This is a genomic window from Klenkia taihuensis (genome assembly GCF_900112525.1).
Taxonomy (GTDB): domain Bacteria; phylum Actinomycetota; class Actinomycetes; order Mycobacteriales; family Geodermatophilaceae; genus Klenkia; species Klenkia taihuensis.
Map to the genome: position 1 here is coordinate 624088 of NZ_FOMD01000003.1, position 55128 is coordinate 679215.

The 55128-nt window shown below is 75.2% G+C and carries 63 protein-coding genes (2 of these 63 cut by a window edge); 39 read left to right on the forward strand and 24 right to left on the reverse strand.

The features are described 5' to 3' along the window. The 8 genes from BM158_RS15090 to BM158_RS15125 form a co-directional block, all read left to right on the forward strand. Positions 1 to 315, forward strand: partial view of a ribonuclease E inhibitor RraB gene (locus BM158_RS15090; RefSeq protein WP_091560629.1) — the 3' portion only. It extends 237 nt beyond the left edge of the window; only the last 315 of its 552 coding nucleotides appear in the window; the start codon falls outside the window, past its left edge; the stop codon is at positions 313 to 315. Positions 316 to 386: 71 nt separating this feature from the next. After that, positions 387 to 596 carry a ubiquitin-like protein Pup gene (locus tag BM158_RS15095; protein ID WP_091560633.1) on the forward strand — a complete coding sequence of 70 codons (210 nt, stop codon included), beginning with the start codon at positions 387 to 389 and terminating at the stop codon, positions 594 to 596. A 43-nt stretch (positions 597 to 639) separates the two neighbouring features. Next, the gene (locus tag BM158_RS22860; protein ID WP_165628952.1) at positions 640 to 948 is read left to right on the forward strand and encodes an endonuclease domain-containing protein; all 309 of its coding nucleotides are present in this window, start codon (positions 640 to 642) and stop codon (positions 946 to 948) included. Between the two features lie 121 nt (positions 949 to 1069). Further along, entirely contained in the window at positions 1070 to 1918 is an 849-nt protein-coding gene (gene prcB, locus BM158_RS15105) for a proteasome subunit beta (RefSeq protein ID WP_091560639.1), read from the forward strand. Between the two features lie 3 nt (positions 1919 to 1921). Continuing rightward, positions 1922 to 2776: a proteasome subunit alpha gene (prcA, locus tag BM158_RS15110; RefSeq protein WP_091560643.1), complete on the forward strand. Its 855-nt coding sequence runs from the start codon at positions 1922 to 1924 to the stop codon at positions 2774 to 2776. 10 nt (positions 2777 to 2786) lie between these two features. Further along, entirely contained in the window at positions 2787 to 4145 is a 1359-nt protein-coding gene (gene pafA, locus BM158_RS15115; RefSeq protein ID WP_091560647.1) for a Pup--protein ligase, read from the forward strand. A gap of 23 nt (positions 4146 to 4168) precedes the next feature. Beyond that, entirely contained in the window at positions 4169 to 4585 is a 417-nt protein-coding gene (locus BM158_RS15120) for a hypothetical protein (protein WP_091560650.1), read from the forward strand. A 219-nt stretch (positions 4586 to 4804) separates the two neighbouring features. Further along, entirely contained in the window at positions 4805 to 5215 is a 411-nt protein-coding gene (locus BM158_RS15125; RefSeq protein WP_131802060.1) for a hypothetical protein, read from the forward strand. A 13-nt stretch (positions 5216 to 5228) separates the two neighbouring features. Here the strand turns inward: BM158_RS15125 and BM158_RS15130 are convergent, their stop codons facing one another. Then, entirely contained in the window at positions 5229 to 6338 is a 1110-nt protein-coding gene (locus tag BM158_RS15130) for a DUF3866 family protein (protein ID WP_229827379.1), read from the reverse strand. Between the two features lie 36 nt (positions 6339 to 6374). Between BM158_RS15130 and BM158_RS15135 the strand changes: the two genes are divergently transcribed. The 8 genes from BM158_RS15135 (at position 6375) to BM158_RS15170 (ending at position 14915) form a co-directional block, all read left to right on the forward strand. Further along, positions 6375 to 7340, forward strand: coding sequence for a helix-turn-helix transcriptional regulator (locus tag BM158_RS15135; protein ID WP_091560656.1), 966 nt, complete (start codon positions 6375 to 6377; stop codon positions 7338 to 7340). Continuing rightward, positions 7337 to 8299 (forward strand): helix-turn-helix transcriptional regulator, encoded by a 963-nt coding sequence (locus BM158_RS15140; RefSeq protein WP_207506617.1) that lies wholly within the window; start codon positions 7337 to 7339, stop codon positions 8297 to 8299. Before BM158_RS15135 ends, BM158_RS15140 begins: the two co-directional genes overlap by 4 nt. A 71-nt stretch (positions 8300 to 8370) precedes the next feature. Beyond that, complete coding sequence (locus BM158_RS15145) at positions 8371 to 8568, forward strand: hypothetical protein (protein ID WP_091560660.1); 198 nt, start codon at positions 8371 to 8373, stop codon at positions 8566 to 8568. Positions 8569 to 8609: 41 nt separating this feature from the next. Beyond that, a complete protein-coding gene (gene tatA / locus BM158_RS15150) occupies positions 8610 to 8948 on the forward strand; it encodes a Sec-independent protein translocase subunit TatA (RefSeq protein ID WP_091560663.1) in 339 nt (112 codons plus the stop codon). Between the two features lie 13 nt (positions 8949 to 8961). After that, positions 8962 to 9888 carry a twin-arginine translocase subunit TatC gene (tatC, locus tag BM158_RS15155; RefSeq protein ID WP_229827378.1) on the forward strand — a complete coding sequence of 309 codons (927 nt, stop codon included), beginning with the start codon at positions 8962 to 8964 and terminating at the stop codon, positions 9886 to 9888. A gap of 14 nt (positions 9889 to 9902) precedes the next feature. Next, complete coding sequence (locus BM158_RS15160) at positions 9903 to 10817, forward strand: diacylglycerol kinase family protein (RefSeq protein ID WP_242657476.1); 915 nt, start codon at positions 9903 to 9905, stop codon at positions 10815 to 10817. Positions 10818 to 10867: 50 nt separating this feature from the next. Continuing rightward, positions 10868 to 13711, forward strand: coding sequence for a DEAD/DEAH box helicase (locus tag BM158_RS15165; protein ID WP_091560666.1), 2844 nt, complete (start codon positions 10868 to 10870; stop codon positions 13709 to 13711). Positions 13712 to 13742: 31 nt separating this feature from the next. Then, positions 13743 to 14915: a DUF4333 domain-containing protein gene (locus BM158_RS15170; protein WP_131802061.1), complete on the forward strand. Its 1173-nt coding sequence runs from the start codon at positions 13743 to 13745 to the stop codon at positions 14913 to 14915. Between the two features lies 1 nt (position 14916). Here the strand turns inward: BM158_RS15170 and BM158_RS15175 are convergent, their stop codons facing one another. Continuing rightward, entirely contained in the window at positions 14917 to 15819 is a 903-nt protein-coding gene (locus tag BM158_RS15175) for a 5'-3' exonuclease (RefSeq protein WP_091561356.1), read from the reverse strand. Between the two features lie 79 nt (positions 15820 to 15898). Here BM158_RS15175 and BM158_RS15180 point away from each other — a divergent pair, with 79 nt between their 5' ends. Genes BM158_RS15180 through BM158_RS15200 form a run of 5 tightly spaced genes read left to right on the forward strand, consistent with a single transcriptional unit; the run spans position 15899 to position 19920 of the window. Next, a complete protein-coding gene (locus tag BM158_RS15180) occupies positions 15899 to 17056 on the forward strand; it encodes a M24 family metallopeptidase (RefSeq protein ID WP_165628954.1) in 1158 nt (385 codons plus the stop codon). A 4-nt stretch (positions 17057 to 17060) separates the two neighbouring features. Then, entirely contained in the window at positions 17061 to 17531 is a 471-nt protein-coding gene (locus BM158_RS15185; protein WP_091561359.1) for an Lrp/AsnC family transcriptional regulator, read from the forward strand. After that, complete coding sequence (locus BM158_RS15190) at positions 17528 to 17866, forward strand: nuclear transport factor 2 family protein (RefSeq protein WP_091560673.1); 339 nt, start codon at positions 17528 to 17530, stop codon at positions 17864 to 17866. The genes BM158_RS15185 and BM158_RS15190 overlap by 4 nt, the downstream gene beginning before the upstream one ends. A 59-nt stretch (positions 17867 to 17925) precedes the next feature. Continuing rightward, positions 17926 to 18999 (forward strand): Rv2578c family radical SAM protein, encoded by a 1074-nt coding sequence (locus BM158_RS15195; RefSeq protein ID WP_091560677.1) that lies wholly within the window; start codon positions 17926 to 17928, stop codon positions 18997 to 18999. A gap of 39 nt (positions 19000 to 19038) precedes the next feature. After that, complete coding sequence (locus tag BM158_RS15200; protein ID WP_091560679.1) at positions 19039 to 19920, forward strand: lysophospholipid acyltransferase family protein; 882 nt, start codon at positions 19039 to 19041, stop codon at positions 19918 to 19920. Here BM158_RS15200 and BM158_RS15205 read toward each other — a convergent pair. Together BM158_RS15205 and BM158_RS15210 are read right to left on the reverse strand one after the other, a co-directional pair. Continuing rightward, on the reverse strand, positions 19895 to 20413 hold the full coding sequence (locus BM158_RS15205; protein WP_091560684.1) for a GNAT family N-acetyltransferase: 519 nt from the start codon (positions 20411 to 20413) through the stop codon (positions 19895 to 19897). The genes BM158_RS15200 and BM158_RS15205 overlap by 26 nt on opposite strands. Positions 20414 to 20432: 19 nt before the next feature. After that, on the reverse strand, positions 20433 to 21839 hold the full coding sequence (locus BM158_RS15210) for a KamA family radical SAM protein (RefSeq protein WP_091561365.1): 1407 nt from the start codon (positions 21837 to 21839) through the stop codon (positions 20433 to 20435). A 110-nt stretch (positions 21840 to 21949) separates the two neighbouring features. Here BM158_RS15210 and kdd point away from each other — a divergent pair, with 110 nt between their 5' ends. From kdd to BM158_RS15245, 7 genes are all read left to right on the forward strand, one after another. Further along, positions 21950 to 22972 (forward strand): L-erythro-3,5-diaminohexanoate dehydrogenase, encoded by a 1023-nt coding sequence (gene kdd / locus BM158_RS15215; RefSeq protein WP_091560688.1) that lies wholly within the window; start codon positions 21950 to 21952, stop codon positions 22970 to 22972. Beyond that, positions 22969 to 24483: an amidohydrolase gene (locus BM158_RS15220; protein ID WP_091560691.1), complete on the forward strand. Its 1515-nt coding sequence runs from the start codon at positions 22969 to 22971 to the stop codon at positions 24481 to 24483. The genes kdd and BM158_RS15220 overlap by 4 nt, the downstream gene beginning before the upstream one ends. Beyond that, a complete protein-coding gene (gene kamD / locus BM158_RS15225; RefSeq protein ID WP_091560694.1) occupies positions 24480 to 26051 on the forward strand; it encodes a lysine 5,6-aminomutase subunit alpha in 1572 nt (523 codons plus the stop codon). Before BM158_RS15220 ends, kamD begins: the two co-directional genes overlap by 4 nt. Then, a complete protein-coding gene (gene kamE / locus BM158_RS15230) occupies positions 26048 to 26791 on the forward strand; it encodes a lysine 5,6-aminomutase subunit beta (protein ID WP_091560698.1) in 744 nt (247 codons plus the stop codon). The genes kamD and kamE overlap by 4 nt, the downstream gene beginning before the upstream one ends. After that, entirely contained in the window at positions 26788 to 27192 is a 405-nt protein-coding gene (gene kal, locus BM158_RS15235) for a 3-aminobutyryl-CoA ammonia lyase (RefSeq protein WP_207506618.1), read from the forward strand. Before kamE ends, kal begins: the two co-directional genes overlap by 4 nt. A 252-nt stretch (positions 27193 to 27444) precedes the next feature. After that, complete coding sequence (gene lnt, locus BM158_RS15240; protein ID WP_229827377.1) at positions 27445 to 29118, forward strand: apolipoprotein N-acyltransferase; 1674 nt, start codon at positions 27445 to 27447, stop codon at positions 29116 to 29118. Beyond that, entirely contained in the window at positions 29115 to 29600 is a 486-nt protein-coding gene (locus tag BM158_RS15245) for an FxsA family protein (protein ID WP_091560700.1), read from the forward strand. Before lnt ends, BM158_RS15245 begins: the two co-directional genes overlap by 4 nt. Positions 29601 to 29658: 58 nt before the next feature. On the opposite strand, the gene BM158_RS15250 is transcribed toward BM158_RS15245, so the two are convergent. From BM158_RS15250 to BM158_RS15270, 5 genes are all read right to left on the reverse strand, one after another. Then, complete coding sequence (locus BM158_RS15250) at positions 29659 to 30003, reverse strand: RNA polymerase-binding protein RbpA (protein ID WP_091068337.1); 345 nt, start codon at positions 30001 to 30003, stop codon at positions 29659 to 29661. A 159-nt stretch (positions 30004 to 30162) separates the two neighbouring features. Further along, positions 30163 to 30894, reverse strand: coding sequence for a thymidine kinase (locus BM158_RS15255; RefSeq protein ID WP_091560703.1), 732 nt, complete (start codon positions 30892 to 30894; stop codon positions 30163 to 30165). Next, positions 30891 to 32255, reverse strand: a complete 1365-nt coding sequence (locus BM158_RS15260; RefSeq protein ID WP_229827376.1) for an MFS transporter — start codon at positions 32253 to 32255, stop codon at positions 30891 to 30893. The genes BM158_RS15255 and BM158_RS15260 overlap by 4 nt, the downstream gene beginning before the upstream one ends. Next, positions 32252 to 33175: a lysophospholipid acyltransferase family protein gene (locus tag BM158_RS15265; protein ID WP_091560707.1), complete on the reverse strand. Its 924-nt coding sequence runs from the start codon at positions 33173 to 33175 to the stop codon at positions 32252 to 32254. Before BM158_RS15265 ends, BM158_RS15260 begins: the two co-directional genes overlap by 4 nt. Next, positions 33172 to 33948, reverse strand: a complete 777-nt coding sequence (locus BM158_RS15270; protein ID WP_091560711.1) for a glycerophosphodiester phosphodiesterase family protein — start codon at positions 33946 to 33948, stop codon at positions 33172 to 33174. The genes BM158_RS15265 and BM158_RS15270 overlap by 4 nt, the downstream gene beginning before the upstream one ends. Before the next feature lie 110 nt (positions 33949 to 34058). On the opposite strand from BM158_RS15270, the gene BM158_RS15275 reads away from it, so the two are divergent. Beyond that, positions 34059 to 34496 (forward strand): hypothetical protein, encoded by a 438-nt coding sequence (locus BM158_RS15275; protein ID WP_229827375.1) that lies wholly within the window; start codon positions 34059 to 34061, stop codon positions 34494 to 34496. A 19-nt stretch (positions 34497 to 34515) separates the two neighbouring features. On the opposite strand, the gene BM158_RS21835 is transcribed toward BM158_RS15275, so the two are convergent. Continuing rightward, entirely contained in the window at positions 34516 to 34749 is a 234-nt protein-coding gene (locus BM158_RS21835; protein ID WP_165628955.1) for a hypothetical protein, read from the reverse strand. A 93-nt stretch (positions 34750 to 34842) separates the two neighbouring features. Here BM158_RS21835 and BM158_RS21840 point away from each other — a divergent pair, with 93 nt between their 5' ends. Then, the gene (locus BM158_RS21840; protein ID WP_165628956.1) at positions 34843 to 35286 is read left to right on the forward strand and encodes an SRPBCC family protein; all 444 of its coding nucleotides are present in this window, start codon (positions 34843 to 34845) and stop codon (positions 35284 to 35286) included. 348 nt (positions 35287 to 35634) lie between these two features. Here the strand turns inward: BM158_RS21840 and BM158_RS15285 are convergent, their stop codons facing one another. The 5 genes from BM158_RS15285 to BM158_RS15305 are packed head-to-tail and all read right to left on the reverse strand — an operon-like array spanning position 35635 to position 38913. Then, positions 35635 to 36357: a nucleotidyl transferase AbiEii/AbiGii toxin family protein gene (locus BM158_RS15285; RefSeq protein WP_091560744.1), complete on the reverse strand. Its 723-nt coding sequence runs from the start codon at positions 36355 to 36357 to the stop codon at positions 35635 to 35637. Next, the gene (locus tag BM158_RS15290) at positions 36350 to 36811 is read right to left on the reverse strand and encodes a helix-turn-helix domain-containing protein (protein ID WP_091560748.1); all 462 of its coding nucleotides are present in this window, start codon (positions 36809 to 36811) and stop codon (positions 36350 to 36352) included. The genes BM158_RS15285 and BM158_RS15290 overlap by 8 nt, the downstream gene beginning before the upstream one ends. A gap of 57 nt (positions 36812 to 36868) precedes the next feature. Continuing rightward, on the reverse strand, positions 36869 to 37330 hold the full coding sequence (locus BM158_RS15295) for a tRNA (cytidine(34)-2'-O)-methyltransferase (protein ID WP_091560750.1): 462 nt from the start codon (positions 37328 to 37330) through the stop codon (positions 36869 to 36871). A gap of 27 nt (positions 37331 to 37357) precedes the next feature. Beyond that, positions 37358 to 38335, reverse strand: a complete 978-nt coding sequence (dapA, locus tag BM158_RS15300; protein ID WP_091560753.1) for a 4-hydroxy-tetrahydrodipicolinate synthase — start codon at positions 38333 to 38335, stop codon at positions 37358 to 37360. 23 nt (positions 38336 to 38358) lie between these two features. Next, positions 38359 to 38913, reverse strand: a complete 555-nt coding sequence (locus BM158_RS15305) for a cysteine hydrolase family protein (protein WP_091560756.1) — start codon at positions 38911 to 38913, stop codon at positions 38359 to 38361. 124 nt (positions 38914 to 39037) lie between these two features. Between BM158_RS15305 and BM158_RS15310 the strand changes: the two genes are divergently transcribed. Continuing rightward, the gene (locus BM158_RS15310) at positions 39038 to 39397 is read left to right on the forward strand and encodes a hypothetical protein (protein WP_091560760.1); all 360 of its coding nucleotides are present in this window, start codon (positions 39038 to 39040) and stop codon (positions 39395 to 39397) included. Here BM158_RS15310 and BM158_RS15315 read toward each other — a convergent pair. Beyond that, on the reverse strand, positions 39356 to 40066 hold the full coding sequence (locus tag BM158_RS15315; RefSeq protein WP_207506619.1) for a lysophospholipid acyltransferase family protein: 711 nt from the start codon (positions 40064 to 40066) through the stop codon (positions 39356 to 39358). The genes BM158_RS15310 and BM158_RS15315 overlap by 42 nt on opposite strands. 79 nt (positions 40067 to 40145) lie before the next feature. Next, positions 40146 to 40514, reverse strand: coding sequence for a Rieske (2Fe-2S) protein (locus BM158_RS15320; protein WP_091560763.1), 369 nt, complete (start codon positions 40512 to 40514; stop codon positions 40146 to 40148). Between the two features lie 95 nt (positions 40515 to 40609). On the opposite strand from BM158_RS15320, the gene BM158_RS15325 reads away from it, so the two are divergent. Continuing rightward, positions 40610 to 41302, forward strand: coding sequence for a M50 family metallopeptidase (locus tag BM158_RS15325; RefSeq protein WP_091560767.1), 693 nt, complete (start codon positions 40610 to 40612; stop codon positions 41300 to 41302). Positions 41303 to 41305: 3 nt separating this feature from the next. Here the strand turns inward: BM158_RS15325 and BM158_RS15330 are convergent, their stop codons facing one another. Together BM158_RS15330 and BM158_RS15335 are read right to left on the reverse strand one after the other, a co-directional pair. After that, on the reverse strand, positions 41306 to 43663 hold the full coding sequence (locus tag BM158_RS15330; RefSeq protein WP_091560770.1) for a glycoside hydrolase family 65 protein: 2358 nt from the start codon (positions 43661 to 43663) through the stop codon (positions 41306 to 41308). Next, positions 43660 to 44391, reverse strand: a complete 732-nt coding sequence (locus BM158_RS15335; RefSeq protein WP_091560773.1) for an HAD family hydrolase — start codon at positions 44389 to 44391, stop codon at positions 43660 to 43662. The genes BM158_RS15330 and BM158_RS15335 overlap by 4 nt, the downstream gene beginning before the upstream one ends. Positions 44392 to 44498: 107 nt before the next feature. Here BM158_RS15335 and BM158_RS15340 point away from each other — a divergent pair, with 107 nt between their 5' ends. Continuing rightward, positions 44499 to 45032: a YbhB/YbcL family Raf kinase inhibitor-like protein gene (locus tag BM158_RS15340; RefSeq protein ID WP_091560776.1), complete on the forward strand. Its 534-nt coding sequence runs from the start codon at positions 44499 to 44501 to the stop codon at positions 45030 to 45032. 95 nt (positions 45033 to 45127) lie between these two features. Continuing rightward, complete coding sequence (locus BM158_RS15345) at positions 45128 to 46015, forward strand: serine hydrolase family protein (protein ID WP_131802062.1); 888 nt, start codon at positions 45128 to 45130, stop codon at positions 46013 to 46015. On the opposite strand, the gene BM158_RS15350 is transcribed toward BM158_RS15345, so the two are convergent. Then, positions 46005 to 46829: a GNAT family N-acetyltransferase gene (locus BM158_RS15350; protein WP_091560783.1), complete on the reverse strand. Its 825-nt coding sequence runs from the start codon at positions 46827 to 46829 to the stop codon at positions 46005 to 46007. The genes BM158_RS15345 and BM158_RS15350 overlap by 11 nt on opposite strands. An 89-nt stretch (positions 46830 to 46918) precedes the next feature. Here BM158_RS15350 and coaA point away from each other — a divergent pair, with 89 nt between their 5' ends. After that, positions 46919 to 47881 (forward strand): type I pantothenate kinase, encoded by a 963-nt coding sequence (gene coaA, locus BM158_RS15355; RefSeq protein WP_091561389.1) that lies wholly within the window; start codon positions 46919 to 46921, stop codon positions 47879 to 47881. A gap of 13 nt (positions 47882 to 47894) precedes the next feature. Here coaA and BM158_RS15360 read toward each other — a convergent pair whose 3' ends face one another. Continuing rightward, positions 47895 to 48320 carry a VOC family protein gene (locus BM158_RS15360; RefSeq protein WP_091561393.1) on the reverse strand — a complete coding sequence of 142 codons (426 nt, stop codon included), beginning with the start codon at positions 48318 to 48320 and terminating at the stop codon, positions 47895 to 47897. 48 nt (positions 48321 to 48368) lie between these two features. Between BM158_RS15360 and BM158_RS15365 the strand changes: the two genes are divergently transcribed. Then, positions 48369 to 48836 (forward strand): tetratricopeptide repeat protein, encoded by a 468-nt coding sequence (locus BM158_RS15365; protein WP_091560787.1) that lies wholly within the window; start codon positions 48369 to 48371, stop codon positions 48834 to 48836. Here BM158_RS15365 and BM158_RS15370 read toward each other — a convergent pair. Beyond that, entirely contained in the window at positions 48812 to 49408 is a 597-nt protein-coding gene (locus BM158_RS15370) for a DinB family protein (RefSeq protein ID WP_091560791.1), read from the reverse strand. The genes BM158_RS15365 and BM158_RS15370 overlap by 25 nt on opposite strands. Positions 49409 to 49472: 64 nt before the next feature. Between BM158_RS15370 and BM158_RS15375 the strand changes: the two genes are divergently transcribed. Both BM158_RS15375 and BM158_RS15380 read left to right on the forward strand, forming a co-directional pair. Continuing rightward, positions 49473 to 49883, forward strand: coding sequence for a VOC family protein (locus BM158_RS15375; protein WP_091561399.1), 411 nt, complete (start codon positions 49473 to 49475; stop codon positions 49881 to 49883). A 16-nt stretch (positions 49884 to 49899) separates the two neighbouring features. Then, a complete protein-coding gene (locus BM158_RS15380; RefSeq protein WP_091560794.1) occupies positions 49900 to 51339 on the forward strand; it encodes an aminopeptidase P N-terminal domain-containing protein in 1440 nt (479 codons plus the stop codon). On the opposite strand, the gene BM158_RS15385 is transcribed toward BM158_RS15380, so the two are convergent. Both BM158_RS15385 and BM158_RS15390 read right to left on the reverse strand, forming a co-directional pair. Next, entirely contained in the window at positions 51321 to 51998 is a 678-nt protein-coding gene (locus BM158_RS15385; protein ID WP_091560800.1) for a response regulator, read from the reverse strand. The two genes, BM158_RS15380 and BM158_RS15385, sit on opposite strands and share 19 nt — an antisense overlap. Next, positions 51995 to 53617 carry a sensor histidine kinase gene (locus BM158_RS15390; RefSeq protein ID WP_207506620.1) on the reverse strand — a complete coding sequence of 541 codons (1623 nt, stop codon included), beginning with the start codon at positions 53615 to 53617 and terminating at the stop codon, positions 51995 to 51997. The genes BM158_RS15385 and BM158_RS15390 overlap by 4 nt, the downstream gene beginning before the upstream one ends. 157 nt (positions 53618 to 53774) lie before the next feature. Between BM158_RS15390 and BM158_RS15395 the strand changes: the two genes are divergently transcribed. Continuing rightward, positions 53775 to 55128: the 5' portion of a CitMHS family transporter gene (locus BM158_RS15395; protein WP_091560804.1), read on the forward strand. Its footprint extends 62 nt past the window's final position; the window shows 1354 of its 1416 coding nt (coding positions 1-1354); it begins with the start codon at positions 53775 to 53777; its stop codon lies off the right edge, out of view.

Here is a 55128-nt window from a genome sequence, read left to right on the forward strand (position 1 = left end):
GCCCTGGACGACCTCGCGGCCCGGCTGCGCAGCGGCGGCGAGGCGCCGGAGGTGTCGGGGGAGACCCGGCACCTGGTCGGTTTCGTGACCCGTGAGCAGGCCGACGCGTTCGCCGCGGGCGCCGCCCGCCGGGCGGGCGACGAGGTGACCGGCCCGGTGGCGGCCGAGGAGGGCCGGTGGGTCGACGAGGTGCAGTGGCAGGTGACCGTGCGGGTCACCGAGCCGCCCATGTCCCCGGCCTTCGACGCCCGCATCGCCGGCCTGCACGCCCTCGCCGACGGGCTGCACGGCCACCTCGGTGGCTGGGAGGCCTGACACCCGGTTGTCGCACCCCGCGGGTAGCTTGCGCAGCAGGGCACCACACCCACTCGAGTGCGGAGGATCAGATGGCCACCAGGGACACCGGCGGGCAGCAGAAGGCCACGCGGTCGCGCGAGGAGACCGAGGAGGTCGAGGCCACCGTCGACGCCGAGGGCACCGAGCGCCGCGAGAAGCTCGGTGAGGACGTCGACGACATCCTCGACGAGATCGACGGGGTGCTCGAGGCGAATGCCGAGGAGTTCGTGAAATCGTACGTGCAGAAGGGCGGTCAGTGATCATCTGATCACTGACCGTGTTGGTCGTGACGGACTGCCCGGAGTGCGGGCGCGGTCTGCCGGCGGAGGTCGCAGAACGAGGCCTCCTTCGTCCGTCGCTACGGGCTCACCCGCGCGGAGGTCCACGCGATGCGCGCCCCCGGGGCAACCGCTGCGGGGACGGGGCGCTGGGCACCTGGACCACGCGCACGCCAGCGGCGCGGTCCGGGCGCTCCTGTGCAGCCGGTGCACCATGGGTCTGGCCCGTTCCTCGACGACCCGCACCGGTTCCGGGCGGCGGTCGCGTACCTGGAGGAGCACAGCGGGGCAGCGGCGCCCCCGGCGACGGGCTGCACCGCGACGCCACCACTAGGGTCGGATCGACGAGACCGACGGGGCACCCGGCCCGGTCGGCGCAGCACCGACCGGCCCGGCCACGGGTCGGCGGCAGCACATCGGCCCGCCACGAGCGGGCCGGCGGAGGAGGCGCACGGGTGAGCGAGCAGATCGCCGGACGGAGCGGGTTCACCCCCGCCTACCTGGACCGGGTGGGGTCCTCGTTCACCGACTTCCTCGGCGCCACCGCGCCCGACCTGCTCCCCGGCAGGCGCCCGGTGCCCGCCGTCTCCGCGGCCGACCTGGCACCGCACGGCACCACCATCGTTGCGGCCACCTACGACGGCGGCGTCCTCATGGGCGGCGACCGGCGCGCCACGATGGGCAACCTCATCTCCAGCCGCGACATCGAGAAGGTCTACGCCGCCGACTCCTGGTCGGTCATCGGCATCGCCGGCGCCGCGGGCATCGCGATCGAGATGGTCCGGCTCTACCAGGTCGAGCTCGAGCACTACGAGAAGATCGAGGGGATGACCCTCTCCCTGGACGGGAAGGCCAACCGGCTCGCCGCGATGATCCGCGGCAACCTCGGCGCCGCCCTGCAGGGTCTCGCCGTCGTCCCGCTGTTCGCCGGCTACGACCTCGACGCCGCCGAGGGCGCCCGTGCCGGGCGCATCTTCAGCTACGACGTCACCGGCGGGAACTACGAGGAGCGCGGCTACGCCAGCGTCGGCTCCGGCTCGCTGTTCGCCCGCGGCTCGCTGAAGAAGACCTGGCGGCCCGGCCTCTCCGCCGAGGCGGCCACCCGCAGCCTGGTCGAGGCGCTGTACGACGCCGCCGACGACGACTCCGCCACCGGTGGCCCCGACGCGGTCCGGCGGCTGTACCCGATCGTCTACCGGGTGGACGCCGAGGGCGCGGTCCGGCTGCCCGACACCGAGGTGGCCGAGGTCGCCGCGGCCATCACCGCCGACCGCTCCGCCGGCGCCGAGAGCCGGGAGGCCTGAGCCATGACCATGCCGTACTACGCCTCCGCCGAGCAGGTCATGCGCGACCGCTCGGAGTACGCCCGCAAGGGCATCTCCCGCGGCCGCTCCGTCGTCGTCCTCACCTACGACGGCGGCGTGCTGCTCATCGCCGAGAACCCCAGCTCGACGCTGCACAAGGTCGGCGAGATCTACGACCGGATCGGCTTCGCCGCGGTCGGCCGGTACTCGGAGTTCGAGAGCCTGCGGGTCGCCGGCGTCCGGCTGGCCGACGTCCGCGGCTACTCCTACAACCGCCGCGACGTCACCGGCCGCGTGGTGGCCAACGCCTACGCCCAGACCCTCGGGTCGATCTTCACCGAGCAGATGAAGCCCTTCGAGGTCGAGCTCTGCGTGGCCGAGGTCGGCGCCACCCCCGAGGCCGACCAGCTCTACCGGCTCACCTTCGACGGCTCGGTCGTCGACGAGCCCGACTTCGTCGTCATGGGCGGGCAGGCCGAGGCGGTCAGCGCCCACCTGCGCGAGCACTTCCGCGCCGGGCTGCCGCTGCGCGACGCCCTGGGGGTCGGCGTCGCGGCCCTCTCGGCGGCCAGCGCGTCCACCCAGGCCAACGGCGGCGAGCACTCGACCCTCCCGGCCGAGCAGCTCGAGGTCGCGGTGCTGGACCGCACGCGGCCCAAGCGCACGTTCCGGCGGATCACCGGGGCGGCGCTGCGCACCCTGCTGGGCGCCGAGGAGGCGTCGACCCCGGCTGCCGAGGAGACCCCGGCGCCGCCCGTCCCGACCGAGCCGGCCCCCGGCACCCCGCCGGGGCTCGGTGACCCGGGCGCCCCCGACACCGCCGGCGGCGTCGACCCCGATCCCGGTACACCGGCCTAGGCTCGGTCCCGTGGACCGCAGGATCTTCGGCATCGAGACCGAGTACGGCGTCACGTGCACCTTCGAGGGCCAGCGCCGGCTCTCCCCCGACGAGGTCGCCCGCTACCTGTTCCGGCGGGTGGTCTCGTGGGGCCGCAGCTCGAACGTGTTCCTGCGCAACGGCGCCCGGCTCTACCTCGACGTCGGCAGCCACCCCGAGTACGCCACCGCCGAGTGCGACGACCTCACCGAGCTCGTCGTCCACGACAAGGCGGGGGAGCGGATCCTCGAGGGGCTGCTGGTCGACGCCGAGCAGCGGCTGGCCGACGAGGGCGTCACCGGCGACATCTACCTGTTCAAGAACAACACCGACTCCGCCGGCAACAGCTACGGCTGCCACGAGAACTACCTCGTGGGCCGGCACGGCGAGTTCTCCCGGCTCGCCGACGTGCTCATCCCGTTCCTGGTCACCCGGCAGATCGTCGTCGGCGCCGGCAAGGTGCTGCAGACCCCGCGCGGCGCGGTCTACTGCGTCAGCCAGCGCGCCGAGCACATCTGGGAGGGCGTCTCCTCGGCGACCACCCGCTCCCGGCCGATCATCAACACCCGCGACGAGCCGCACGCCGACGCCGAGCGCTACCGCCGGCTGCACGTCATCGTCGGCGACTCGAACATGAGCGAGACGACCACCCTGCTCAAGGTGGCCGCCACCGACCTGGTGCTGCGGATGATCGAGGACGGCGTCCCGGTGCGGGACATGACGCTGGAGAACCCGATCCGGGCCATCCGCGAGATCAGCCACGACCTCACCGGCCGCCGCAAGGTCCGGCTGTCCAACGGCCGGGAGATGTCGGCCCTGGAGATCCAGACCGAGTACCACGACCGGGCCGCCGAGTACGTCGACCGCGAGGGTCTGGGCCCGGTGCACCGGCAGATGCTCGAGCTGTGGGGCCGCACCCTCAAGGCCGTCGACACCGGCGACCACTCGCTCGTCGACCGGGAGGTCGACTGGGCCATCAAGCAGTCGATCATCGAGCGGTACCGCGCCAAGCACGACCTGTCCCTGTCCTCGGCCCGCGTCGCCCAGCTCGACCTGGCCTACCACGACATCCGCCGCGGCCGGGGCCTGTACTACCTGCTGGAGCGGGCCGGGCAGGTCGAGCGGGTCACCCACGACCCCCGGGTCTTCGAGGCCAAGAACGTGCCGCCGCAGACCACCCGGGCCAAGCTGCGCGGGGAGTTCATCCGCAAGGCCCAGGACAAGCGCCGCGACTTCACCGTCGACTGGGTGCACCTGAAGCTCAACGACCAGGCGCAGCGCACCGTGCTGTGCAAGGACCCGTTCAAGTCCGTCGACGAGCGCGTGGAGAAGCTGATCAGCTCGATGTGAGGGCGGACCGGCAGACTCGGCGGGTGCTCGTCGACCCCGTCACGGACCTGCTCGCCGGCCCGCGGGGCCGTCGGCTGTGCCTGGCGCTGGTGCACCAGGGCGCGGGTGGGGCCTGGCCGCCGAACGCGTCCTGCGACGCCGACATGTGGGTCGCGCTGGCGGCCGCCGTGCGTGACCGGCCGGAACCGACGGCGGGCCTCCTGTGGGCAGCGCTGACCGACAGCGTCGACTCCGCGCGCTACGGGCAGGAGCCCGACCCCACCGACGTGGCCCTGGCCGACCCCCGGGCAGTCGAGCTGCTGCAGCCGGTCGCCGCTGACCTCGTCGCCGACCCCGCGAACGCCTGGTGGTGGGCGGGTGCCGACCCCGCCGACCAGGTCGTCGTCGACTGGCCGCTGTCCGACATCCCCGGCACCCGGCAGCCCCCAGGGCGGGGCTGACCTGGCGCGGGCTGGGCGGTGGGCGCCGCCGCCGATGAGCACCAGGCCAGCAGTCGGCCGGCCGACCCGGACGCCGCCTGGACGGGCATGTGGTGGTCCGCGCCGTGCACCAGCGGACTTCCGCACAGCACCCGGACGCTGCCGGGCCCCCACCGGGTCGGCCCTGCCGTCGTCCAACCGGTCCGGACCCCGGTCGGGCTGCACCTCGTCGAGGACGAGATGGGCTGGCCGACGGCGACGACGTGGCCGGTGCGCCCCGGGCCGGACGCCCGCGTCCTGGAGATCCGCGACGCTGCCGGGTGGGCGTCCCTGGTGGCCCGCCACCCGCTGGTGGTCAGCGCCGCCCGCCGGCACGACTGGTACCGGTGCACGGGTCGCGTGGGGGACTGGCTGGTCCCGGACTGGGGCGCCGTGGCCGAGCAGGTCGACGGTGTCCACGTCCCGGTGGCCACCTGGCTCTCCCTCGCCGGCCGTCCGGTCGAGGTACCCGGCACCGGGGCCGCGACCGTGCTGGCCGGGTGGCACCCCGATGCCACCTGGTGGCTCACCGACGTCCTGCAGGTCGGTGAGCCGACCGGTTGGGTCCGCACCGACGACGACCCGCCCGGCCGCTGGGCGCCGTCCTCGTAGGTGGCGCCGCAGGTCAGCCGGCGAGGGTCGCGGCGTACCGGCCGGCGCAGGCGGCGGCCAGGAAGTAGGCGTGGTCGGCGTCCAGCCCGCGGCCCATCGTCGACAGCCCGACCGGCAGGGCGCGCAGCGCGTCGTCCAGACCCTCGACCTCGACCTCCACCACAGGGTTGCGGTCCGGCTGACCGGCCAGGTCCTCGGCGACCTGCACCTCGAGCTCGTCGGACAGGCCCGAGGCGGGCACCGGCAGCGCCACCCCGCCGAGCGCCACCCGGCCGAAGGCGGTGAGGGAGTGGTGGGACACCCCGCGGTGCCGGGGCCGGGGGTCGGCGTCGGAGATCCGCAGCGCCCCGACGGTCCGCCCGCCGAGCACGTGCGCGGCGTTGCACGCCTCCCCGGCGGCCACCCCGGAGAACCCCCACGGCGTCCCGGTGCCCAGGTTGCCCGGGCCCTGCGCGACCACCGCGACGTCGGCCCGCAGCACGTGCCGGGCGGCGAGCAGCCCGGTGTGCACGGTGACGGCCTCCAGGTCCCCGCCGAAGGCCTGCCCGACGGTGACGACGCCGGCCAGCGAGCCGGACAGCCCGTCCAGCGTCCGGGAGAAGGCCGCCGGCAGCGCGCCGCCGTCGGTCATCACGTAGGCCACCCGCAGGTCCGCGCCGGTGGCGTGCACGCCGGCCAGCACCGCCGGCAGCGCCGAGTGCAGGTCGGCCACCACCACCGGCATGCCCTCGACGTCCTCGGCCTCGGCGATGACCCGGTGGTGGGGGGTGTCCTGCTCGTCGACGCCCTGCACGGTCACCTGCAGCCCGGTGTAGCGGCCCTTCACCAGGTGCCCGGGTCCGGCCGGGTCCGGCGGCAGCCGGTCGGGGACGGCGACCACCAGCGCGTAGCCGCCGGTGCCCAGCCGCTGCGCCCAGGCGGTGGTGTTGAGCAGGACGGCGTCGCCCACCTCCGGCGTGCCCACCACCGAGGGGTGCGCCAGGGCCCGCAGCTCGCCGTCCCCGGGCACCTCGACCTGCAGCTCCAGCGAGTCCCGCCAGGTCCGGCCCAGGGCGGTCACCGTCCCGCGTCGCCAGCGGATCCGGGACACGGGCACCTCGCCGGGCACCAGGGGACTGCTCACCCGGCCCAACCTAGGTCACGCACTAGCCTGTGAGGCGTGTCGGCCAAGCGTGCGGAGAGACTGGTGAACCTGGTCTTCGCCCTCCTCGGCACGCGCCAGTACGTGACCGCCGAGCGGATCCGCAGCATCGTCCCCGGCTACGAGCCCGCCGACGGCTCCGACCGCGCCGACGAGGCGTTCAAGCGGATGTTCGAGCGCGACAAGGCCGACCTGCGCGAGCTCGGCGTACCCCTGGAGACCGGTCGCACCAGCGTCTTCGACACCGAGGACGGCTACCGGATCGCCCGCTCGCAGTACGAGCTGCCCGAGATCACGCTGACCGGCGACGAGGCCGCCGCGGTGGGCCTGGCGCTGCGGCTGTGGCAGTCCGCGCAGCTGGGCGGTGCGGCGCAGGGCGCGCTGGTCAAGCTGCGGGCCGCCGGGGTGGACGTCGACGGCGCCGGCACGCTGCCGCTGCAGCCCCGGCTGGACGGCGGGGAACCGGCCTTCGACGCCTGCTACACCGCCGCCCGCGACCGGCGGCTGCTCACCTTCACCTACGCCCGCCCCGACGAGGACACCGGCGTCAAGCGCCGCGTGCAGCCCTGGGGCGTGGTGTCCTGGCACGGCCGCTGGTACCTCGTCGGCCACGACCTCGACCGCGACGCCCCCCGGGTCTTCCGGCTCTCCCGGATCAGCGGTACGCCGCGGGCCAGCGGCCCGCCCGAGGCCTTCAGCCCGCCCGCCGACCTCGACCTGGCCGCCGTCGTGGCCCGCCAGGTGGGCCGGCCCGAGCACGTCGTCGTGCTCACCGCCCGCCCGGGGACCGCGGTCGGGCTGCGGCGCCGCGCCACCGACCTCGGCCCGGACGGCACCGGCGACGACCGGCTGGAGCTGCGCACCACCGAGCCCTGGGCGCTGGCCGACGAGATCGCCGCGCACGGGCCCGACGTGCTGGTGGAGTCCCCGCCCGAGCTGCGCGCCGCGGTGCTCGAGCGGTTGACCCGGCTGGCCGCGTCGTGAGCGCCCCCACCACCGACCGGATGACCCGGCTGCTGGCCCTGGTGCCCTACCTGGAGGCCCGGCCCGACGGCGTCCTCATGGCCGACGCCGCCCGCGACTTCGGGGTCGGCGAGGCGCAGCTGCGCCGCGACCTGGAGCTGCTGTGGGTCTGCGGGCTGCCCGGGCACGGGCCCGGCGACCTGGTCGACCTGTCCTTCGAGGGCGACCGCGTGCGGGTCACCGACACCGCCGGGCTGGTCCGGCCGCTGCGGCTGACCACCGACGAGGCGGTCGCGCTGGTGGTGGCGCTGCGCGCGCTGCTGGAACTGCCGGGGCTGGCCGAGACCGACGCGGTGAGCCGGGCACTGCTCAAGGTGTCCGCCGCCGCGGGGGAGCCCGCCGACCTCGCCGGTGCGGTGACCGTCAGCATCGACGCCCGCGAGCAGACCCTGGCCGTGGTGCGCGAGGCGCTGCAGGCCGGCCGCGCGCTGCACCTGCACTACTACGTGCCCAGCCGGGACGAGCGCACCGAGCGCACCGTCGACCCGATGCGGCTGCTGCTGGTGGAGGGCCACTGGTACCTGGAGGCCTGGTGCCGCCGGGTCGAGGGCACCCGGCTGTTCCGGCTGGACCGCATCGACGACCTGACCGTGCTCGACGAGCCCTCCGCCCCGCCCGAGCAGGCCCGGCCCCGCGACCTGGACGACGGCCTGTACCAGCCGGCCGAGGACCAGCCGCTGGTCCGGCTGCGGCTGGACCGCAGCGCGCGGTGGGTCGCCGACTACTTCCCGGTGGAGGAGGTCGTCGCCGTCGACGACCCGCCGGGGGGCCTGTCGGTCGCCGTGCGCACCGGCGACCCCGGGTGGGCGCGCCGGCTGGTCGCCTCCCTCGGCGGGGCGGCCCGGGTGGAGGACCCGCCCGAGCTGGCCGACGAGGTCCGGGCCGCCGCCCGTGCGGCGCTGGCCCGCTACAGCGACTGAACCCAGGTGCACAGGCGCTGGTCAGGGCCGGCACAGCCCTCCCGTCGGTGGCCCCGGCTAGGGTCGGGCCCGTGCTGATCGTGCTGCTGGTCGTCGTCGTGCTCGCCCTGGTCGTCCTGGGCGTGCTGGCCTACGGCCTGCTCGGCGCGCTCGGGCGGCTCACCCGTGAGATGGCGGCCCTGCAGCGCGACGTCGCCCCGGTCGCCGCGCAGCTCCAGCAGTCGCTGGCCGCCGCCGCGGCCACCCGCCAGCGCACGCCGGACGCGTAACCTCGCGGACGCGCCGGCCCCCACCGACCACGGAGAAGACGATGAACCTCGGACCGCTCGAGATCGGCCTGATCATCCTGGCCGTGCTGCTGCTGTTCGGCTACAAGAAGCTGCCCGACGCCTCCCGGTCCCTGGGCCGGTCGATGCGCATCTTCAAGGGCGAGATGAAGGGCATGAAGGACGACGACGTCCGCGGCAAGGACGAGGCCACCACCGTCCGCGGCCAGCTCGCCCCGCCGGCCGCCCCCGCGGCCCCCGCCGCGCCCGTCACCCCCGACTACGAGGCCGAGGCCCGCGCCGCGGAGGCCCGGGCCGCCGAGGCCCGCGCCCGCGCCGACGCCGCCCGGACGGGCAGCACCCCGGCCGACGGCACCCGCTGACCCGCACCCGCCCGTGAGCACCGCCGAGGCCGACCGGCCGCGCACCCGGCGGCGCCGCCGTCCGCCGCGCGACGAGGCGGCGACGATGACGCTGATCGCGCACCTCAAGGAGCTGCGCAACCGCATCGCCGTCGCGCTGCTGTTCATCCTCATCGGCACCGCGATCGCGTTCTGGTGGTACGACCACGGCCTGGGCCAGTTCATCCGGGCCCCGTACTGCTCGATCCCCTCCGACGACCGCGCGCTGGGCACCGGCGGCACGGTGGGGGACTGCCGGCTGCTGGTCACCGACGTCTTCGGCGGCGCGCTCATCCGCCTGAAGATCGCCTTCATCGCCGGTGTCGTGCTGTCCGCACCGTTCTGGCTGTGGCAGATCTGGGCCTTCCTCACCCCGGGCCTGAAGCAGAACGAGAAGCGCTACGGCGTCTCCTTCGTCGCCGCGGCCAGCCTGCTGTTCGCCGGCGGCTCGGCGCTGGCCTACGTCTCGCTGCAGGCCGGGCTCACCCTGCTGCTGGGCCTGGCCGGCGACAACGTGGCCATCGCGCTCACCGCGCAGGACTACATCGGCTTCGTCATCTCGATCCTGCTCGCCTTCGGGGTGTCCTTCGAGGTCCCGCTGGTGGCCGTCGCGCTGAACCTGGTCGGGGTGCTGTCCTACGCCGCGCTGGCGAAGGCCCGGCGGTGGATCTTCTTCCTCACCATCGTCTTCGCCGCCTTCATCACCCCGACGCAGGACCCGTTCACGATGCTGCTCATGGCGCTGCCGATGTGCGTGCTGTTCGAGCTGGCCATCCAGATCGCCCGGGTGGTGGACAAGCGGCGCGCCCGCCGCGACGGCACCGCGTTCTACGCCGGCCTCGACGACGACGAGGCCTCGCCGCTGGACGCCCGTCCCTCCGCCCTCGACACCCGGCCCACCCGCCTGGACGGCCCGGGCTGACCCGCGTCGCCCTGCTGGTCAACGCCGCGGCCGGCCGGGGGCGTGCCCGGGACGCCGCCGGTGCGGTCACCGCACGGCTGACCGCGGCCGGCGTCGAGGTACAGCCACTGCAGGCACCCGACCGCGCCGCCGCCGAGCGGGCCGTCGGCCAGGTCGCGGCGGACGTCGACGCGGTGGCCGCCCTCGGCGGCGACGGCGTCGCGCACGCCGCCGTCCAGGGGCTGGCCGGCACCGGCACCCCGCTGGCGGTGCTGCCGGCCGGCACCGGCAACGACCTGGCCCTCGCCCTCGGCGTCCCCGCCGACCCCCTCGCCGCCGCCGACGCCGCGGTCGCCGACCTGCGGACCGGTGGAGGGCGCCCCCTGGACCTGGTGCGCAGCAGCTGGGACGGCGGGCAGCGCTGGTGGGCCACCGTGCTGTGCTGCGGGTTCGACTCCGCCGTCAGCGACCGGGTCAACCGGCTGCGCTGGCCACCCGGACGGCGCCGCTACGACCTCGCGACCGCCCTGGAGCTGGCCCGGCTGCGGCCCCGGCGGGTGCGGCTGACCCTCGACGGCGAGGTCACCGACCACGACGTCACCCTGGTCGCCGTCGGCAACACCGGCGTCTACGGCGGCGGGCTGCGGATCTGCCCGGACGCCGACCCCGCCGACGGGTGGCTGGACGTCACCGTCGTCGGCCCGGTCAGCCGCCGGGAACTGGTGCGCACGCGCCCGCGGCTGGCCGCCGGCACGCACACCACCCACCCCGCCGTCCGGGTGCTGCGCGCCCGCACCGTCGAGCTCGCCGCCGAGGGCCTGACGACCTGGGCCGACGGCGAGCCGGTCGGGCCGCTGCCACAGCGCTGCACCGTCGTCCCCGGGGCCCTCGCGGTGCTCGGCGCCGACCGTGGTGAGCGGCTGGAACGGCCTCGTCGCAGGGTCCCGTAGGGCGCGGAGCGCGCTGCGGGGGGAGACGTGGTCCTTCTACGGTGGGGGACATGTCCGCCGACCTGAGCCCGTCCGAGCGGTACGCGGCCTCCCGGCGCCGGGGGCGCTTCCCCCTGCTGTCGGACTTCGTGCTCGACCTCGGGTTCACCCTCGACCCCTTCCAGCAGGAGGCCTGCGAGGCCCTCGAGGAGGGCTCGGGCGTGCTGGTCTGCGCGCCCACCGGCGCCGGCAAGACCGTGGTCGGGGAGTTCGCGGTGCACAAGGCACTGGCCGAGGGGCGCAAGGCGTTCTACACGACGCCGATCAAGGCCCTGTCGAACCAGAAGTTCGCCGACCTGGTCGACCGGTACGGCCCCGACCGGGTCGGCCTGCTCACCGGCGACAACGCGGTCAACGGCGACGCACCCGTGGTGGTGATGACCACCGAGGTGCTGCGCAACATGCTCTATGCCGACTCCCCGGCGCTGCGCGGCCTGGGCTACGTGGTCATGGACGAGGTGCACTACCTCGCCGACCGGTTCCGCGGCGCGGTGTGGGAGGAGGTGATCATCCACCTGCCCGACGACGTCGCCCTGGTGTCCCTGTCGGCCACCGTCAGCAACGCCGAGGAGTTCGCCGACTGGCTGGTCACCGTGCGCGGCGACACCCGCGTGGTGGTCAGCGAGATCCGGCCCATCCCGCTGTGGCAGCACATGCTCGTCGGCGGACGGGTCTTCGACCTGTTCGCCCTGCGGCCCAGCGCGCACCTGGCCGGCGTCGCCCAGCTGTCCACCCGCGAGCGCGGCGCCGCCGTCGTCGACCCGGAGCTGGTGCGCTACGTCAAGGAGCAGGAGCGCCGGCTGGATTCCTGGCACGGCGGGGCGAGCCGGCGCAGCAAGGACCGCTACGAGCACCGCCCCCGGTACACCCCGCCCGGGCGCGCCGAGGTGCTCACCCGGCTCGACGCGGCCGGGCTGCTGCCGGCCATCACCTTCGTGTTCAGCCGCAAGGGCTGCGACGCCGCCGTCGAGCAGTGCCTGCGGTCGGGCCTGCGGCTGACCGACGAGGCCGAGCGGGCCGCGATCGCCGAGGTGGTCGACCGGCACACCGGCTCGCTGCACGAGGCCGACCTGCAGGTGCTGGGCTTCTGGGAGTGGCGGGAGGGCCTGCTGGCCGGGCTGGCCGCGCACCACGCCGGGCTGGTTCCGGCGTTCAAGGAGACCGTCGAGGAGTGCTTCGTCCGCGGCCTCGTGAAGGCCGTCTTCGCCACCGAGACCCTGGCGCTGGGCATCAACATGCCTGCCCGCACGGTGGTGCTGGAGAAGCTGACCAAGTGGAACGGCGAGGCCCACGTCGACGTCACGCCGGGGGAGTACACCCAGCTCACCGGCCGGGCCGGGCGCCGCGGCATCGACGTCGAGGGCCACGCCGCGGTGGTGTGGAGCCCCGGTGTCGACCCGGTGTCCGTTGCCGGGCTGGCCAGCACGCGCACCTACCCGCTGCGCTCGTCGTTCCGGCCGAGCTACAACATGGCCGTCAACCTGGTCGGCTCCTACGGCCGGGAACGCGCCCGGGAGCTGCTGGCGTCCTCGTTCGCCCAGTTCCAGGCCGACCGGTCGGTCGTGGGGCTGGCCCGGCAGGCCGCCCGCAACGAGGAGGACGCCCTCCGGCTGGAGGCCGCCGTCCCGGCGGGCAAGGGGGACGTCGCCGGCTACGCGCTGCTGCGGCAGGAGATCTCCGAGCGGGAGAAGGAGCTGTCCCGCGACACCGCCGCGCGCCGGCGGCAGGAGGCCGCCGAGACGCTGCTGGCGCTGCGGCCCGGCGACGTCATCCGGGTCCCCTCGGGACGGCGCCAGGGCCTGGCCGTCGTCCTGGACCCCGGCATCACCGAGCTCGCCGACCCGCGGCCGCTGGTGCTCACCGAGGACCGGTGGGCCGGCCGGCTGGGCCCGCTGGACTTCCCGACCCCGGTGCAGTCGCTGGCCCGGGTGCGGGTGCCCAAGCACTTCAACCACCGCAGCCCGCACGCCCGCCGCGACCTGGCCTCCACCCTGCGCAACGCCCGGCTGGAGAACGACCTGGGCGCCCGCAGGACCCGCCGCGGCGCCCCGGTGGACGACGACCCGGTGCTCGTCGACCTCCGGCACGCCCTGCGCCGGCACCCGGTGCACACGCTGCCCGACCGGGAGGAGCTGGTCCGCAGCGCCTACAGCTGGCTGCGCGCCCGCCGGGACGCCGACCGGGTGCGCCGCCAGATGGAGGAGCGCACCGGGTCGCTGACCCGCCAGTTCGACCGCACCTGCGACGTCCTGGAGGAGCTGGGCTACCTGGTGCCCGACGCGCCCTCGGCCGCCGAGGAGCACAGCCCCGGCCCGCACCCGGCCGCCGAGGCGCCGGTGGTGACCCCGGCCGGCCGGCAGCTGTCGCGCATCTGGTCCGAGGCCGACCTGCTGACCACCGAGTGCCTGCGCGCCGGGGTGTTCGACGGGCTGGACGCCCCGGGCCTGGCCGCGTGCGCCTCCGCGCTGGTCTTCGAGGCCCGCCGCGACGGGCCGGGCCAGCCGCCGGTGCCCTCGGGGCCGGTGTCCGCGGCGTTGGTGCGGATGCGGCAGGTGCACGCCGAGCTGCACGCGGTGGAGACCGAGCACGGGGTGCGGCCCAGCCGCGACCTCGACCTCGGCTTCGCCTGGGCAGCCCACCGCTGGGCCGACGGCCAGTCGCTGGACCGGGTGCTGGCCGGGGCCGAGCAGGCCGGCACCGAGCTCTCCGGCGGTGACTTCGTGCGGTGGGCCCGGCAGCTGGTCGACCTGCTCGACCAGATCGCCAAGGTCAGCGAGGGCGCGCTGGCCCGCACCGCCCGGCAGGCCGTCGAGCGGACCCGCCGGGGCGTCGTGGCGGTCGCGGTGAGCGGCTGACCCGTCGCGTCGAGTGGGGCGGTGACCCGGCGTGGTGGAGAATCGGCCCGGCCCGTGGCCGGTGACCTGCGAGGGCCCGGCCCGCGACGACGAGGGAGCGACGATGACCAACCCGCCGCAGGGTGGCGACCAGCACGACGACGACCGGCCGGCCGACCGGACCCCGGACGCCGGCGAGGGCGCCCGCGGGACCGGCGACGAGACCCGCCCCGGTGACGGCGGCACCCGGATGATCCCGCTGCGCGGTGACGGCCCGGCCGCGCCGGGCGCGCCGTCCGGTGGCTCCGGGTGGGGCGAGCAGGGTGGGTCGTGGGGTTCGTCGGCGTCCGGCGGGTCGTCCTCGACGCCGGAGTCCTCCTCGGGCCAGCAGGGCCAGCCGGGCCAGGGCCAGCCCGCGTGGGGCCAGGGTGGGTCGGGGTACGGGCAGCAGCAGACCCCGTCGTCGTCGGGCTGGGGCCAGGGCGGGCAGGACCAGCCCGGGTACGGCCAGCAGGGGCAGTCCGGCTACGGCCAGCCCGGCTACGGCCAGTCCGGGCAGCAGGGCCCGGGCGGGTTCGGTCCGGCCGGTCAGCAGGGCCAGGGCGGCTACGGGCAGCAGGCGCAGTCCGGCTACGGCCAGCCCGGCTACGGCCAGCAGGAGCAGCCCGGCTACGGCCAGTCCGGGTACGGCCAGCAGGGGCAGTCCGGCTACGGCCAGGGCGCCGGCGGCTACGGGCAGGGCAGCTCGGGGCAGGGTCAGTACGGCCAGTCGGGCTACGGCCAGCAGGGCCAGCCCGGGTACGGCCAGCAGGGCCAGTCCGGCTACGGCCCGGGCCCCAGCGGGTACGGCCAGCAGGGGCAGCAGTACGGCCAGCAGAACCAGTACGGCCAGCAGGCCGGCTTCGGCCAGCAGCAGCCGGCCAAGCGCAAGCGCACCGGGTTGATCATCGGCCTGGTCGTCCTCGGCCTGGTGGTCATCGCCGCGGCGATCGTGCTGCCGCTGGTGCTGGGCTCCAAGACCCTGGACCCGCAGGCCGTGCAGCGCGACGTCGCCGCGCAGTTCGAGGAGCGCGAGAACGTCGCGGTCGACCTCAGCTGCGACGAGGACATGGAGGTCGACGTCGACGCGACCTACACGTGCTCGGGCACCACCGCCGACGACGAGGACGTCACCATCACCATCCGCATCACCGGCGACGACGGCGCCTACGAGTGGTCGGAGTAGGTCACCAGCCCAGCACCGACGCCAGGCGGGCCACCGAGGTCTGCAGGCCGTAGCGCTCGGCCAGCGCGTCGAGGGCCGCCGGGTCCGCGGGGGACCGCGGCAGGTGGCCCTCGACGGCGGGCATCTCGATGTCGGTGACCACCTGGACGACGGCGGGCGCCACGTCCAGGTAGGCCGAGGCCTCGTGCAGCTTCTTGAGCACCGACGCGGTCAACGGTGCCTTCGGGACGGCGGTGCGCGCGGCCGCCTCCCGGATGCCCTGCAGGGTGCCGAAGGCGGTGACCAGGGCGGCCGCCGTCTTCTCCCCGACGCCCTTCACCCCGGGCAGCCCGTCGCTGGGGTCGCCGCGGAGCACCGCGAAGTCCGCGTAGGACCTCCCGGGCACGCCGTACCTGGCCGCGACCGCGCCCTCGTCGACGACGTCCAGGTCGCCGATGCCGCCGCGGGCGGTGTAGAGCACCCGCACCCCGCGGGCGTCGTCCACCAGCTGGAACAGGTCCCGGTCACCGGTGACCACGTCGACCGGCCCGGCGGCACGGGTGGCCAGGGTCCCGATGACGTCGTCGGCCTCGTAGCCCGGTGCGCCGACCCGGGCGATGCCGGCCGCGGCCAGCACCTCCACCAGCACGGGCACCTGCGGACCGAGCTCGTCGGGCACCTCCTCGCCGCCCTCGGGCGACTGCCGGTGCGCCTTGTAGGAGGGCACCGCGTCGGTGCGGAAGGCCGGGCGCCAGTCGTCGTCCCAGCAGGCGACGAAGCGCTCGGGCCGGTGCGCGGCGATCAGCCGCGCCGACATGTCCAGGAACCCGCGGACGGCGTTGACCGGCATCCCGTCGGGCGCGGTGACGCTGGTGGGCACCCCGTAGAAGGCCCGGAAGTAGAGACTGGCCGCATCCAGGAGCATCGTCGTCACACCGCGGGACGGTAACGGCTCGGCAACAACTCGTCCGGAACCGTCCGACGGTCTGGTTACTGTGCCGGGCGTGCCGTCCGACTCCACCCAGCCGACGCCCAGCGACGGCCTGGTGACCACCCAGCGGCTCGACCGCGCCCGCGAGGTCACCGCCGAGCTGGGCCTGGACACCGTCGTCGTCACCCCAGGGGCCGACCTGCGGTACCTGTGCGGGTACGCCGCGCACGCCCTGGAGCGGCTCACCGCGCTGGTGGTGCCCGCCACCGGCGCGCCGCTGCTGGTGGTGCCCCGGCTGGAGGCGCCGATGGTCGCGGCGTCGCCCGCCGGCGCGCTGGGGCTGGAGCTGGTCGCGTGGGACGAGACCGACGACCCGTTCGCGCTGGTCGCGAGCGAGCTCCGGGCCCGCCTCGGCCGCGACCCGCAGGCCTTGGCCGTGGGCGCCCGCACGTGGGCCGAGCACGCCCTCGGGCTGCAGCGCGCGGCGTCCGGGGCACGCCTCGAGCTGGCGACCCCGGTGCTCGACCGGCTGCGGGTGGTCAAGTCCGACGCCGAGGTCGCCGAGCTGGCCACCGCGGCCGCGGCCATCGACCGGGTGCACGCCCGGATGGGGGAGTGGCTGCGGGTCGGCCGCACCGAGGCCGAGGTGGGCGCCGACGTCGCCGCGGCGATCCTGGCCGAGGGCCACGTCGCCGTCGACTTCGTCATCGTGGGCTCGGGCCCGAACGGTGCGAGCCCGCACCACGAGCTGTCCGACCGCGTCGTGCAGGCCGGCGACCTGGTGGTCGTCGACATCGGCGGGGAGCTGGCCAGCGGCTACCGCTCCGACTGCACCCGCACCTACGCCGTCGGCGGGGCACCCGACGCCGCGACCGCCGAGTGGTACGGCGTGCTGCAGGCCGCGCAGGACGCCGCCCGGGCCGCCGTCGCGCCCGGGGTGACCGCCGAGCAGGTCGACGCCTTCGCCCGCGACGCGATCACGGCGGCCGGCTGGGGCGAGCAGTTCCTGCACCGCACCGGGCACGGCATCGGCCTGGACACCCACGAGGCGCCCTACGTCGTCGCCGGCAACACCACGCCGCTGGAGCCGGGCATGGCGTTCTCCGTCGAGCCGGGCATCTACCTGGCCGGCCGGCACGGCGCCCGCATCGAGGACATCGTCGTCTGCACCCCCGACGGCGCCCGCACGCTGAACGAAGGACCCCGTGACCTCGTCGAACTCCCCGGGTGACCCGATGGCCGCCGAACCGCTGGACAAGCTCGAGCCCCGCGCCGACGTCGACCGCGCACTGCTGGCCGCCCTCGCCCGCGACGGCCGGGCCAGCTACACCGAGCTGGCCACCCAGGTCGGGCTGTCGGTGTCCGCGGTGCACCAGCGGGTGCGGCGGCTCGAGCAGCGGGGGGTCATCACCGGCTACTCGGCGCGGGTCGACCCCAAGGCGGTCGGCCTGCCGATGGTCGCCTTCGTCTCGATCACCCCGATCGACGTCGCCCAGCCCGACGACGCCCCGGCCCGGCTGGCGCACCTCACCGCGATCGAGGCCTGCCACTCGGTCGCCGGACCCGACAGCTACATGCTCAAGGTGCGGGTGGCCTCGCCGGACGCGCTGGAGGGCCTGCTCGCCGAGATCCGCGCGGCGGCGAACGTGACCACCCGGACGACGGTCGTGCTGAGCACCTTCTACGAGGACCGCCCGCCGGTGTGACCGCCTTCGACGTCGACGGCTTCTACGCCGCCTGGACCGCCGGTGACCTGCCGGCGGTGGTGGCGCAGCTGCACCCCGACGTCGACTGGCCCGAGCCCTGGTCCGGCGGGCGGGTGCTCGGCCGGTCCGCCGTCGCCGAGCACCTGGCCCGGCAGGCCCGCGACGTCCGGTTCTCGGTCGTCCCCGAGCAGGTGCACCCCGGTCCGGCCGTGACCGTGCACCAGGTGGTCCGGGACGCCGACGGCGATCTGCTGTCCGACACCCGGGTGCTGCACGGGCTGACCGTGCAGGACGGGTTGCTCCGCCGGCTGGACGTCGGCGAGCCGCCGCCGTAGTTGTCCACAGCCCGGCCCGGCGCGTCGACAACGCACCGAACGTGTGTTCGACTGGGTGCATGCGATGGGACGCCCAGCGGTTGGACCTCGAGGAGCCCGGCACGCTCCCCGGGCTGCCCACCGTCGCCGGTCTGCTGCGCAGCCTGCAGGTGCCCGAGTTCCCCGGCCTGACCCTGCACGAGGTCCGCGCCAAGTCCGCGCTCAACAAAGTGCCCGACCATTCTTCGATGCCATTCGCCTACACGGTGAACACGTTCCGAGGATGCAGTCATTCTTGCGTCTACTGCTTCGCCAGGAAAACGCATGAATGGCTCGAGCTGGACACGGGGTCGGACTTCGACTCGCAGATCGTGGTGAAGACCAACGTGGCCGAGGTGCTGCGGCGAGAGGTGTCCCGGTCGTCCTGGAAGCGCGAGCACGTGGCGCTGGGCACGAACACCGACCCCTACCAGCGCGCCGAGGGCCGCTACCGCCTGATGCCCGGGGTCATCGACGCCCTCGCCCGGTCGGGCACCCCGTTCTCCGTCCTCACCAAGGGCACGCTGCTCACCCGCGACCTGCCGCTGCTCGCTGCTGCCTCCCGCGACGTACCGATCGGCCTGGGCGTCTCCCTGGCGATCTGGGACGACGAGCTGCACCGCAGCCTGGAGCCCGGCGTCCCCACCCCGCGGGCCCGGCTGGAGCTCGTCCGCCGCATCGCCGACGCGGGCCTGCCCTGCGGGGTCTTCCTCGCCCCGGTGCTGCCCGGCCTCACCGACCAGAAGGACCACCTGGAGCGGGCGATCGCGGCCGTGGCCGAGGCCGGCGCCACCGGGGTGACCGTGCTGCCGCTGCACCTGCGACCCGGCGCCCGCGAGTGGTTCACCGCCTGGCTCTCCCGCGAGCACCCCAAGCTGGTCGGCCGGTACCGCACGCTCTACAGCCGGGGCGCCTACGTGCCGGCGGAGTACCGCAGCTGGCTGTCGGCGCGGGTGGCACCGATCCTCGCGGCGCACGGGCTGGACCGGCACAGCGGGGGAGAGGCCCGGGGTCTGCCCGGCGACGAGTCGGCGGCCTTCCCGCACGGCTCGCTGCCCGGCCCCGCGGCGCCCGAGCCGGCCCGCGCGGAGCCCGAGCAGCTGGCGCTGTGCTGAGCGCGCCCGCACGCCGCACCCGCGGTTAGGGTCCGGCCCATGCAGACCCCCCAGTGGCGCGACGTCGTCCGCCGCGACCTGTTCGGCCCCTCGCCCGACCCCCGCGACCGGCCCTACCGGCTGGTCATCCGGGTGTTCCTGGTCGTGCTGAAGGCCTTCGGGTTCCGGTTCGACGTCCGCGGGGCGGAGCACCTGCCCCGGCACGGCGGGGCGGTGATCGCCAGCAACCACGTCAGCTACTTCGACTTCACCTACCTGGAGCTGGCCGCGCTGCCGCAGCACCGGCTGGTCCGGTTCATGGCGAAGGCGTCGGTCTTCGACAACCGGTTCGCCGGTCCCGCCATGCGGGCGATGCAGCACATCCCGGTCGACCGCACCGCCGGCGTGGCCGCCTTCGACGAGGCGGTGCGGGCGCTGGCGGGCGGCCAGGTGGTCGGGGTCTTCCCCGAGGCCACGATCTCCAGCTCCTTCACCGTGCAGGACCTCAAGGCCGGCGCCGCCCGGATGGCCGTGCAGGCCGGCGTCCCGGTCGTCCCCGCCGCCCTGTGGGGCGGGCACCGCGTCGCCACCAAGAACCGGCGGGTGGTGCTGCGCCGCGGCGTCCCGGTGACCGTGCTGCTCGGCGAGCCGGTCGTGCCGGAGCCGGGGGAGAAGACCCAGTCGGTGCTCCGCCGCACCCGCGCGGCCATGGAGGCGCTGCTGGAGGAGGCCCAGCGCAGCTACCCCGACAGCCCGGCCGGCGAGGACGACCGGTGGTGGCTGCCCGCCCACCTCGGCGGCACCGCGCCGACCCCGGAGCAGGCGCGCGAGCTCGACATCCACGACGTGCGGGGCACCGCTGCCGCGGTCCGGCGCTCACCGGTGGAGCAGGTGCGCCACGTCCTCGGGTCGCTGGTCAGTCGACGACGTCGGGGGCGATGAGGCGGAAGGCCTCGCAGTCCACCCCGTACCAGCGGGTGGTGCGGCCCAGCGGCTCCATGCCCAGCCGCCGGCAGACCGCCATCGACGGCTCGTTCCCGGGGCGGACGACGGCGTAGACCTCCGGCAGGCCGTCCTCGAAGGCCCGCTGGACCACCGCCGCGGCCGCCTCGGTGGCGTAGCCGTGGCCCCAGCTGTCCGGGTGCAGGTGCCAGCCCACCTCGAACTCGCCCACCCCGTCGGGCAGCGGCTTGAACAGCAGGGTGCCGGCCACCGGCCCGCCGGCCAGCGGCTCGACCGCCCAGCACCCGGCCCGCGGGTCGGCCTCGTGCACCTGCCGCCAGCGGTCGACCAGGGCGGCCACCCCGCCCGAGGGCGGTCCGGAGAGCCAGCGCAGCACCTCGGGCCGCGAGTACAGGTCCGCCAGCCGCGCCAGGTCGTCCTCCGACGTCGTCCACGCCCGGACGAGCAGGCGGTCGGTGCGCAGCAGCTCCACCGACCCTGCCTACCCCAGCTCACCCCAGCTGCGCGACCGATGCCTCCCGGGAGGCGGCCGCGGCGGCCTCGGCGGCCACCGGGTCGACCGCGCGGTCGGCCCACCACTGCTGGCCCGCGGCCGGCAGCGAGTGGATCGGGTCGTAGTAGGTGTACCGGCGGTCCAGCGCGGCCTCGTCGGTCCGCTCGATGCCCGTGCGGTAGTTCTTCGTCCAGTAGCTGATGCCCCGCTCGCGGTCGTACTCGGCGACCTGGTGCACCCAGCGCTTCCCGACGTAGGGCACGTCGCAGACGATGCGCGGGGTGGCGAAGCCGGGCAGGTAGCCCATCAGGTCGTGCTGCAGGGTCTGCGCCTGCGACAGCGGCACCCGCCAGTGCTCGGCCGACGGGATCATGTCGCACATGTAGAAGTAGTAGGGCGTGACGCCGGCACCGTCGAGCAGCGCGAAGCACAGGTCCAGCAACTGGGTGGCGGTGTCGTTGACCCCGTGCAGCAGCACGCCCTGGTTGCGCACGTCGCGCACCCCGGCCGCCAGCATCGCCTGCGCGGCCTCGGCGACCAGCGGGGTCACCGACTGCGCGGCGTTGACGTGGGTGTGCACCGCCAGGGAGACACCGCGCTCGCGGGCGGTGGTGGCCAACCGGGCCATGCCGGCCACGACGTCGTCCTGCAGCCAGTGCTGCGGCAGACCCATCAGCGCCTTGGAGGCCAGCCGGATGTCGCGCACCGACTCGATCTCCAGCAGGCCCGAGACGAAGGCCTCCAGGTTCTTGAACGGCAGGTTGGCCACGTCGCCGCCGGAGACGACCACGTCGCGGACGCCGGGGGTGCGGCGCAGGTAGCCCAGCATCTCCGCGTGCCGGTCGACCGGCTTGAGGTCGAACTTGAGCTTGGTGACCGCCGGGGTGGAGTTGCCGACCAGGTCCATCCGGGTGCAGTGGCCGCAGTACTGCGGGCAGGTGGGCAGCAGCTCGGCCAGCACCTTGGTGGGGTAGCGGTGGGTCAGGCCCTCGACGGCCCACATCTCGTGCTCGTGCAGGGAGTCGCGCGCGGCGTAGGGGTGGCTGGCCGCGGCAGCGGCCAGGCGGTCAGAGGCCACCGGGAGCATGTAGCGCCGCACCGGGTCGGCCAGCATCGCCGCGGTGGTGGGCACCGCGTCCGGCACCATCGTGCTGAGCATCTGCGGCGGCAGCAGCAGCGACATGGTCGCGCGCCCGGCCTGGTCGGCCTCGACGTCGGCGTAGAAGGACTCGTCGAGCAGGTCGCCGTACACCCCGCGCAGCTGGCGCAGGTTCTTCACGCAGTTGACCCGCTGCCACTGGGCGCTGCGCCACTGCTCCTCGGTGACCTCGGCGAAGCCCGGCAGCCGACGCCAGTCGGGCTCGACCAGGGCCTTGGCCCGGTACTCGTAGGGCTGCTCCAGCACGACGACCTCCAACGACTTCTCAGTGCGACACCCGCACCATACGGGAGATCGTTCGGCAAAACGTGAGTTCTACGATAGTTTCTCAACCCTCCGAGGAAGAGGAGCAGGACGTGACGACGGCAGCGGAGCGGTCCCTCGGGGTGCACCGGGTGCTGGAGCCGGCCGGGGTGCTGCCCCAGGCCGCCCACCGGCTGGACGCGGACGGCCCCACGGGGCGCGACGAGGTCCGCATCGACGTCGAGCGGCTCAACCTCGACGCGGCGTCCTTCCGCCAGCTCACCGAGGCCCACGGCGGGGACGGCGACGCGGTGCGCGCCGCGGTCCTGGGCATCGTGGCCGAGCGCGGGAAGATGCAGAACCCGGTCACCGGCTCGGGCGGCATGCTCATCGGCCGGGTCGCCGAGGTGGGGGAGGACTCCCCGCTGGGCCTGGCCGTCGGTCAGCGGGTGGCCACGCTGGTCTCCCTCACCCTGACCCCGCTGCGGATCACCGACGGGCTCGAGCGCTGGGACGGCCGCAGCGAGCAGGTCCCCGCCCGGGGCACCGCCGTCCTCTTCGCCCGCTCCATCGCCGCCGTCCTGCCCGACGACCTGCCCGAGCAGGTCGCCCTGGCCCTGCTCGACGTCTGCGGCGCGCCCGCGCTGGTCGAGCGGGTCGTCCGGCGCGGGTCCTCGGTGGCGGTGCTCGGCGCCGCCGGCAAGTCCGGCTGCCTGTCGGTGGCCGCGGCCCGCGAGGCGCACGCCCGCCGGGTGGTGGGCGTGGTCCGCGACGAGCGGGAGGCCGCGGCCCTGCGCGCGGCCGGCCTGGCGCACGAGGTCGTCGTCGCCGACGCCACCGACCCGCTGTCGGTGTCGGCCGCACTGGGGGAGCCGGTCGACACCACGGTGGTCTGCGTCGACGTCCCCGGCGCCGAGCACGGGGCGGTGCTGGCGACGGCCGACGGCGGCACTGTGGTCTTCTTCGGGATGGCCACCTCCTTCCCGGCGGCGGCCCTGGGCGCGGAGGGGATGGCAGCGGACGTGCGGATGCTGATCGGGAACGGCTACACGCCGGGGCACGCCGCCCTGGCCCTGGACCTGTACCGGCGCACCGCCGGCGTGCGGGCGCTGATCGACCCGCGCGTGCACGCATGAGCCTGCTGCTCACCGGGGTCACCGTGGGCGACGCCGCCGACCGGGCCGTGCACGTGGTCGACGGAGCGGTCGCCTGGGTCGGCCCGGCCGCGGACGCACCGCACGCCGACCGCACCTGGGACGGCGGGGGAGCACTGCTCACCCCCGCCTTCGTCGACGCCCACGTGCACGCCACCGCCACCGGCCTGGCGCTGACCGGGCTGGCGCTGCACGGCGCCGACAGCCTGCGGTCGGCGCTGGCGGCGGTCGCCGCGCACGTCGCCGCGCAGCCCACCGGCACGGTGCTGGGCACCGGCTGGGACGAGACGGTCTGGCCCGAGGGCCGGGCGATCACCCGGCACGACCTGGACGCCGTGGTCGGCGACCGGCCCGCCTACCTGGCCCGCGTCGACGTGCACTCCGCGACCGTCTCCACCGCCCTGCTGGACCGCATCCCCGGGATCACCGACCTGCCCGGCTACGGCGCCGACGGCCAGCTGCGGCTGGACGCCCACCACGCCGCCCGCCAGGTGGCCTACGGCTCCGTCGACCCGGTGCAGCGGGCCACCGCCCAGCGCGCCACCCTCGACGCGGCCGCCGACCTCGGCATCGGCTGCCTGCACGAGATGGCCGGGCCCGAGGTGTCCAGCGCCGAGGACCTCGCCGGCCTGCTCCGGCTCGCCGGGGACGCCCCCGGCCCGCAGGTGCTGGGCTGGTGGGGGGAGCTGTCCGAGCGCGGCGGTCTGGACGTCGTCGCCGAGCTCGGCCTGGCCGGGGCCGGCGGCGACCTGTTCTGCGACGGCGCGTTCGGCTCGCACACCGCCGCGCTGTCCACGCCCTACGCCGACCGGCCCGACACCTCCGGCGCGCTGCGCTTCGACACCGGCCAGCTCGTCGAGCACGTGCGGGCCTGCACCGTGGCCGGCGTGCAGGCCGGGTTCCACGTCATCGGCGACGCCGCCGTCGACCAGGTGCTCGCCGCGGTCGCCCAGGTGGCCGAGCAGCTGGGCCGCGACGCCGTCCGGGACTGCCGGCACCGGCTCGAGCACGTCGAGATGGTCTCGCCCGACGCGGTGGAGACCATGCGGTCCCTCGGCGTGGTGGCCAGCGTGCAGCCGGCCTTCGACGCCGCCTGGGGCGGGGACGCCGGCATGTACGCCGAGCGCCTCGGCGTCGAGCGGGCGCTGGCGTGCAACCCGCTGGCCGACCTCTCCGACGCCGGGGTCGCGGTCGCCCTGGGCAGCGACGCCCCGGTCACCCCGCTGGACCCCTGGGGCGGGGTGCACGCCGCGGTCGACCACCGCACGCCCGGCGCCGGGATGCGGCCCTTCGACGCCTACGACGCCGCCACCCACGGCGGCTGGTACGCCGCCCGCGGCGAGCACCCGGACGGCCCGCTGGCCGTGGGCGCGCCGGCGCACCTGGCGCTGTGGGCCACCGACCTGACCCTGTCCGGGGTGCTCGCGAAGCGCGCCCGGCCCACCTGCACCGGCCTGCTGGTGGCCGGCGACGTCGTCCGAGGAGCACCGTGAGCGCCCGCCTGACCCTGGACCCCGCGCTGGTCGCCCGGGCCCGCGAGCTCGCCGGGCTGGCCGCGCAGCCGGTCATCGACCTGGCCACCCGGCACACCACCGTGTCCGTCGAGCGGGCCGTGCTGCGGCTGGCCGGCCTCGAGGGCACCGACCCGGTCACCGGCGAGGGCGAGATCCCCTGGGTGAACCGGGTGGTGGACGTCGTCCGCGAGCAGGTGGGCCTCGAGCACGGCGTCGCGCTGCCGGTCTGGCACGCCATCGCCTCGGGCGCGGCGGCCGGCCTGCAGGACGTCGCCGAGCAGGTGGGTGCCGGCACCGCCCGGTTCGAGGTGCCGGTGGGCGGCGACGAGGAGCGCGCCCGGGAGGCCGCGCTGGCCGCCGTCGGGGCGGGCCTGGACCGGGTGGACGCCGCCCGCCGCCGGCGGGAGGAGCTGGTGGCCACCCACGGCGACCCGCCCCGCCGTCCCTGGATCTACCTGATCGTGGCCACCGGCGACATCTACGAGGACATCCCCCAGGCGCAGGCCGCCGCCCGGGCCGGCGCCGACGTCATCGCCGTCATCCGCTCCACCGGGCAGTCGCTGCTGGACTACGTGCCCGAGGGCGCCACCCGCACCGGGTACGCCGGCACCTACGCCACCCAGGAGAACTTCCGGCTCATGCGGGCCGCCCTGGACGACGTGAGCGCGGAGCTGGGCCGCTACGTCCGGCTGACCAACTACGCCTCGGGCCTGTGCATGCCCGAGATCGCCGCGCTGGCCGGCCTGGAGCGGCTGGACATGATGCTCAACGACGCGATGTACGGGATCCTCTTCCGCGACATCAACCCGATCCGCACCTTCGTCGACCAGCGGTTCAGCCGGATGGTGCACGCCCGCGCCGGGATCATCATCAACACCGGCGAGGACAACTACCTCACCACCGCCGACGCCGTCGACGAGGCGCACACCGTCACGGTCAGCCAGCTGCTCAACGAGCGGTTCGCCCGCGAGGCCGGGCTCGAGGACTGGCAGCTGGGCCTGGGCCACGCCTTCGAGATCAACCCGACCGTCCCGGACTCCTTCCGGTTGGAGCTGGCGCACGCGATGCTCGCCCGGGCGCTGTTCCCCGACGCGCCGCTGAAGTGGATGCCGCCGACCAAGCACATGACCGGCGACGTGTTCGGCGGCTACCTGCTCGACGGGTTCTTCAACCTGGCCGGGGCGCTCACCGACCAGGGCATCCTGCTGGTCGGGATGATGACCGAGGCCGTGGTCACCCCGTGGCTGAGCGACCGCGACCTCGCACTGCGCAACGTCCGCTACGTGCTGGACGCCGCCGGCGGGCTCACCGAGGACTTCGCACCGCCGCCGGGCGGCTTCATCGACCGCCGGGCGCACACCGTGCTGTCCGAGGCCGTCGCGCTGCTGGAGACGATCACCGCCGACGGCCTGCTGCCCGCGATCGCGCAGGGCACCTTCGGCATCACCAAGCGCCCGGCCGACCGCGGCAAGGGCCTGGACGGCGTCGTCGTCAAGGCGCCCGGCCACCTCGACCCCGCGACGGAGCTCATGGAGGGACGGGCATGACCGTCATCCGGCCCTACGGCGACACCACCGGCGACGGCATGGTGCAGACCTCGTTCACCCTGCCCGTCCCGCCCGGACCCCGCGCCGAGGGCGCGGCCCTCCAGCTGGCCGGGAAGATGGGCATCCACCCGGCGATGGTGGTGCACAGCCACGGCATCGGGGAGGGCTTCACCTTCTTCGTCGTCTACGGCTCGGTGACCCACCTGGTCGACACCGACGAGGTCGAGGTCGAGGAGCGCGACTACCCGCTGCTGAGCCCCACCGAGGTCAACGGCGCGATCAAGGCCCGGCTGCACCGCAAGCTGGTGGTGATGGGTGCCTGCATCGGCACCGACGCGCACACCGTCGGCATCGACGCGATCCTCAACCTCAAGGGCTTCGCGGGGGAGAAGGGCCTGGAGTACTACCGGGAGATGGACGTCGCCAACCTCGGCGCCCAGGTCACCGTCCCGGAGCTGGTCACCCGCGCCCGGGCCGCGCGGGCCGACGCCGTGCTGGTCAGCCAGGTCGTCACCCAGAAGGACGCGCACCTGCGCAACACCCGCGAGCTGGCCGGCGCGTTCCGCGAGGCGATGGGGGAGACCCGCCCCCTGCTCGTGGTCGGCGGCCCCCGCTTCGACCCGGCCATGGCCCGCGACCTCGGCGTCGACAAGGTGTTCGGCCGCGGCACCACCCCCGGCGAGGTGGCCTCCTACCTCGTCTCCGCCCTGCTCCCTTCCCCCGAGGAGACAGCCGCGTGACCGCGACCGTCGGCCTGACCGTCACCCACCGCCGCTACGTGCCCCACGCGCACGCCCACTACGGCGGCTCGCTGGTCGACGGCGCCTACACCCTGGGCCTGTTCGGCGACGTCGCCACCGAGGTGGCGATCGTGGGCGACGGCGACGAGGGCCTGCTCGCCGGGTACACCGACGTCCGTTTCCTGGCGCCGGTGCAGGCCGGCGACGTCCTGGAGGCCTCCTGCGAGGTGGTGCGGGTGGGCACGCGCTCGCGCACGCTGCGCTGCTGGGCCGACGTCGTCGCGCGGGCGCAGCCCGAGCGCGGCGCGTCGGCGGCCGCCGTCCTGCCCGAGCCGCTGCGGGTGGTCGAGGCGACCGCGACGCTCGTCGTCCCCCTCCCGGACGCGACTGTGCGTGAGTGACACGTAACGATCCGATAACGGCCTGCCGCAGGTGCCCCGATGCCCTGTGCGCGGGGGTCCCGGCTCCCTAGGGTTCCGGTGTCGCACCACGCGGTCCCGGGCCACCACCGGTGATCGCCGGGCGGCACCCCGCGCCACCAGACAACGGCGGTCCGAGGACACCCAGTCCCCGGACCGGCGGCCCGAAGGCCGGGGTGCCGCCGCGACGACCGCGTGCACCGGTCGCCGGCGCGCGGGTGGGATGCTCGCGGGGTGACCGTGACCGACCCGGCGGTGCGCCCGGCCGACGACGCACCCGCCCCGCGACGCCGCGGGGCGGGCCTGCTCGCCCGCACCCTGCTGGCCGCCGCCGGCGGCGGCGCGATGTACCTCGCGTTCCCCGGGTGGGACCTGGCCGTCCTCGCCGTCCTCGGCCCGGCCACGCTGTCCGTGGCCACCCGCGGGGTGCGCTTCCGCACCGGCCTCTGGCTGGGCCTGGTGCAGGGCCTGTGCTTCTTCCTGCCGCTGCTGTCCTGGACCGGCATCTACGTCGGGTCCTTCCCCTGGTACGCCCTGTCGGTCGCGGAGGCCCTGTACCTGGCGGTGCTCGGCGGCACCCTCGCGGTGACCGCCCGGCTGCGCGCCTGGTGGCTGTGGGCCGCGGCGCTCTGGGTGGGCCAGGAGGCCCTGCGCGGGCGCTGGCCGCTGGGCGGCTTCCCCTGGGGCCGGTTGGGGTTCAGCCAGGCCGAGGGCCCGTTCACCGCGCTCGCCGCCTACGGCGGGGTGCCGCTGGTCAGCTTCGGGGTGGCGCTGACCGGCACGCTGCTGGCCGCGGCCTGCCTGGCGCTGGCCCGGGCCTGGCGGGACAGCGACGACGCCGCCCGCCGCGCCGGGTCGCTGCGCGCGGCCGCCGTGCTGGTGGTGGGCACCCTCGCCGTCCCGGTGGTGGGCACCGTGGCCCGGTGGCCGCTGGCCGGCGGGTCGCTGACCGAGGGCGGGCCGACCCGCACCGTCGCCGTCGTGCAGGGCAACGTGCCGCGTGCCGGGCTGGACTTCAACGAGCAGCGCCGGGCGGTGCTGGACAACCACGTCGGCGAGACGCAGGCGCTGGCCGCGCAGGTCGCCCGCGGCGAGGTCGCCCAGCCCGACCTGGTCATCTGGCCCGAGAACAGCTCCGACATCGACCCCTACCTCAACAGCGACGCCGCCGCGGCCATCGACCGGGCGGCGCGGGCGATCGACGCCCCCATCCTGGTCGGCGCCGTCGTCAGCGGGCCGGGCCGGTTCCTGTCCAACACCGCCATCGTGTGGGACCCCGAGACCGGGCCGGGGGAGACCTACGTCAAGCGGCACCCGGTCCCGCTGGCCGAGTACGTGCCGGCGCGGTCGTTCTTCCGGTTCTTCAGCGACAAGGTCGACCTGGTGCGGGCGGACTTCCGGGCCGGCACCGAGGTCGGCACGCTGGACATGGCCGGCGCGACCGTCGGCGACGTCATCTGCTTCGAGGTCGCCTACGACGGCCTGGTGCACGACACCGTCGTCGGCGGGGCGACCATGCTCGTCGTCCAGACCAACAACGCCACCTTCGGCTTCTCCGACGAGAGCCCGCAGCAGCTGGCGATGGGCCGGCTGCGGGCGGTCGAGGCAGGCCGCAGCGTCGTGATGGCCTCCACCAGCGGGATCAGCGCGGTGATCGCCCCCGACGGGTCGCTGGTGCGCAGCTCGGGCCTGTTCACCCCGGCCACGTTCGTCGAGGACATCGCCCAGCGCGACGGCACGACGCTGGCCACCCGGCTGGGCGCCTGGCCGGAGGCCGCGCTCACCGCCCTGGGGCTGGGCGCGTTCCTGCTCGTCGTGGTCTCCGGGGTGCGCCGTCGGCGGGCCGGGAGCACCAGCGCCTCCTCGGACGTTGGGGGTGCAGGACACACGAGGAGAGGACGAGCATGACGAGCCGACTGCGCACCGTGCTGGGCCTGGGCGCACTGGCCGAGCTGGTGGTGTTCATCGCCGTGGCGGCCTGGATCGGGCTGGGCTGGGCGATCCTGGCGTCGCTGGCCACCAGCGCGCTGGGGTGGGTGCTGCTGGCCAAGCAGGGCACCAAGACGCTGACCGAGCTGCGGCTGCGGGCGCAGGAGCACCGCGCCCCGGGCACCGCGCTGGGCGACGCCGGGCTGGTCGCCGCGGGCGGGTTCCTGATGATCCTGCCGGGGTTCATCGGCGACGTGCTGGGCCTGCTGTGCCTGCTGCCCGGCACCCGGAAGCTGCCCCGCGCCCTCATCGCGCGAGCCGTGCTGAACCGGCTGCCCGACCGCGCCCGCGGCCCGGTGCGGGTGCAGAGCACCCGGCCGGCGCAGGTCGACCCCGATCCGGGCGTGCAGCACGTGACCAGCACCCGGGTCATCGAGGGCACCGTCGTCGAACGGCCCTGACCCGCACGCAGAAGGGCCCCTCCGGAGTGGTCCGGAGGGGCCCTTCTGCGTCAGGGTGTCAGCTGACCTTGGTGCGGCGGCTCTTCAGCACGTCGAGGCGCTCGGCCAGGACCTCCTCGAGGTCGTCGACGGAGCGACGCTCGAGCAGCATGTCCCAGTGGGTCCGCGGCGGCTTGACCTTCTTCGGGGCCGGCTCGGCGCCGCCCACCAGCTTGGCGTTGGAGCCGTCGTACTTGCACTCCCAGGTGTCAGGGATCTCGGCGTCGTCGGCGAAGGGCACGGTCACCACGTGGCCCTGCTCGCAGCGGTACTCGGCGTACTGCCGCTCGATCGGCGCGGTGTTGCGCTCGGTCTCGTAGCTGACGCTGCCCAGTCGGCTGCCGCGAAGGGAACGCTCGCCCATGGCACACCGTCCTCTCGTGCTCGTGTGTCGGTCCGTGCGTCATGCCCCATCGGCACGTCGGTGACGCGTCCGCAGCGCGAGCAGCGGGGCGTCACCCGGAGGGGGCCGGTGGGTCCAACGAAGGAAGTCGCGCGGAGATTCCGTCGCGTCAGTCGGTCATCATCGCACGGCCACCTGCTCGTCGGCCAGGGGTCGCCCGGAGAGGGTCAGCTGGCCGGGGCCGGTGGGGGTGGCGCCGAGCTGACCGCCGACGTGGTGACGGCGGCAGAGCACCTGGTACCGCACCTCGTCGGGGGCGGTGTCGATGCCGGCCTCCGGGGCGGTGTCGGCCACGACGACGGTCTCGCCCTCCCGCACCATCGCCCCGCCGACCACGCGGGCGTTGAGCAGGCCGGGCGCCCCGCACCAGCAGAGCACCTCGACCTGGATCCGCTGCACCACGTCGGCGAGCTCGAACAGCCGCTGCGTGCCGGTGAACAGCTGGGCCCGGAAGTCGGTGGTGAGCCCGAAGGCGTAGACGTCGACGTGGGACCGGTCGACCAGCTCGGCCAGCTGCTCGACCTGGGGGCCGGTGAGGAACTGGGCCTCGTCGACGACGACGTAGTCCACCCGGTGCCCGGCCGCCCAGCGGTCGCGGACCAGCAGCCGCAGGTCGGTGCCGGCGTCGACCTCCACCGCCTCGCGCGACAGCCCGACGCGGCTGCTGATCCGCGCGCTGCGCGACCGGTCGCCCTGGGTCAGCCGCAGGCCGTGCCGGCCCTGCCGGCTCTGGTTGTGGTCGACCTGCAGGGCCAGCGTGGACTTGCCGCAGTCCATCGGGCCGTGGAAGAAGGTCAGGTGCGCAGGCGCGGCGTGTCGGCGGCGGTCGCCGGCGGCGGGGACGGCGTTCACAGCTTCTCCGGTGGGGTGTTGCCGGCCTCGACGACGGCGCGGCGCATCGGCAGCCGGGCCAGCAGCGCGAAGCCGGCCACGAAGAACACCACCAGGCTGATGATGGCCAGCCGGTAGGAGCCGGTGAGCTGGTAGGTCAGCCCGAAGGCCAGCGGGCCCAGCCAGCTGGTGCCGCGGTCGCTGATCTCGTAGAAGCCGTAGTACTCGGCCTCCTGGCCGGCCGGGATGAGGTGGCTGAACAGCGAGCGGGACAGCGCCTGGGTGCCGCCCTGCACCAGGCCGATCACCGCGGCGAGGGCGTAGAACTGCAGCACTGCGCCCTCCTGGAGGAAGAACGCGGCCACCAGCACCGCCGTCCAGGCCACCAGGCAGCCGAGCACGGTGCGGGTGGCGCCGTAGCGGGCGGCGACCCGGCCCAGGCCCAGCGCCCCGGCGATCGCGACCACCTGCACCATGAGGATGGCGCCGGTGAGCACCGACTGGTCCAGACCGAGCTCCTCGGTGGCGTAGACCGCCGACAGCGAGATGACGGTCTGCACGCCGTCGTTGAACAGCAGGTAGGCACCCAGGAACCAGAGGGTCAGCGGGAAGGCCCGCATCTCCTTGAGCGTGCGGGCCAGCTGCCGGAAGCCGCTGCCGGTGCGGCCCTCCGTCGTCGCTGCTGCACCGCCCTGCCCCCGGACCCCGCCCAGCGGGCGGTTGCGCAGCCGGGAGACGGTGAAGACGGTGAACGCGCCCCACCAGAGGCCGGCGGTGGCCAGGCAGATGCGCACCGCCTCGCCGCTGGTCAGGCCCAGGGACTCCGCGGACAGGAACAGGCCCAGGTGGACCGCGAGCAGCAGCGCGCCGCCGACGTAGCCGACCGCCCAGCCGCGGCTGGAGACCTTGTCGCGCTCGTCGGGGGCGGCCAGGTCGGGCAGCCAGGAGTAGTAGACGACGGTGGCCGCGCCGAAGCTGATGTTGGCGACGACGAACAGCAGCGCGCCGAGCAGGTAGCGGCCGTCGGCGACGAAGAACAGCCCGGTGCAGGCCGCGGCGCCGAGCAGGGCGAACCCGGCCAGCAGCTCGCGGCGGCGTCCGGTGCGGTCGGCGACGGCGCCGGTGATCGGCAGCACGAGCACCTGGGCCAGCACGGAGAACGACAGCACGAAGGAGAACCAGCTGCCCGGGTCGATGCCCAGGAACCCGAGCGCGCCGTCCGGTCCGGCGGCCTCGCGGGCCACCGACGTCAGGTACGGGCCGAGGAAGACCGTGGTGACGCTGGTGTTGAACACCGACATCGCCCAGTCGTAGGAGTACCAGCCGACGCGCTCGCGGCGCAGGGCGCGGTCGGGCGTCGCGGTGGTGTCGGGGGCGCTCACCGGCGCAGCGTGTCAGCCGTGGGGTGGGGTGGTCCAGCACCGGGGACGTCGTCGGGGACGCGTCCTCCCGGGAACATGGCCGCGGCCCGCACCGGGCGGGTGGGGTCGTGGAAGGCGATCCGGTCGCCGGGCTCACCGGCACGCAGCGGGACCAGGCCCCGGGTGACGGCGGCCATGATGCGGGTGCGCGCGCGGTGGGCGTCGCCGACCCGGCCGGCCGCCAGGTCGTCCAGGGGCACCGGTGGGCCGACGTGCACCTTCAGGGCGGGCTGGCGCCAGGCCGCCGACAGCGCGGTGCGCAGCTTGCCCCAGTCGTTGGCGTACTGCAGCACCTCGTGCGCGCCCCACTGGCTGACCGGCAGCACCGGCACCCGGGTCTGCAGCGCCAGCCGCGCCAGGCCGGTGCGGCCGCGCTCGGGCCAGCCGTCGGCGGTCAGCCCGACCCGGCCCTCGGGGTAGACCAGCACCTGGCCGCCGTGCTCCAGGGCCACCAGGACGACCCGCATGGCGTGCGCGGCCACGTCGGTGCCCCGGTCGACCCGGATGCCGCCGGCCCGCTCCAGCATCGGCCCGGCGACGGGGGCGCGCATGATGCCGCCGGTGGCCAGGAACCGGGGGACGACGCCGAGCCGGTGCAGCGCGGCGGCGACGGTGAAGGTGTCGTAGTCGCCGATGTGGTTGGCGGCCAGGATCAGCGGGCCGCCGCGCAGGTCCTCGGGCACCCCGCCGGTGACCTGCACGCGGCCGAACAGCGACACCGCCGGGGACACGGTGGTGAGGAGGAAGCGCCACAGCCACCACGGCGGGTGCGCGGCGACGGCCAGCTCGCGGGCGAACCACTCGGGGTCGTCGTCGGCGACCGACGCCTGGAGCTCCTCGGGGAGGGGAGGGGGGACCGGACGCCAGTCCCGCAGGCTCACGCCGCGCTCCAGACCCCGCGCTCGGCGTAGACGTCGCGCAGCATGGCCGGGCGGTCGGTGAGGATGCCGTCGACGCCGAGGTCGAGCAGCCGGTGCGCCTCGGCGGGGTCGTCGACGGTCCACACGTGCACCTGCAGGCTGCGCTCGTGGGCGGCGGCGAGGAACCGCTCGTCCACCAGCGGCCGGCCGCCCAGCTCCAGGGGCACCTGCGCGCAGCCGGCCTGGATCCGCACCAGACCCGCGGCGCGGGGGGAGTAGGAGGACAGCCGCAGCGCCGCGACCCCCTTGGGGCCCAGCGACGTGCACAGGTCGGGGCCGAGCAGCCGGCGGGCGGCGGCGACGCGGGCGTCGGAGAAGGAGGCCAGGCAGACCCGGTCCAGCGTCCCGGTGCGCCGGATGAGGGCGGCCAGGGGGGCGAGGACGCCGGCGGTCTTGACGTCGATGTTGACCCGGACGTCGGGCCAGGCGGTGAGCAGGTCCTCCAGCGCCAGCACCGGCTCGCGGCCGCCGATCAGCGCCTGCTTGACCTCGCTCCACGGCAGGGCGTCGATGCGACCGGTGCGGTCGGTGACCCGGTCCAGGACGGCGTCGTGGAAGGCGACCAGCACGCCGTCCGCGGTGGCCCGGACATCGGTCTCCAGGTAGCGGTAGCCCATCGCCACGCAGGCCTCGAAGGCCGGGGCGGTGTTCTCCACGTGCTCGATCGCGCCGCCGCGGTGCGCCATCGCCAGCGGCGTCGGCCCCTCCAGGAACGGGAAACGCGCGGGTGGCACGGGCCCACGCTAGGGGCGTGCGGGACGGACGGCGCGGGCGGGGTCACGGACGGGCCGACAGCGGGCGTGTCCGGCTCCCCGGCAGCCCGCTGAGCAGTACCTTCTCGGGCGTGGTGGCAGAGCAGGTCCCGGTGCACGACATCCCTGCGCTCGACGTCCCCGCGCCGGGTGCACCGACCCGGCGCTCCCGCCGGCGTGCCGCCGACGCCGAGGAGCGACGTTGCGGCTGGTGCCGCAACGTGCTGCCCGCGCAGGAGTCTGTCGGCCGGCCCCGGCTGTACTGCGGCCAGGCCTGCCGGCAGCGTGCCTACGAGCAGCGCTCGGCGACCGCGAAGGCCGGCCTGTCCCCGGACGTCGTCCTGGTGACCCGGACCGAGCTCGACGGGCTGCAGGACCGGCTGTTCCAGCTGCGGTGCGCCCTCGAGGACGTGCAGACCCTGCTGGCGGACAAGCCGACCAAGGTGGAGATGGAGCGCGCCCTGGCCGAGCTGGTGCGCTCGACCGGGCGGCTTGACAAGCTCTGGCTCTCGGGGCGCAACGCCGGCTGACGCCGCGCCCCGTGGCCCGTCAGTCGGGGTCGCGGACGCCGGGGTCCTGGTCGGGGGCCACGTTGCCGTGGTTGTAGACGCTGCCCTGCTCGACGCTGGACGGGTCGTTGCCGGAGAAGTTCTCGGTGGAGTCCTTCGACGTGCCGGTGCGCTGCTCCAGGCCGTCGGTGTCGCTGCACCCGGTCAGCGCGGCGCCGCCGGAGAGGAAGGCCAGGGCGGCGAGGACGGAGACGACCGGACGGCGGATCTGCATGTGCGGAGCCTAAGGGACCGGCGGCGTCGGCGGGCACCCGACACCAGGGCCGCGACCCGGCTCCGCGGCGTCCGGATCTGGCACGATCCGCGCGTGCCCGACACCTACACCGTCACCCGGCAGGTCCGGGTCGCCGCACCGCCCGCCGCGGTGCACGCCCTGCTGGCCGACTTCCGCCGTTGGCGTGCCTGGTCACCCTTCGAGGACCTCGACCCGGACATGTCCCGCGAGTACGACGGCACCGGCGCCGGCAGCGGCTACCGCTGGGCCGGTTCCTTCAAGGCCGGCAGCGGCTCGATGCGGATGACCGAGGTCGAGCCGACGCGGGTCGTCGTCGAGCAGGTCAACACCAAGCCGGTCCGGTCGTCGAGCACGTCGACGTTCACCCTCGCCGAGGCCGACGGCGGCACGGTGGTCACCTGGTCCGGGTCGGGCCGGCAGGGCCGGCTGATGCGGCTGCTGCCGATGGAGAAGTTCCTGGGCCCGACGTTCGACAAGGGCCTCGCGTCGCTCCGGGCGGCGGCCGAGCAGGGCTGAGCACCCGTCATTCCGTCAGGGTGACGCAATGACGGACGCACACCGGGTGCACCCAGGGGGGGTCGCCGCAGGTGGGTGGGGCGGTCCCGTGGCGTCAGCGTGACGGAACGCGGCAGATCCTGGGCCGGGACGAGGGAGTGGCCGCCGACCGCCGACCGGGCGGGGACGACGGCCGCGCATCGCCGCACATCGCCACGCGTTCGCCACGCGGGACCGTGCGGCCGTCCACGGTCCGGTCAGGCCGGCGTCGCACGCGGCTGCGACGGGCCGACGGCCACGGACGGCGCAGGCCAGGTCGGACGACGGCCGTTCACGCACCTGGGTGTTGCGCCGATAATCGACATTATGTCAAGTGGCACCCTCCGCCAGGGCCGGGACGCCGGCGCACCGGCCCGCCAGGTCCCGGATGCGCTGCCAGACGACGGCCCGCGGCGCGTGCATCTGCAGCGCCCGCGTGCAGGCGTCCAGGCGGTCCGGGCGCCGGCGCAGCTGGTCGACCGCGCTGCGCAGGCTCTGGCCCACGGACCCGCCGTAGGCGCCCACCGCCTTCTCGGCACCCGCCGTCAGGTCAGCGGTCGACGGCACCATCATCGCCAGGTCGATCAGGTCCCGGCTGAACACCGACAGGTCGGCCCACCGGTCGTCGTTGGCGAGCAGCTTGCTGGCGACCAGGTCGGCGCCGGTCAGCGTCCGCACCCCGCAGACCGTCTGCGCACCCGGCGGGGTGTCCAGGTGGATGCGGCCCTCGTGCACGATCTCGAACTTGATCGGCACCCCGGTCACCAGGACGGCGGCCCGGATCCCGTAGTTGTCGGTCCTCGCGGGTCGGGCCAGCTCCAGCTCTCCCCCGGCCAGGGACGCCAGCCCCTCAGCCTTCACCCGCTGGCGCAGGACCCGGTAGCTGTGCTGGTCGGAGACCAGGAAGTCGATGTCGACGGATTCCCGGTACTCCCCGTGCGCCAGCGCGATCGCCGTCCCTCCCCCGAACCAGCAGCCGTGCTCGGCCAGCAGCTCGCCGTCCAGCTGGTGCAGCACCTGCGCCACCAGCCGGTGGTGCGGGCGGTCAAACAAGCAGGCCGCCCTGGCTGTAGGTGTCGGCGAGGTGCTGGATGAAGGCCCGCTCCCGGTCGGTGAGCGTGCCCTGGTCCAGGTGCCGCCAGCCGCGCTCGTACAGGTTGAGCGCCTCGACCTCGGTGATGGTGGTGCCCGCGTCGGTCTGCCAGGCCAGCGCGCGCAGTCCCGGGTAGTCGCCGACGGTCACCGTCACCTGGTCCCCGGCCGGCCGCTCGAGGGCCGGGACGGACAGGTGCAGCCCCAGGGCGGCCGCCACGTTGCAGTACGCGCCGACGGTGACCGACGGGTTGCCCGACTCGATCCGGTGCAGGGTCACCCGCGACACCCCGGCGGCCTCGGCGCAGGCGACGGCCGTGATGCCGAGGGCTCTCCGGTGCTCCCGCAGCCGGGAGCCGAGGCGGGCCAGGTCGGCCTGCTGTTCGGGGCCGGTGTACGGGCTGGCGGACGGCATGTATCTCATCCTAGTCATGGAGCCACGAATGGCAAGGATGAGAAACGCCCGCGGAGCTCAGGAGCCGGCGAAGCCGTGCTGGCGCCACGCCTCGTAGGCCGCGACCGCCGCGGTGTTGGACAGGTTCAGCGACCGCCGGCCGGCGAGCATCGGCAGCCGCACCCGGTCGGTCACCCGCGGGTGCGCCAGCACCTCGGGCTCCAGGCCGGTGGGCTCCGGGCCGAACAGCAGCACGTCCCCCGGCAGGTAGCCGACGTCGGTGTACCGGGTGGTGCCGGCGGCGGTGAAGGCGAACACCCGTGCGTCGGGCAGCGTCGCCAGGAACGCCTCGAGGCCCGGGTGGACCGTCACCGACGCCAGGTCGTGGTAGTCCAGCCCGGCCCGGCGCAGCTTGGCGTCGGACAGGTCGAAGCCCAACGGCTCGAGAAGGTGCAGGTGCGCCCCGGTCGCGGCGACCATCCGGATCGCGTTGCCGGTGTTCGGCGGGATCCGGGGTTCGTGGAACGCGATGTGGAACACCGTGTCAGTCTGCCCGGGGCCGGTGGGTCACATGTCGGCGGCGAGGCCGCGGTAGGTGCCCCACCAGGGGTCGAGGTCCCGGCTGCTGTCCACGCCGCCGGACCGCTCCCCCGCCGCCAGCAGACCGGCCGCCACCAGACCGGCGCGCAGGGCAGCCACCTCGGTGTCGTCGAGCTCGGCCAGCGGCTGGCGCACCCGGCGGTTGTCGAGCACGCCCAGCAGCTGCAGGGCCGCCTTCGCGGTCGTCGCGCCGTAGTTGGGCACGCCCATGACGGCGTCGAAGGCCGGCACCAGCCGGGTGTGCGCGGCGAGCGCGGCGGCGTGCTCCCCCGCCAGGAACGCCTCGATCATCGTGCGCAGCGGCCGGCCGGCGGCGTGCGCGACCACGCTGACCAGGCCGACCGCGCCGTAGGCCAGGTAGCCCAGGGTCAGCGCGTCGTCGCCGCAGTAGACCTCGTAGCCCAGGTCGGTCAGCCTTGCGGCATGCGCCGGGTTGCCGGTGGCGTCCTTGACCGCCACGACGGTCTCGATCTCCCGGGCCGCCCGGTAGGTGTCCAGGCCGATCGAGGCGCCGGTGCGGCCGGGCACGTCGTAGAGCATCACCGGGATGTCGCTGACCGAGGCGACGGTGCGGAAGTGCCGCAGGATGCCGTTCTGGCTGGGCTTGTTGTAGTACGGGGTGACCAGCAGGAGCCCGTCGGCGCCGATGCCGGCCGCCTGCTCCGCGATCTCCACCGAGTGCGCGGTGCTGTTCGTGCCGACGCCGGCGATGACCACCGCCCGGTCGCCGATCGCCTCGCGGACCGCGGCCAGCACCTCGCCGTCCTCGGGCACGGTGGTGGTCGGGGCCTCCCCCGTCGTGCCGGACACCACGACGCCGTCGCTGCCGGTGTCGACGACGTGCCGGGCGATCGCGACGGTGGCGTCGAGGTCGACCCGCTCCTGGGCGTCGAAGGCGGTGGCGACGGCGGTGAGGAGGCGGCCGAACCGCGGCGTGGAGCTCACCGCGGCACTGTAGGCCAGCCCCCTCAGCCCGAGAACGCGACGTCGGCGGCCGGGACGACCGCGGCCGTGCGGCCGGGCGCGCCCTGGAAGCCCCAGTAGAGGTTGGTGTGGGAGATGACGTCGGCCGGCGGCGGCGCCCCGTAGGCCGAGAGGTCCTCGGTGGTGTGCGCGTCGCCGACGAGGGTGACGTCGTAGCCGCGGGTGAAGCCGCCGTGGATGGTGGAGCGGATGCAGGCGTCGGTCTGCGCGCCGGTGACCACCAGCCGGCCCACGCCGGCGTCGGCGAGCACCTGCTCGAGGTCGGTGCCCTCGAAGGAGTCGCCGTACTGCTTGTGCACCAGGGCCTCGCCCTCGGCGCGCTGCAGCTGCGGCACGTACTGCCACTGCTCGCTGCCCTGCGGCAGCTCCTCGGAGCTGTGCTGCACCCACACCACGGGGACGTCGGCCGCGCGCGCCCGCTCGACGAGGTCGCCGATGCGGCCGACCACGGTCTCGGCGTCGTGCGAGCCGGCCATCACGCCGTTCTGCACGTCGATCACCAGCAGTGCGGTGCCCGGACGGTCGGTCAGGGTGGTCATGGTGCCCTCCTCGTCGAGTGCGGTCGGTGGCTGCACCCTAGGACCGGGGTCCGACAGAACTGCCCATCCCGAGCTGGGTAGTTCCCCCCTGGGACGCCTCCGCCCCGGCGGCGAGCGTGGTGCCGTGACCACCTACCGGCCCGCCGTCGACCTCTCCCCCGCCCCGCGCCCGGCGCGTGCGCCCTGGCCGGGTCGCGCCGACGTCGTCGCCCAGGTCCTGCTGCAGGCCGCGATCGCGCTGGTCCTGGCCGCGGTGGCGGTCAACTGGCTGGACGTGTTCCTGGACCTGTTCCACACCGACCCGGAGGAGGTCGAGCAGGCCGTGCGCACCTGGCTGGCCGACGTCGTGGCGCTCGCGGTGCTCACGACCGCCGGCGTGGTGCACTCGCTGGTCCGCCGGGGCCGGGCCGGCCGGTGGCCGGTGACCGTGGCGTGCCTGGTGCTACCGGCGGTCGTCCTCGGCTGCCCGCTGCTGGCCGGCTGACCCGTCCGTGCCGGCCGCGTGCTCGGCGGCCAGCCGGCGGTACTTCTCCGCGGTCTTCGCCCGCCCCGGGATGACCGGGGGCGCACCGGCCCGCACCTCGGTCATCACCCGGTTGGTCAGCGCCACCGCGGACTCGCCCTCGCGCGGGGTGACCGGGGGCAGGAATTCCACCAGCACCCGGGGGCGCTTCGGGAAGCGCACGATGTCGTCCTGCCCGGTGAACCGCAGGCCGAGGACGGTGGTGCCGGGGACGGCGAGGGCGAGCCGGCCCGCACCGGACAGGAAGCGCATGGTGCGCCCGCGGGAGACGGTGCCCTCGGGGAAGACCCCGATGCAGCCGCCGTCGCGGAGCACGTCGATGGCGGCCTGCAGCGCGTTCGCGTCCCCCCGGCCGCGGGCGATGGGGATCTGGCCCATCCCGGTCAGCCACCTGCCGACGACGGGGTTCTTCCACAGCGAGTCCTTGGCCAGCGCACGCAGGTGACGGCGGCGCAGCGCGGCGATGCCGGCCACGACCGGGTCCCACTGGCTGTCGTGGTTGGCCATCACCACCGTCGGCCCGGACTCCGGCAGGTTCTCCAGGCCGCGGACCTCCATGCGGCCCCACCACTTGGCGGCGGGCGTGCCCACGGCCATGACGACGCGGTAGACGAACGGCGGGGCGGTCACGCAGGCCTCCTCGGGGTCCGCCCGGACGCCGGGCAGCCGGATCAGTGTGCCCGACGCCGGGGGCCCGTGCCGGACGGGGTCAGCCGCCGTCGACGACGACGACGTCGCCGCGCCGCAGGGCCCGCCGGACGCGCAGCGGCAGCACCCGGCCCAGCAGCCGGACCAGGCCGGAGTAGCCGGGCGTCGGGCCGTGAAAGGCGAGGAAACCGCGGGGTCCGTCGACCATCCGCCCGTCCCGGACGTCGTAGCGGGAACCATGCCACGGGCAGACCAGGCAGCCGTCGGCGTCGACCGAGCCCGCCGACAGGTCGGCCAGCTGGTGCCGGCAGCGCCGGGACACCGCGAAGGGCTCGCCGCGGGACAGCCCGACGGCGGAGTCGCCCACCCGGCGGACGGCACCCCCGGCCAGCTCGGCGACGGGGACGGAGGACTGCGCGGAGGAGGTCATGCCGGGGGCTACCCGGCACCCACCCGGGCTCACGCGCCGACCCGGTCGGCGCGTGCGACCCCGTCCAGCGTCCCGGTGTGGTCGGCTGGACGGCGATGAGCGAGATCTGGGACCGCGTGGGCGCCACCTCTCCCCCGCTGCCGCTGCCCTGGCTGGTGGGCACGGCCCTGGTGGCACTCGTGCTGGTCGGCCAGCGCGACCTCTGGCGGGTTACCCGCAACGCGGTCACGATCGCCCACGAGGGCGCGCACGGGGTGGCCGCGCTGATCACCGGGCGGCGGCTGGCCGGTATCCGGCTGCACTCGGACACCTCCGGCGTCACGGTGTCCGCGGGGCGACCCACCGGCCCCGGCATGGTGGCCACCGCGTTCGCTGGCTACCCGGGGCCGGCGCTGCTCGGCCTCGGCGCCGCGGCCCTGCTGGCCGCCGGGCACGCCGTCGGGGTGCTGTGGGCGCTGCTGCTCCTGCTGGCGCTCCTCCTGCTGCAGATCCGCAACTTCTACGGCCTGTGGTCGGTGCTGGTCACCGGCGCGCTGGTGTTCGCGGCGACCTGGTGGCTGTCGCCGCTGTGGCAGGCCGCGTTCGCCCACGTCGTGGTCTGGTTCCTGCTGCTGGCCGCGCCGCGGGCGGTGTGGGAGCTGCAGGCGCAGCGGCGCCGCCGTCCCACCCCGGACAGCGACGCCGACCAGCTCGCGCGGCTCACCGGCGTCCCCGGGTTGGTGTGGGTCGGGGTGTTCCTGGCCCTGTGCCTGGGGTCGTTGGCCCTCGCCGTCCGCTTGCTCGCCTGACCGTCAGCGCCCCCGGCGGCGGGGCGCGCAGTGCGTGGGCTGGCGGACCGGCTCGACCTGCGGGGCCGGCGGCACCTCCCGGACGACCTCGGCCGAGGTGACCGTGATCGGCTCCCCGTGGTGGGTGATCTCCAGGTCCTCGCCGGACACGAGCTGGTAGACGGCCTGCTCCTGGGTGATCCGGACCCGCAGGCAGCGGCCGCGGTAGACCACCCGGAAGCCCAGCCCGGTCAGCCGGGAGGGCAGCCGCGGGGCGAAGGACAGCTGCCCGTCGTGGTCGCGCATGCCGCCGAACCCGGCCACCGCGACGGTCCAGCCGCCGGCCAGCGAGGCGATGTGCAGGCCGTGCCCGGAGTTGCCGTGCAGGTTCTGCAGGTCGGTGAGCGCGGCCTCGCCCCAGTAGTCGTAGGCCAGGTCCAGCTGCCCGACCTCGGCGGCCACCACGGCCTGCTGCGCCGCCGACAGCGAGGAGTCCCGCACGGTGCGGGCCTCGTAGTAGGCGAAGTCGGCGACCTTCTGCTCGTGGGTGAAGGCGTCGCCGCGCAGGTGCAGCGCCATGACCAGGTCGGCCTGCTTGACCACCTGCTTGCGGTAGATCTCGAAGTAGGGGTAGTGCAGCAGCAGCGGGTACCTGTCCGGCGGGGTGCCGTCGAAGTCCCACTCCTGGTGCCGGGTGAAGCCCTCGCTGGTCATGTGCACGCCGAGCTCGTCGTCGAACGGGATGCGCATGTGGTCGGCGGCCTCGCGCCACCCGGCGACCTCGTCGTCGGTGACCTGCAGCCGGGCCGCGACCTCGGGACGGCGGGCGACCGCGGCGGCGGCCTCGCGCAGGTTCCGCTGCGCCATGAGGTTGGTGTAGACGTTGTTGTCGACCACGGCGGTGTACTCGTCGGGGCCGGTGACGCCGTCGATGCGGAAGCCCCGTCCGTCGTCCATGTGGCCCAGCGAGGCCCACAACCGGGCGGTCTCGACCAGCATCTCGGTGCCGTGGTCGACGTCGAAGGAGTCGTCCTGGGTGGCGTGCCAGTACCGGGCGACGGCGTCGGCGATGTCGGCGTTGACGTGGAAGGCGGCGGTGCCGGCCGGCCAGTAGCCGCTGGTCTCCTCGCCGCGGATCGTGCGCCACGGGAACGCCGCGCCCTGCTGGCCCAGCACCCGGGCGCGCTCGCGGGCCAGGTCCAGGGTCGACCAGCGCCAGATCAGGGCGTCGCGGACGGCCTCGGGCGCGGTGTAGGTGAGCACCGGCAGCACGTAGGTCTCGGTGTCCCAGAAGGCGTGCCCGTCGTAGCCCGGGCCGGTGAGCCCCTTGGCCGGGATCGGCTGCCGTTCGGCGCGCAGCCCGGCCTGCAGGACGTGGAACATGCCCACCCGCACGGCCTGCTGCAGCTCGTCGTCGCCCTCGATGGTGACGTCGGCCTGCGCCCAGTGCCCGTCCAGCAGCTCCCGCTGCTCGCTGACCAGCCGCTCCCAGCCGGCCAGCTTGGCGATGCCCAGGACCCCCTCGACCTGGTCGCGGACGGCGGCCGCGGACCGTCGGGAGGACCAGCCGTAGGCCAGGTACTTGGTCAGCCGGAGCTTCTCCCCCGCCGGCAGCCGTGCGGCCAGGGTGTAGCGGGCCAGGTCCGCCGACACCTCCAGCTCCTCGTTGGCGCTGTCGGGGGTGAGCACGTCGTGGTCCATGCCGGCGGCCATCCGCAGCCCGCTGGTCTTGGTGCGGTGCACCAGGACGGCGTGCCGGCCCTTGCCGGTGTGCTGCTCGGAGACCAGCGGCTTGCGCAGCGCGGCGGCCGCGCGCGGGTCGTCGGAGCCTGAGTTCTCCACCACCTCGTTGGCCAGCAGGTCCGACTGCAGCGCCACGTACAGGTCGCCGCCGTCGTCGGTGCAGCGCACCTCGTAGCGGATCGCGGCGATGGAGCGGCGGGTCAGCGACACCAGCCGGGTGCTCTTCACCTCGACGGTGCGGCCGTTGGGCGAGCGCCACTCGGTGCACCGCTCCAGCACACCCGCGCGCAGGTCCAGGGTGCGGCGGTGGGCCACGACGTGGCCGTAGTCCAGGTCCAGCGGGGAGTCCCCGACCAGCAGCCGGATCAGCTTGCCGTCGGTGACGTTGACGACGGTCTGGCCCATCTCGGGAAACCCGTAGCCGGCCTCGGCGTAGGGCAGCGGCCGCTCCTCGAAGTAGCCGTTGAGGTAGGTGCCGGGGACGACGGAGGGCTCCCCCTCCTCCAGCGTGCCCCGCATGCCGATGTGCCCGTTGGCGAGCGCGAACACCGACTCGTTGACCGCCAGGCTCGCGTGGTCGATCGAGGTCTCGGTCAGCGCCCAGGGCTCGATCGGGAAGTGCGCCCGCCCCTCGGTCACGACCGGTCCTCCAGCAGGTCCGCCAGGTCGGTGACGACGACGTCGGCGCCGTGCGCGCGCAGCTCCTCGGCCTGGCCCACCCGGTCCACGCCGACGACGAAGCCGAACTCCCCGGCGCGGCCGGCCTCCACGCCGGACTGCGCGTCCTCGAACACCGCGGCCTCGGCCGGTTCCAGGCCCAGCGCGCGGGCACCGGCCAGGAAGGTGTCGGGGGCGGGCTTGCCGCGGTAGCCCTCGCGCGCCCGGACGACGCCGTCGATGCGGGCGTCGACCAGGTCGGCGAACCCGCCGGCGGCGACTACCTTCTCCCCGTTCGCCGAGGCGGTGACGACGGCGACCGGCAGGCCGGCGTCCTTCACCGCGCGGAGGTAGCGCATCGAGCCGTCGTAGACGTCCACGCCGTGCTCGTCGAGCTCGGCCTGCACCAGGTCGTTCTTGCGGGTGGCCACGCCGCGGACGGTCTGCGCGTCCGGGCCGTCGTCGTCGCTGCCCTCGGGCAGGTCGATGTCCCGGGAGGCCAGGAAGTCGCGGACGCCGTCCTCGCGGGGCTTGCCGTCGACGTAGCGCTGGTAGTCGGCGTCGGTGAACTCCGGCGCCTGCGGGTCCCGCGCACGCAGGAACTCGTCGAAGGTGCGTTTCCACGCGGCCTGGTGCACCGTCGCGGTCCGCGTGAGCACGCCGTCGAGGTCGAACAGGCAGCCGCGGATGGTCTCCGGTAGTCCCAGCACGAGGGGGACGGTACGGGTGGATCACCACGCTTTCCCGTCGAGCGGGCCCGGCGTCCCCCTCCTAGGTTGGGTGCGACCGATCCGTCGACGTCCGAGGAGGACCAGCGATGTCCCGACCCACCCCGCCGAACCCCTACGACTTCCTGCCGGAGGTCCCCGAGTTCACCGTGACCAGCGGCGACGTCCGCGACGGCGAGGTGCTGGGGCGCGAGCAGGTCAGCGGGAAGATGGGTCTGGACGGCGAGGACCGCTCCCCGCACCTGTCCTGGTCGGAGTTCCCGGAGGCGACGAAGGGCTTCGCCGTCACCGTCTACGACCCCGACGCCCCCACCGCCAGCGGCTTCTGGCACTGGGCCGTGGCCGGCATCCCCGCGTCGGTGACCGAGCTGCCCTCGGGTGCGGCCGACGGGGGTTTGCCCGACGGTGCGGTGCAGCTGCGCAACGACGCCGGGTTCGCCGGGTTCGTCGGCGCCGCTCCCCCGGCCGGGCACGGGCCGCACCGCTACTACGTGGTGGTGCACGCGCTGGACACCGACGACCTCGGGGTGCCGGCCGACGCCACGCCGGCCTTCCTCGGGTTCAACCTGTTCAGCCACACCCTGGCCCGGGCGGTCATCGTGCCGACGTACGAGGTGCCCTGACCCGTAACCTCCGCTTTACGCAGGTCCCGGGTTGGTGCGGGGCGCCCGCGGGTAGTTCAGGGTTCATGCGACGGTGGGGCGGGCGGACGGCGGTGGTGACCGCCGCCCTGGTGGCGGGTCTGCTGGTCGAGGTGGGCCCGGCCACCGCCGCGCCCGCCGTCGCCGCGCCGGTCCCCCGCCCGGCCGCGGTCGCCCCGGCCGACCGGTTCGCCGCCGACCCGACCGCCGCCGGGCCGTCCCCGGCCCAGGCCGCCCGCGCCGCGTTCGGTCCGGTCGGGTCACTGGTGGTCGTGGTCGCCCCCGACGAGCCCCGGCGGCCACCGGGCACCAGCGCGGACGCCGCCGCCCGGGCGACGGAGGGGACGTCGGTGGCCGGGAGCGCCGACGTCCCCGTGCCGACCGCGTCCCTGGTGAAGCTGTACCTGGCCGAGGGCATCCTGGCCGGGGCCCGCACCGCCGGGCGGGCGGTGCCCCCCGAGGACCTGGCCCGGGTCGAGGCCATGCTCACCAGCTCCGACGACCCGTCGGCGTCCGAGCTCTGGGTGGCCTACGACGGCCCGGCGGTGCTCGCCGACGTCGTGGCCCGGTACGGGCTCACCGGCACCGGCCCGCCCACCCCCGACCCCGGCGCCTGGGGGTCCACCCGGTCGTCGGCGGCGGACCTGGCGCGGTTCCTGACCGCGCTGCCCGAGGTGGCGCACCCCGACGACGCCGCGCTGCTGCTGGGTGCCCTGGGCCGGGCGACGCCCACGGGCGCGGACGGCTTCGACCAGTCCTTCGGGTTGCTCTCCCCCGCCGTGGACGGCGTGGAGGCCGCCAAGCAGGGCTGGATGTGCTGCGTGGACGACGTCGCGCACCTGCACTCGGTGGGCCTGGCCGGGGACCGGGTGGTCGTGCTGCTCGCCGCGTTCCCGCCCGGGACGGACTGGGCCGTGGCCCGGGCCGCCCTGGACGCCGCCGCGGCGGCCGCGCTCAGCCGCTGACGCGCTCGGCGACCAGGGTGGTGCCGATGCGGGCGAAGCCGACGCGCTCGTAGACGCGGGCGACGTCGTCGTCCCCGGCGGCGAGGAAGACCGTCTCCACCGTCTCCCGTGCGTGCTCGACCAGCACCGAGGCCAGGCCGGCCCCCAGCCCGCGGCCGCGGTACCGGGGCAGCGTCGCGACGCCGACGATCTCGCTCATGCCGTGGCCGTCGACGTCCTGCGGCTGGTGGGAGCCGACCGCGACCGGGGTGCCGTCCTCGACGGCGATCATCATCACCGTGCGGCCGGCGGCGATCCGCTCGCGCAGCACGCTGGTGGGCTGCGGCGGGTCGACCAGGCGGTCGGGGGCGGCACCGGGAGCCGAGGACACCGGCCCCTCGGCGGCACCGACGGGGACCGCGAAGGCCAGCTGGGCCAGCCGCTGGTAGGTCGCCAGCTGCGGGTCGTCGGCACCGACCAGGTAGAACCGCACACCCTCGGGCAGGGTCACCTCGACGTCGTCGACGGCGACCAGCAGCGGCAGCTCGTCCACGCCGAGGCCGGCCGCGCGCACGGCGTGGCCCAGGCCCGGGTTGCGCTGGGCGAACCACTCGACCGCCTCGGGCAGGTCGGCGGTGCGCTGGACGGCCAGCGCCTGCTCGACGTCGTCCTGGCCGACCGGGCCGCCGCCGGGGACCGGCCGGGCCGGGTAGGGCCACTCGGGGGTGCCGACCGGCACGGCCAGCCCACCCACCGTGCGCACGGGGGTGTCGGGCAGGGGCGACTGCGCGAAGTACCGCTCGATGCGGTCCAGCAGGCCCGGTCGGGTCGGCACACCCGAACCCTAGACGCGCCCGGCCCGGCCCACCCCGCGGCGGGGCCGGAGCCCACCCGGGCGAGGTGGGCGGCCTGCCGATGGGCACCATGGTCGCCGTGACGGACGCCGCCCGCAGCCACCCCTCGCCCTACGCGGCGTTCGACCGGGCGCAGTGGCGGGCGTTGGCCGACGGGCAGGAGCTGCCGCTGGACGCCGAGCAGCTGGCCCGGCTGGCCTCCCTCGGCGACCGGATCGACCTGGAGGAGGTCCGCACCGTCTACCTGCCCCTGGCCCGGCTGCTCGCCCTGCACGTGGCCGCCAGCCGCCGGCTGTGGACCGCGCAGTCGGCGTTCCTGGGGGCCCGCACGGCCAAGGTGCCCTACGTCATCGCCGTCGCCGGCAGCGTCGCGGTGGGCAAGAGCACCACGGCCCGACTGCTGCAGGTGCTGCTGGCCGCCCAGCCGGACACCCCGCGGGTCGACCTGGTCACCACCGACGGGTTCCTGCACCCCAACGCAGTGCTCGAGGCCCGCGGGCAGCTCGGCCGCAAGGGTTTCCCGGAGACCTACGACCGGCGCGCGCTGCTGCGGTTCCTGGCCGACGTCAAGAGCGGCCGGGGCACCGTGAGCGCGCCGCTGTACTCCCACCAGAGCTACGACGTGCTGCCCGACGAGCGGCAGGTCGTCGACACCCCCGACGTGCTGGTCCTCGAGGGCCTCAACGTGCTGCAGGCGGGCAACCGCGCCGACGGCCGGGTGCCCGAGGTCTTCCTGTCCGACTTCTTCGACTTCTCCGTCTACGTCGACGCCGCCGAGGCCGACGTGGAGCGCTGGTACGTCGAGCGCTTCCACGCCCTGCGCCGCACCGCCTTCCAGGACGAGCACGCCTACTTCCACCGCTTCGCCGACCTGACCGACGCCGAGGCCACCGAGACCGCGCGCGGCATCTGGGCGGCGGTGAACGGGCCCAACCTGCGCACCAACATCGCGCCCACCCGGTCGCGGGCCCGGCTCGTGCTGCAGAAGGCGGCAGACCACGCGGTGCGCCGGGTGCTGCTGCGCAAGCTCTGACCCCGGCGGGCAGCTAGTCGGGCAGCTGGGCCCGGCCGGCGTCGTCGAGCGGCCAGGCCGGGTTGTGCGCGATCTCCCAGCGGTGCCCGTCGGGGTCGGCGAAGACCCCGTTGTAGCCGCCCCAGAAGGTCTCGCTGCCCGCCCGCAGCACGGTGCCGTCCGCCGCGGCCGCCTCCGCCAGGACGGCGTCGACCTCCGCCGGGGACCCGACGTTGTGCGCCAGGGTGGTGCCGCCCCAGCCGCCGTGGTCGTCGGGCACCTCGGAGTCGGCGGCCAGCTCCGCCCGCGACCACAGCCCGAGGTGGGTGCCCGCACCCTGCAGGAACGCGACCTCGTCGGTGGACTGACTGGACTCCCGCCAGCCGAGCGCCTCGTAGAAGGCGCGGGCACGCGGCAGGTCGGTGGTACCGAGGGTGACGAGGCTGATGAAGGGTCTCATGGCGCCGACCCTGGCACGGACCACCGACAGGTCGGGCATGCTCGCCGCGTGGACTGGGAGCAGCAGGTGGCGCAGCTGTGGGCCGGGGACGTCGACGCCCCGGACTTCGTCGAGCGCGCGGCCGCGGTGGCGCAGGCGTGCCCGTACGACGACGGGTCGGGGCTGTTCGAGCTCGCCGGTGCCCACGACTCGACCGGCTCGCCCGCCGAGGCGGTGCCGCGCTACCGGGAGGCACTGGCCCGCGGCCTGACCGGGGTGCGCCGGCGCCGGGCGACGATCCAGCTGGCCAGCTCGCTGCGCAACCTGGGTGACCCGGCGGCCGGGGTGGCGCTGCTGGAGCCCGAGCTCGCCGTGGACGACGAGCTGTCGGCCGCCGTGCGCGGGTTCCTGGCGCTGTGCCTGGCCGACACCGGTCGCGAGCGCGCGGCGCTCGGCCTGGCCCTCGGTGCGCTCGCCCCGACGCAGCCGCGCTACCAGCGCTCGCTGGCCGCCTACGCCGAGGCCCTGGTCCGGTAGAGGTCGCGCAGCACGGTGATCTCGCTGCCGTGGTGGACCAGCTCGCGGTTCAGGTGCAGCACCAGGTGCGCGAACGGGGCCTGCTGGTCGATCTCGGTCGCCTGGCTGCGGCCGACCGTCCACATCTCGGCCTCGGTCAGCCCCTCCACACCGTCCCGCCAGCGACCGACCGCCTCGGTCAGCGCGGCCACCCCGGCCTCGGCGGTGGGGTGGGCCAGCACCAGGTCGTCGCGGCGCAGCCGGTGGCCGCCGAAGGTCCACTCCCACCGCTCGGCGAAGACCTCGACCAGGTGGGCGACCAGCCAGGCGATCGTCCGCGGCCCCGGGTCGTCAGGACCGTCCGGCCACTCCGCCACCCACTCCCCCGCCCCCACCGCGCGACGGGTGGTCCCGCCGCGCGGCGCGACCGACAGCGCCCCCGGGGCGGGCTCCCACAGGTACTCCTCGTCGGGGAGGTCCTGCAGGTGCTGGTGGAGGTCGAGCCAGGAGAAGCCCAGCTGACCGGTGACCAGCGAGACGACGTCGGGCCGGGACAGCACGTCCCAGTCGAACTCCGGGGATCCGTAGGCCATGGGCCCACCCTGGCACCGGCCCCGCCAGGACGGAACCGTCGGACCCCGGGTGCAGGGTGACGGCATGGTGACCCCCGTGATCCGCCAGGTGGTGCTCGACGGCACCGACGTGCGAAGGCTGGCCGAGTTCCACCGGCAGCTGTTCGGCTACGAGTACCGCCCCGGCGACGAGCCGCCGGCCGACGGGCCCGACGACCTCGAGTGGCTGGTGCTGCGCGGGCCCGGGGGCGCCGTGCAGCTGGCGTTCCAGCAGGTCGACGAGCTCACCCCGACCACCTGGCCGGACGACGCGGTGCCGATGCAGCTGCACCTGGACTGCTCGGTGCCCGACGTCGAGGCCCTGCAGGCGGTGCTCCACCGCGCGCTGGAGCTCGGCGGCACGTTGCGTCTCGACCGCAGCGAGGACCCCGACGAGCCGCTCTACGTGGTCGCGGACCCGGCCGGGCACCCGCTCTGCCTGTTCGTCGCGGCCTGACGGGAGACTGGGGTCCATGACCGAGACCCCCGACGCCACCCGGCGCGCACCGCACGACCAGGCCTTCGGCCCCTGGGTGCAGACCACGCTGGCTGACGGGTGGGACCCCGAACCCGAGGCGCGCCACCCCGCCGTCCCCGGTGCGGCGCAGGCCGCGGCCGCGCACCGCGCCCGGCTGCTGGCCGCCCTGCCCGGCCGCGCCGTCGTCGTCCCGTCCGGGCACGCCCCGGTCCGCGCCAACGACACGGTGTACGGCTTCCGGCCGGCCAGCGCCTACACCTGGCTGACCGGCGACCAGGCCGAGGGCGCCGTGCTGGTGCTGCGGCCCGACGGCGTGGCCACCGTCTACCTGCCGCCGTCGGCCGGCCCCGGCACGCTCACCTACGTCACCGACCGCCGCGAGGGCGCGCTGTGGGTCGGCGGCGTCCCCTCGGCGAGGACCACCGCGCAGCAGCTGCAGGTGCAGGTCCGCCCGCGCACCGAGCTGGCCGCCGACCTCGCCGCGCTCGACCGCCCCCGGCTGCTCGGTGGCGTCGAGCCCGACCTCGGCGCCGGCGACCCGGAGCTGGCCCGCACCGTCGACCGGCTGCGCGCGGTGAAGGACGACTGGGAGGTCGACCGGCTCGCCGAGGCCTGCGCGGCCACCGCCCGCGGGTTCGCCGACGTCGCCCGCGAGCTGCCCGGCCTGCTGGCCACCGGCGGCCGGCGCGGCGAGCGCTGGCTGGAGGGCACCTTCTGGCGGCGGGCCCGGCTGGAGGGCAACGACGTCGGCTACTCCTCCATCGTCGCGGCCGGTGCGCACGGCACCTCCCTGCACTGGGCCCCGGTCGACGGCGACATCCGCCCCGGCGAGCTGCTGCTGGCCGACATGGGCGTGGAGACGACCTCGCTCTACACCGCCGACGTCACCCGCACCTTCCCCGTCGACGGCACCTGGACCGGTGTGCAGCGGCGGGTCCACGGTGCCGTGCACGAGGCGCACCACGCCGGCATCGCCGAGGTCCGCGCCGGCAACCCGTTCCTGGCCGCGCACCTGGCCGCGCAGTGGGTGCTGGCCGACCACCTGCACCGCTGGGGGCTGATCGAGCACACCGCCGACGACGCCGTGCACCCCGACCTCGACCGGCCCGGCGCCGGGGCGCACCGGCGGTACACGCTGCACTCGACCAGCCACCTGCTGGGCCTGGACGTGCACGACTGCGCGAAGCTGGACGGGGCCGAGTACCTGGACACCGTGCTCGAGCCCGGGCACTGCCTCACCGTCGAGCCCGGGCTCTACTTCCAGGTCAACGACCGCACCGTGCCCGCCGAGCTGCGCGGGCTCGCCGTCCGGCTCGAGGACGACCTGGTGGTCACCGACGGCGCGCCCCGGGTCCTGTCCGACGCGCTGCCCACCGACGCCGACGGCCTCACCGCCTGGCTGGCCGACGCGCAGGCTCAGCCCTTCGGCGCGTAGCGCTGCTCGGGCCGGCCGGTGGTGCCGTAGCGCAGCTGCAGGTCCAGCCGGCCGTCGGCGTCCAGCGCCGCGAGGTGCCGCTGCGCCGTCGCCCGGGAGACCCCGGTGGCGGCGGCCAGCTCGGCGGCCGACCGCGGCTCACCGGCCTCCCGCAACGCCTGCAGCAGCAGGTCGCGGGTGGCCGAGGACGCCGTCCGGGCCGGCGCGCCGCCCTCGCCGCGCAGCGCGTGCAGAGCGGCGTCGGCGAGCTCCTGGTCCACCTCGAGCGCGTCGTCGAGCACCCGCCGGAACCGGGCGTAGGCCCGCAGCCGGGCCTGCAGCACCCGCTCGGGGAACGGCTTGACCAGGTAGCCCAGCGCACCGGCCCGCAGCGCCGCGCGGAAGGTGGGCAGCTCGGTGGCCGCGGACAGCACGAAGGCGTCGCAGTCCAGCTCGGGCAGCAGGCCGATGCCCGACCCGTCGGGCAGGTAGACGTCGACCAGCGCCAGGTCGAAGGGCGGTGCGCCGGAGCTGCGCCGGGCAGCCACCGCCGTCCGCGCGGCCGCCCGGGTGCCGGCGCGCGCGGCCACGGTGAACCCGGGGACGCCGGCCACCGCCCGCGCGTGCAGCTCGGCCACCCGGAAGTCGTCGTCGACCACCAGCACCGCGAAGTCGCTCACGTCGCCCCGCCCTCCTCCAGCACCCCGGGCAGCTCCACCACGAAGACCGCCCCGCCCAGCTCGCCGTCCCCACCGGCCGAGGCCAGCCGGGCCTCCCCGCCACGGGCCCGGGCCACCTGCCGCACCAGGCCCAGCCCGATGCCGCCCTCGCCCGAGGGCCGGGTGGTCACCCCGGGCTCGAAGACCCGGTCGCCCAGCTCCACCGGCACCCCGGCGCCGTTGTCGGCCACCGCGACCACCAGGGTCCTGCCGTCGGCGACCAGGTCCAGCTCGACCACGCCGTCGGGACGACCGGCCAGGGCGGTGACCGCGTTGTCGACCAGGTTGCCCAGCACGGTGGTGACGTCGACCGGGTCGGCGAGCCGGGCCCGCACCGACACCCCGCCGAGGCGCAGCTGCACGCCGCCCTCCCGGGCGTGCGCGGCCTTGGCCGCGACGAAGGCCTGCAGGTAGGGGTCGGCGACGGCGTCCAGGCCCTCGACGGCGGTGCCCAGTGGGCCGGTGCCCAGCAGCGTGTGCACGTACTCCCCCGCCTCCTCGGCACTGCCTGCGTCCAGCAGCCCGGAGACCAGGTGCAGCCGGTTGGCGAACTCGTGCCGCTGCGCCCGCAGCACGGTGCCGGCCTCGGCGACGGCGTCCAGCTGGCGGGTGAGCAGCTCGACGTCGGTGCGGTCGCGCAGGGTCAGCACGACGCCCAGCCCGCGGCCGTCGCGCTCCACCCGCCGGGACGAGCACAGCAGCGCCCGGTCGGCGAGCACGGTCAGCCGGGGCACGGGGTCGGGCTCGGCGGCCAGCGCGCGCAGCGCGAACGGCCAGTCCGCGGTCGGGTCACCGGGCTCCACGGGGCGGCCGAGCAGCCGGACGGCCTCCTCGTTGGCCAGCACCACGCGGCCGTCGGCGCCCACCGCCACCACGCCGTCACCGATGCCGTGCAGCACGGCCTCGTGGCCCTGCAGCAGCCCGCCGATCTCCTCGGGCTCCACGCCGTGGGTCAGCCGGCGCAGCCGGCGGGTGAGCAGCACCGCGCTGGCGATGCCGCCGAGCAGGGCCAGCGCGGCGGTGCCCCCGGCCAGCAGCGTCGCCTCCCGGGCCAGCCGGTCGACCTCCGCGACCGCGACGCCGACCGAGACCTCGCCGACCACCCGGTCGGACCCGGGCGCGCGCACCGGCACCTTCGCGCGGGCGGCGGGGCCGAGGGTGCCGGTGTCCTCCTCGACCACCTCGCCGCCGGCCAGCGGGACCGACGGGTCGCTGCTGACGCGCTGGCCCAGCCGGTCGGGCACCGGGTGGGCGATCCGCAGACCGCGGTCGTCGGTCACCACCACGAACAGGGCCCCCGTGCGCTCCCGGGCGTCCTCGGCCGCGGCCTGCACCGGCCCCTCGACCAGTGCGGCGGCCGGGGCCGGGGCGGCGTCGCTGGCGGCCTCGGCCCCGGCCCGCACGTCGTCGTCCTCGGCCACGCTGCGGGCGATGGCCAGCGCGAGCCGGCCGGCGTCCTGCTCCACCTGGCGCTGGAGCACCCAGGCCGAGCCGCCGAAGGCGACCACCAGCACCACGGCGACCAGCAGCACGAGCACGGCCAGCGTCTGGGTGGTGAACGACCAGCGCCGGGGGTGCACCCGGGCAGGCTACGCCGGGCGGTGCGCAGAACGCGCAGAACCAGCTCATCGCGGAGAACGGATCACTTCGCGCGCAAGCGCTGTGGCGCACGCCACCGCTCCTAGCGTCGCTGGCACCCAGGCCCGTGGGGGCCGTCACACACGATGAGGAGCACCGATGCTCGTCCTGCTCGGCTTCGGCATGGTCGCCGTGTTCATGGCCCTGATCCTGACCAAACGGCTCTCCCCCGTGGTGGCCCTGGTCCTGGTCCCGGTCACCTTCGCGGTCGTCGCGGGTGCGGGGATGGACCTCGGCGACGCGGTCGAGGAGCAGATCAGCGGCTTCGCGACCACCGCCGCGCTGCTGTTCTTCGCGATCATCTTCTTCGGCCTGATGATCGACGTCGGTCTGTTCGACCCGCTGATCCGCGGGATCCTCAGAGTCTGCGGCGACGACCCGGTGCGCGTGGTCGTCGGCACCGCGCTGCTGGCCGGCGTGGTCTCCCTGGACGGCGACGGCTCCACCACCTTCATCATCACCGTCTCGGCGATGCTGCCGATCTACCTGCGGCTGGGCCTGTCCCCGGTGACGCTCACCGTCGCGGCGAACCTGGCCAACGGCGTGTTCAACATCCTGCCCTGGGGCGGGCCGACCATCCGCGCCGCGACGGCGCTGGACGTCTCCCCCACCGAGCTGTTCAACCCGATGGTGCCGAGCATGGTCGCCGGCTTCGCGATGGTGCTCGTGCTGTCGGTGCTCATGGGCCTGGGCGAGCGGCGCCGGCTGGTGAAGAAGGGCATCTCGCTGACCGAGGTGCGTGAGCAGGAGCTGGCCGGGGTCGGCGCCTTCGTCTCCGGTGGGCCCGGTGGCGGCCGCCGTCCCGCCGTCCGCCCGACCGGAGGCACCGGGGACGCCGACCTGCCCGAGGAGCAGCCGGCCATCTCGGGCCTGGACCCGCACCGGCCGACGCTGCGGCCCAAGCTGCTGTGGTTCAACGCCGGCCTCACCGTCGCCCTGCTGGTCCTGCTCGGCATGGACGTCGTCCCGCTGTTCTTCGTCTTCATGGTCTTCGCCGCGATCGCCCTGGTGGTCAACTTCCCCAGCCCGGCCGAGCAGGGCGAGCGGATCAAGGAGCACGCCTCGAGCATCGTGGCGGTCGTCTCCATGGTGTTCGCCGCAGCCGTGCTGGTCGCCGTCCTCTCGGCCACCGGCATGGACACCGCGATGGCCAGCTGGATCGTCGACGTCGTCCCGGAGAGCTGGGGCCCGTACTTCGCCACCATCACCGCGGTGCTGTCGATGCCGCTGACGTTCTTCCTGACCAACGACGCCTTCTACTTCGGCGTGCTGCCGATCCTGAGCGAGGCCGCGGCCAACTACGGCATCACGCCGGTCGAGATGGCCCGGGCCTCGATCATCGGCCAGCCGGTCCACATGACCAGCCCGCTGGTGCCGGCCATGCTGCTGCTGGTCTCGCTGGCCAAGGTCGACCTGGCCGACCACCACAAGCGGGTCATCTGGCGCGCCGCGC

What these genes read in the sequence shown, in the direction of transcription:
- BM158_RS15095 (WP_091560633.1), top strand. Translation starts at nt 387, where the DNA reads ATGGCCACCAGGGACACCGGCGGGCAGCAGAAGGCCACGCGGTCGCGC.
- prcA (WP_091560643.1), top strand. Translation starts at nt 1,922, where the DNA reads ATGACCATGCCGTACTACGCCTCCGCCGAGCAGGTCATGCGCGACCGC.
- BM158_RS15125 (WP_131802060.1), top strand. Translation starts at nt 4,805, where the DNA reads ATGGGCTGGCCGACGGCGACGACGTGGCCGGTGCGCCCCGGGCCGGAC.
- tatA (WP_091560663.1), top strand. Translation starts at nt 8,610, where the DNA reads ATGAACCTCGGACCGCTCGAGATCGGCCTGATCATCCTGGCCGTGCTG.
- BM158_RS15165 (WP_091560666.1), top strand. Translation starts at nt 10,868, where the DNA reads ATGTCCGCCGACCTGAGCCCGTCCGAGCGGTACGCGGCCTCCCGGCGC.
- BM158_RS15175 (WP_091561356.1), bottom strand. Translation starts at nt 15,819, where the DNA reads ATGCTCCTGGATGCGGCCAGTCTCTACTTCCGGGCCTTCTACGGGGTG.
- BM158_RS15185 (WP_091561359.1), top strand. Translation starts at nt 17,061, where the DNA reads ATGGCCGCCGAACCGCTGGACAAGCTCGAGCCCCGCGCCGACGTCGAC.
- BM158_RS15195 (WP_091560677.1), top strand. Translation starts at nt 17,926, where the DNA reads ATGCGATGGGACGCCCAGCGGTTGGACCTCGAGGAGCCCGGCACGCTC.
- BM158_RS15200 (WP_091560679.1), top strand. Translation starts at nt 19,039, where the DNA reads ATGCAGACCCCCCAGTGGCGCGACGTCGTCCGCCGCGACCTGTTCGGC.
- BM158_RS15220 (WP_091560691.1), top strand. Translation starts at nt 22,969, where the DNA reads ATGAGCCTGCTGCTCACCGGGGTCACCGTGGGCGACGCCGCCGACCGG.
- kamE (WP_091560698.1), top strand. Translation starts at nt 26,048, where the DNA reads ATGACCGTCATCCGGCCCTACGGCGACACCACCGGCGACGGCATGGTG.
- BM158_RS15245 (WP_091560700.1), top strand. Translation starts at nt 29,115, where the DNA reads ATGACGAGCCGACTGCGCACCGTGCTGGGCCTGGGCGCACTGGCCGAG.
- BM158_RS15250 (WP_091068337.1), bottom strand. Translation starts at nt 30,003, where the DNA reads ATGGGCGAGCGTTCCCTTCGCGGCAGCCGACTGGGCAGCGTCAGCTAC.
- BM158_RS21835 (WP_165628955.1), bottom strand. Translation starts at nt 34,749, where the DNA reads ATGCAGATCCGCCGTCCGGTCGTCTCCGTCCTCGCCGCCCTGGCCTTC.
- BM158_RS15290 (WP_091560748.1), bottom strand. Translation starts at nt 36,811, where the DNA reads ATGCCGTCCGCCAGCCCGTACACCGGCCCCGAACAGCAGGCCGACCTG.
- BM158_RS15305 (WP_091560756.1), bottom strand. Translation starts at nt 38,913, where the DNA reads ATGACCACCCTGACCGACCGTCCGGGCACCGCACTGCTGGTGATCGAC.
- BM158_RS15320 (WP_091560763.1), bottom strand. Translation starts at nt 40,514, where the DNA reads ATGACCTCCTCCGCGCAGTCCTCCGTCCCCGTCGCCGAGCTGGCCGGG.
- BM158_RS15325 (WP_091560767.1), top strand. Translation starts at nt 40,610, where the DNA reads ATGAGCGAGATCTGGGACCGCGTGGGCGCCACCTCTCCCCCGCTGCCG.
- BM158_RS15340 (WP_091560776.1), top strand. Translation starts at nt 44,499, where the DNA reads ATGTCCCGACCCACCCCGCCGAACCCCTACGACTTCCTGCCGGAGGTC.
- coaA (WP_091561389.1), top strand. Translation starts at nt 46,919, where the DNA reads ATGGTCGCCGTGACGGACGCCGCCCGCAGCCACCCCTCGCCCTACGCG.
- BM158_RS15360 (WP_091561393.1), bottom strand. Translation starts at nt 48,320, where the DNA reads ATGAGACCCTTCATCAGCCTCGTCACCCTCGGTACCACCGACCTGCCG.
- BM158_RS15370 (WP_091560791.1), bottom strand. Translation starts at nt 49,408, where the DNA reads ATGGCCTACGGATCCCCGGAGTTCGACTGGGACGTGCTGTCCCGGCCC.
- BM158_RS15375 (WP_091561399.1), top strand. Translation starts at nt 49,473, where the DNA reads ATGGTGACCCCCGTGATCCGCCAGGTGGTGCTCGACGGCACCGACGTG.
- BM158_RS15380 (WP_091560794.1), top strand. Translation starts at nt 49,900, where the DNA reads ATGACCGAGACCCCCGACGCCACCCGGCGCGCACCGCACGACCAGGCC.